This is a genomic window from Variovorax sp. J31P207, assembly GCF_030316965.1.
GTDB lineage: Bacteria > Pseudomonadota > Gammaproteobacteria > Burkholderiales > Burkholderiaceae_C > Variovorax > Variovorax ginsengisoli_B.
In genome coordinates this window covers 329,170-383,248 of sequence record NZ_JASZYN010000003.1, presented here as the reverse complement: position 1 = coordinate 383,248, position 54,079 = coordinate 329,170, and the positions used below count along the sequence as shown (strand labels likewise).

General features: G+C 68.6%; 56 protein-coding genes and 1 tRNA gene (1 of these 57 cut by a window edge). 15 read left to right on the top strand and 42 right to left on the bottom strand.

Features of this window, described 5'->3' with window-relative positions; genetic code table 11:
- Positions 1 to 32 precede the first annotated feature (32 nt).
- From QTI68_RS13055 to QTI68_RS13045, 3 genes are read left to right on the top strand one after another with little or no spacing between them, the layout of a single operon-like run.
- On the top strand, positions 33 to 1,076 hold the full coding sequence (locus tag QTI68_RS13055) for a type IV pilus twitching motility protein PilT (protein WP_286371030.1): 1,044 nt from the start codon (positions 33 to 35) through the stop codon (positions 1,074 to 1,076).
- Between the two features lie 34 nt (positions 1,077 to 1,110).
- Positions 1,111 to 2,247, top strand: coding sequence for a PilT/PilU family type 4a pilus ATPase (locus tag QTI68_RS13050; protein ID WP_286521945.1), 1,137 nt, complete (start codon positions 1,111 to 1,113; stop codon positions 2,245 to 2,247).
- Positions 2,248 to 2,275: 28 nt separating this feature from the next.
- The gene (locus QTI68_RS13045) at positions 2,276 to 3,196 is read left to right on the top strand and encodes an NAD(P)-dependent oxidoreductase (RefSeq protein WP_286521944.1); all 921 of its coding nucleotides are present in this window, start codon (positions 2,276 to 2,278) and stop codon (positions 3,194 to 3,196) included.
- A gap of 9 nt (positions 3,197 to 3,205) precedes the next feature.
- Here QTI68_RS13045 and QTI68_RS13040 read toward each other — a convergent pair whose 3' ends face one another.
- Positions 3,206 to 3,994, bottom strand: coding sequence for a BON domain-containing protein (locus QTI68_RS13040; protein WP_503011667.1), 789 nt, complete (start codon positions 3,992 to 3,994; stop codon positions 3,206 to 3,208).
- Positions 3,995 to 4,192: 198 nt separating this feature from the next.
- Between QTI68_RS13040 and QTI68_RS13035 the strand changes: the two genes are divergently transcribed.
- On the top strand, positions 4,193 to 5,671 hold the full coding sequence (locus QTI68_RS13035; protein ID WP_286521943.1) for a patatin-like phospholipase family protein: 1,479 nt from the start codon (positions 4,193 to 4,195) through the stop codon (positions 5,669 to 5,671).
- A gap of 21 nt (positions 5,672 to 5,692) precedes the next feature.
- On the opposite strand, the gene QTI68_RS13030 is transcribed toward QTI68_RS13035, so the two are convergent.
- Positions 5,693 to 6,322, bottom strand: coding sequence for an SIS domain-containing protein (locus tag QTI68_RS13030; RefSeq protein ID WP_286521942.1), 630 nt, complete (start codon positions 6,320 to 6,322; stop codon positions 5,693 to 5,695).
- A gap of 66 nt (positions 6,323 to 6,388) precedes the next feature.
- Entirely contained in the window at positions 6,389 to 6,787 is a 399-nt protein-coding gene (locus QTI68_RS13025; RefSeq protein WP_286521941.1) for a YraN family protein, read from the bottom strand.
- On the opposite strand from QTI68_RS13025, the gene rsmI reads away from it, so the two are divergent.
- Entirely contained in the window at positions 6,787 to 7,734 is a 948-nt protein-coding gene (rsmI, locus tag QTI68_RS13020; RefSeq protein WP_286521940.1) for a 16S rRNA (cytidine(1402)-2'-O)-methyltransferase, read from the top strand. The two genes, QTI68_RS13025 and rsmI, sit on opposite strands and share 1 nt — an antisense overlap.
- A 22-nt stretch (positions 7,735 to 7,756) precedes the next feature.
- Here rsmI and QTI68_RS13015 read toward each other — a convergent pair whose 3' ends face one another.
- The 3 genes from QTI68_RS13015 to QTI68_RS13005 all read right to left on the bottom strand — a co-directional run bounded on the left by QTI68_RS13015 (position 7,757) and on the right by QTI68_RS13005 (position 9,307).
- Complete coding sequence (locus QTI68_RS13015; protein ID WP_286521939.1) at positions 7,757 to 8,485, bottom strand: glutathione S-transferase; 729 nt, start codon at positions 8,483 to 8,485, stop codon at positions 7,757 to 7,759.
- Between the two features lie 76 nt (positions 8,486 to 8,561).
- The gene (locus QTI68_RS13010; RefSeq protein ID WP_286521938.1) at positions 8,562 to 8,942 is read right to left on the bottom strand and encodes a hypothetical protein; all 381 of its coding nucleotides are present in this window, start codon (positions 8,940 to 8,942) and stop codon (positions 8,562 to 8,564) included.
- Complete coding sequence (locus QTI68_RS13005) at positions 8,939 to 9,307, bottom strand: hypothetical protein (RefSeq protein WP_286521937.1); 369 nt, start codon at positions 9,305 to 9,307, stop codon at positions 8,939 to 8,941. Before QTI68_RS13005 ends, QTI68_RS13010 begins: the two co-directional genes overlap by 4 nt.
- 108 nt (positions 9,308 to 9,415) lie before the next feature.
- On the opposite strand from QTI68_RS13005, the gene QTI68_RS13000 reads away from it, so the two are divergent.
- Both QTI68_RS13000 and QTI68_RS12995 read left to right on the top strand, forming a co-directional pair.
- Positions 9,416 to 9,745 carry a c-type cytochrome gene (locus tag QTI68_RS13000; RefSeq protein ID WP_286521936.1) on the top strand — a complete coding sequence of 110 codons (330 nt, stop codon included), beginning with the start codon at positions 9,416 to 9,418 and terminating at the stop codon, positions 9,743 to 9,745.
- 122 nt (positions 9,746 to 9,867) lie between these two features.
- Positions 9,868 to 10,740, top strand: a complete 873-nt coding sequence (locus tag QTI68_RS12995; RefSeq protein WP_286521935.1) for a lipase family protein — start codon at positions 9,868 to 9,870, stop codon at positions 10,738 to 10,740.
- A 19-nt stretch (positions 10,741 to 10,759) separates the two neighbouring features.
- On the opposite strand, the gene QTI68_RS12990 is transcribed toward QTI68_RS12995, so the two are convergent.
- The 14 genes from QTI68_RS12990 to QTI68_RS12925 form a co-directional block, all read right to left on the bottom strand.
- The gene (locus QTI68_RS12990) at positions 10,760 to 11,326 is read right to left on the bottom strand and encodes a cysteine dioxygenase family protein (RefSeq protein WP_286521934.1); all 567 of its coding nucleotides are present in this window, start codon (positions 11,324 to 11,326) and stop codon (positions 10,760 to 10,762) included.
- Between the two features lie 72 nt (positions 11,327 to 11,398).
- Entirely contained in the window at positions 11,399 to 12,001 is a 603-nt protein-coding gene (locus tag QTI68_RS12985; RefSeq protein WP_286521933.1) for a hypothetical protein, read from the bottom strand.
- 96 nt (positions 12,002 to 12,097) lie between these two features.
- Positions 12,098 to 12,505, bottom strand: coding sequence for a hypothetical protein (locus QTI68_RS12980; protein ID WP_286521932.1), 408 nt, complete (start codon positions 12,503 to 12,505; stop codon positions 12,098 to 12,100).
- Positions 12,502 to 13,716 carry a formate dehydrogenase subunit gamma gene (locus QTI68_RS12975; protein ID WP_286521931.1) on the bottom strand — a complete coding sequence of 405 codons (1,215 nt, stop codon included), beginning with the start codon at positions 13,714 to 13,716 and terminating at the stop codon, positions 12,502 to 12,504. Before QTI68_RS12975 ends, QTI68_RS12980 begins: the two co-directional genes overlap by 4 nt.
- A gap of 12 nt (positions 13,717 to 13,728) precedes the next feature.
- Positions 13,729 to 13,968, bottom strand: coding sequence for a hypothetical protein (locus tag QTI68_RS12970; protein WP_503011666.1), 240 nt, complete (start codon positions 13,966 to 13,968; stop codon positions 13,729 to 13,731).
- A gap of 5 nt (positions 13,969 to 13,973) precedes the next feature.
- Positions 13,974 to 14,594 carry a formate dehydrogenase FDH3 subunit beta gene (fdh3B, locus tag QTI68_RS12965; protein WP_286506437.1) on the bottom strand — a complete coding sequence of 207 codons (621 nt, stop codon included), beginning with the start codon at positions 14,592 to 14,594 and terminating at the stop codon, positions 13,974 to 13,976.
- Between the two features lie 9 nt (positions 14,595 to 14,603).
- Entirely contained in the window at positions 14,604 to 17,582 is a 2,979-nt protein-coding gene (locus QTI68_RS12960) for a formate dehydrogenase subunit alpha (RefSeq protein ID WP_286521929.1), read from the bottom strand.
- 17 nt (positions 17,583 to 17,599) lie between these two features.
- Positions 17,600 to 17,824 carry a formate dehydrogenase gene (locus tag QTI68_RS12955; protein WP_286521928.1) on the bottom strand — a complete coding sequence of 75 codons (225 nt, stop codon included), beginning with the start codon at positions 17,822 to 17,824 and terminating at the stop codon, positions 17,600 to 17,602.
- Positions 17,825 to 17,926: 102 nt separating this feature from the next.
- A complete protein-coding gene (locus QTI68_RS12950) occupies positions 17,927 to 18,544 on the bottom strand; it encodes a TorD/DmsD family molecular chaperone (RefSeq protein WP_286521927.1) in 618 nt (205 codons plus the stop codon).
- Positions 18,541 to 20,655, bottom strand: coding sequence for a 4Fe-4S dicluster domain-containing protein (locus QTI68_RS12945; RefSeq protein ID WP_286521926.1), 2,115 nt, complete (start codon positions 20,653 to 20,655; stop codon positions 18,541 to 18,543). Before QTI68_RS12945 ends, QTI68_RS12950 begins: the two co-directional genes overlap by 4 nt.
- The gene (locus QTI68_RS12940) at positions 20,579 to 21,175 is read right to left on the bottom strand and encodes a DUF3306 domain-containing protein (protein ID WP_286521925.1); all 597 of its coding nucleotides are present in this window, start codon (positions 21,173 to 21,175) and stop codon (positions 20,579 to 20,581) included. The genes QTI68_RS12945 and QTI68_RS12940 overlap by 77 nt, the downstream gene beginning before the upstream one ends.
- The gene (locus QTI68_RS12935; protein WP_286521924.1) at positions 21,168 to 21,758 is read right to left on the bottom strand and encodes a DUF3305 domain-containing protein; all 591 of its coding nucleotides are present in this window, start codon (positions 21,756 to 21,758) and stop codon (positions 21,168 to 21,170) included. Before QTI68_RS12935 ends, QTI68_RS12940 begins: the two co-directional genes overlap by 8 nt.
- Before the next feature lie 108 nt (positions 21,759 to 21,866).
- Positions 21,867 to 21,941, bottom strand: a tRNA-Arg gene (locus QTI68_RS12930).
- A 37-nt stretch (positions 21,942 to 21,978) separates the two neighbouring features.
- Entirely contained in the window at positions 21,979 to 22,620 is a 642-nt protein-coding gene (locus QTI68_RS12925) for a TetR family transcriptional regulator (protein WP_286521923.1), read from the bottom strand.
- Positions 22,621 to 22,785: 165 nt separating this feature from the next.
- Between QTI68_RS12925 and QTI68_RS12920 the strand changes: the two genes are divergently transcribed.
- The 4 genes from QTI68_RS12920 to QTI68_RS12905 all read left to right on the top strand — a co-directional run bounded on the left by QTI68_RS12920 (position 22,786) and on the right by QTI68_RS12905 (position 29,325).
- The gene (locus QTI68_RS12920; RefSeq protein WP_286521922.1) at positions 22,786 to 24,033 is read left to right on the top strand and encodes an efflux RND transporter periplasmic adaptor subunit; all 1,248 of its coding nucleotides are present in this window, start codon (positions 22,786 to 22,788) and stop codon (positions 24,031 to 24,033) included.
- A 13-nt stretch (positions 24,034 to 24,046) separates the two neighbouring features.
- On the top strand, positions 24,047 to 27,208 hold the full coding sequence (locus QTI68_RS12915; protein ID WP_286521921.1) for an efflux RND transporter permease subunit: 3,162 nt from the start codon (positions 24,047 to 24,049) through the stop codon (positions 27,206 to 27,208).
- Positions 27,201 to 28,610 (top strand): efflux transporter outer membrane subunit, encoded by a 1,410-nt coding sequence (locus QTI68_RS12910; RefSeq protein ID WP_286521920.1) that lies wholly within the window; start codon positions 27,201 to 27,203, stop codon positions 28,608 to 28,610. The genes QTI68_RS12915 and QTI68_RS12910 overlap by 8 nt, the downstream gene beginning before the upstream one ends.
- A 100-nt stretch (positions 28,611 to 28,710) precedes the next feature.
- Positions 28,711 to 29,325: a c-type cytochrome gene (locus QTI68_RS12905; protein WP_286521919.1), complete on the top strand. Its 615-nt coding sequence runs from the start codon at positions 28,711 to 28,713 to the stop codon at positions 29,323 to 29,325.
- A gap of 43 nt (positions 29,326 to 29,368) precedes the next feature.
- Here the strand turns inward: QTI68_RS12905 and QTI68_RS12900 are convergent, their stop codons facing one another.
- The 4 genes from QTI68_RS12900 to QTI68_RS12885 are packed head-to-tail and all read right to left on the bottom strand — an operon-like array spanning position 29,369 to position 32,174.
- Positions 29,369 to 29,905: a DUF2946 family protein gene (locus QTI68_RS12900; RefSeq protein WP_286521918.1), complete on the bottom strand. Its 537-nt coding sequence runs from the start codon at positions 29,903 to 29,905 to the stop codon at positions 29,369 to 29,371.
- 31 nt (positions 29,906 to 29,936) lie between these two features.
- Positions 29,937 to 30,911, bottom strand: a complete 975-nt coding sequence (locus QTI68_RS12895) for a YheT family hydrolase (protein ID WP_286521917.1) — start codon at positions 30,909 to 30,911, stop codon at positions 29,937 to 29,939.
- 8 nt (positions 30,912 to 30,919) lie between these two features.
- A complete protein-coding gene (locus QTI68_RS12890) occupies positions 30,920 to 31,372 on the bottom strand; it encodes a YybH family protein (protein ID WP_286506421.1) in 453 nt (150 codons plus the stop codon).
- A gap of 46 nt (positions 31,373 to 31,418) precedes the next feature.
- On the bottom strand, positions 31,419 to 32,174 hold the full coding sequence (locus QTI68_RS12885; protein WP_286521916.1) for a hypothetical protein: 756 nt from the start codon (positions 32,172 to 32,174) through the stop codon (positions 31,419 to 31,421).
- Between the two features lie 45 nt (positions 32,175 to 32,219).
- On the opposite strand from QTI68_RS12885, the gene QTI68_RS12880 reads away from it, so the two are divergent.
- The 3 genes from QTI68_RS12880 to QTI68_RS12870 are packed head-to-tail and all read left to right on the top strand — an operon-like array spanning position 32,220 to position 34,322.
- On the top strand, positions 32,220 to 32,816 hold the full coding sequence (locus tag QTI68_RS12880) for a LemA family protein (protein ID WP_436411553.1): 597 nt from the start codon (positions 32,220 to 32,222) through the stop codon (positions 32,814 to 32,816).
- A 16-nt stretch (positions 32,817 to 32,832) separates the two neighbouring features.
- Positions 32,833 to 33,804 carry a TPM domain-containing protein gene (locus tag QTI68_RS12875; RefSeq protein ID WP_286521915.1) on the top strand — a complete coding sequence of 324 codons (972 nt, stop codon included), beginning with the start codon at positions 32,833 to 32,835 and terminating at the stop codon, positions 33,802 to 33,804.
- 2 nt (positions 33,805 to 33,806) lie between these two features.
- Positions 33,807 to 34,322, top strand: a complete 516-nt coding sequence (locus QTI68_RS12870; RefSeq protein ID WP_286521914.1) for a TPM domain-containing protein — start codon at positions 33,807 to 33,809, stop codon at positions 34,320 to 34,322.
- An 18-nt stretch (positions 34,323 to 34,340) separates the two neighbouring features.
- Here QTI68_RS12870 and pdeM read toward each other — a convergent pair whose 3' ends face one another.
- The 18 genes from pdeM to QTI68_RS12780 form a co-directional block, all read right to left on the bottom strand.
- Positions 34,341 to 35,015, bottom strand: coding sequence for a ligase-associated DNA damage response endonuclease PdeM (pdeM, locus tag QTI68_RS12865; RefSeq protein WP_286521913.1), 675 nt, complete (start codon positions 35,013 to 35,015; stop codon positions 34,341 to 34,343).
- 33 nt (positions 35,016 to 35,048) lie between these two features.
- Positions 35,049 to 37,562: a ligase-associated DNA damage response DEXH box helicase gene (locus QTI68_RS12860; RefSeq protein WP_286521912.1), complete on the bottom strand. Its 2,514-nt coding sequence runs from the start codon at positions 37,560 to 37,562 to the stop codon at positions 35,049 to 35,051.
- On the bottom strand, positions 37,562 to 39,208 hold the full coding sequence (locus QTI68_RS12855) for an ATP-dependent DNA ligase (protein ID WP_286521911.1): 1,647 nt from the start codon (positions 39,206 to 39,208) through the stop codon (positions 37,562 to 37,564). Before QTI68_RS12855 ends, QTI68_RS12860 begins: the two co-directional genes overlap by 1 nt.
- Positions 39,205 to 40,242, bottom strand: coding sequence for a ligase-associated DNA damage response exonuclease (locus QTI68_RS12850; protein WP_286521910.1), 1,038 nt, complete (start codon positions 40,240 to 40,242; stop codon positions 39,205 to 39,207). Before QTI68_RS12850 ends, QTI68_RS12855 begins: the two co-directional genes overlap by 4 nt.
- Before the next feature lie 93 nt (positions 40,243 to 40,335).
- Positions 40,336 to 41,502 carry a Gfo/Idh/MocA family protein gene (locus tag QTI68_RS12845; RefSeq protein ID WP_286521909.1) on the bottom strand — a complete coding sequence of 389 codons (1,167 nt, stop codon included), beginning with the start codon at positions 41,500 to 41,502 and terminating at the stop codon, positions 40,336 to 40,338.
- Positions 41,502 to 42,467, bottom strand: coding sequence for a substrate-binding domain-containing protein (locus QTI68_RS12840; RefSeq protein WP_286521908.1), 966 nt, complete (start codon positions 42,465 to 42,467; stop codon positions 41,502 to 41,504). Before QTI68_RS12840 ends, QTI68_RS12845 begins: the two co-directional genes overlap by 1 nt.
- Before the next feature lie 58 nt (positions 42,468 to 42,525).
- Complete coding sequence (locus QTI68_RS12835; protein ID WP_286521907.1) at positions 42,526 to 43,545, bottom strand: ABC transporter permease; 1,020 nt, start codon at positions 43,543 to 43,545, stop codon at positions 42,526 to 42,528.
- Complete coding sequence (locus QTI68_RS12830) at positions 43,523 to 45,013, bottom strand: sugar ABC transporter ATP-binding protein (protein WP_286521906.1); 1,491 nt, start codon at positions 45,011 to 45,013, stop codon at positions 43,523 to 43,525. Before QTI68_RS12830 ends, QTI68_RS12835 begins: the two co-directional genes overlap by 23 nt.
- Complete coding sequence (locus QTI68_RS12825; protein WP_286522272.1) at positions 45,010 to 46,179, bottom strand: ROK family protein; 1,170 nt, start codon at positions 46,177 to 46,179, stop codon at positions 45,010 to 45,012. The genes QTI68_RS12830 and QTI68_RS12825 overlap by 4 nt, the downstream gene beginning before the upstream one ends.
- Positions 46,180 to 46,405: 226 nt before the next feature.
- Complete coding sequence (locus QTI68_RS12820; RefSeq protein WP_286506402.1) at positions 46,406 to 46,825, bottom strand: F0F1 ATP synthase subunit epsilon; 420 nt, start codon at positions 46,823 to 46,825, stop codon at positions 46,406 to 46,408.
- Between the two features lie 9 nt (positions 46,826 to 46,834).
- Complete coding sequence (gene atpD / locus QTI68_RS12815) at positions 46,835 to 48,250, bottom strand: F0F1 ATP synthase subunit beta (protein WP_286521905.1); 1,416 nt, start codon at positions 48,248 to 48,250, stop codon at positions 46,835 to 46,837.
- 43 nt (positions 48,251 to 48,293) lie between these two features.
- Positions 48,294 to 49,169 (bottom strand): F0F1 ATP synthase subunit gamma, encoded by an 876-nt coding sequence (gene atpG, locus QTI68_RS12810; protein WP_286521904.1) that lies wholly within the window; start codon positions 49,167 to 49,169, stop codon positions 48,294 to 48,296.
- A 24-nt stretch (positions 49,170 to 49,193) separates the two neighbouring features.
- Entirely contained in the window at positions 49,194 to 50,747 is a 1,554-nt protein-coding gene (atpA, locus tag QTI68_RS12805) for a F0F1 ATP synthase subunit alpha (RefSeq protein ID WP_286521903.1), read from the bottom strand.
- A gap of 37 nt (positions 50,748 to 50,784) precedes the next feature.
- Entirely contained in the window at positions 50,785 to 51,318 is a 534-nt protein-coding gene (locus QTI68_RS12800) for a F0F1 ATP synthase subunit delta (protein WP_286521902.1), read from the bottom strand.
- 7 nt (positions 51,319 to 51,325) lie between these two features.
- On the bottom strand, positions 51,326 to 51,796 hold the full coding sequence (locus QTI68_RS12795) for a F0F1 ATP synthase subunit B (protein ID WP_286521901.1): 471 nt from the start codon (positions 51,794 to 51,796) through the stop codon (positions 51,326 to 51,328).
- A gap of 80 nt (positions 51,797 to 51,876) precedes the next feature.
- Positions 51,877 to 52,140 carry a F0F1 ATP synthase subunit C gene (gene atpE / locus QTI68_RS12790; RefSeq protein ID WP_019657641.1) on the bottom strand — a complete coding sequence of 88 codons (264 nt, stop codon included), beginning with the start codon at positions 52,138 to 52,140 and terminating at the stop codon, positions 51,877 to 51,879.
- 52 nt (positions 52,141 to 52,192) lie between these two features.
- Positions 52,193 to 53,062: a F0F1 ATP synthase subunit A gene (gene atpB / locus QTI68_RS12785; protein ID WP_286521900.1), complete on the bottom strand. Its 870-nt coding sequence runs from the start codon at positions 53,060 to 53,062 to the stop codon at positions 52,193 to 52,195.
- Between the two features lie 12 nt (positions 53,063 to 53,074).
- Positions 53,075 to 53,572, bottom strand: a complete 498-nt coding sequence (locus QTI68_RS12780; protein ID WP_286521899.1) for an ATP synthase subunit I — start codon at positions 53,570 to 53,572, stop codon at positions 53,075 to 53,077.
- Between the two features lie 173 nt (positions 53,573 to 53,745).
- Between QTI68_RS12780 and QTI68_RS12775 the strand changes: the two genes are divergently transcribed.
- Positions 53,746 to 54,079, top strand: partial view of a D-amino acid aminotransferase gene (locus tag QTI68_RS12775; protein WP_286521898.1) — the start only. It continues 581 nt past the right edge of the window; 334 of the gene's 915 nt are visible here — the first part of the coding sequence; it begins with the start codon at positions 53,746 to 53,748; the stop codon falls past the right edge of the window.

The following is a 54,079-nucleotide window of genomic DNA, read 5'->3' as shown; positions in this document are numbered from 1 at the left end:
AAAGTCGTATCAAAACGTCACCGAGGAACTGCGTGGACATTACCCAACTGCTCGCCTTCAGCGTCAAGAACAAGGCGTCCGACCTGCACCTCTCGGCCGGCCTGCCACCCATGATCCGGGTCCATGGCGACGTGCGCCGCATCAATGTCGACGCGCTCGACCACAAGGCCGTGCACGCCATGGTGTACGACATCATGAGCGACACGCACCGCAAGCACTACGAAGAGTTCCTGGAGGTCGACTTCTCGTTCGAGATCGACGGCCTGGCGCGCTTCCGCGTCAACGCCTTCAACCAGTCGCGCGGCGCTGCTGCCGTTTTCCGGACCATTCCGTCGAAGATCCTCACGCTCGAGCAGCTCAACGCACCGAAGATTTTCGGCGATCTGGCGCTCAAGCCGCGCGGCCTGGTCCTGGTCACCGGCCCGACCGGCTCGGGCAAGTCGACCACGCTGGCGGCGATGATCAACTACCTGAACGAAACCGAGTACGGCCACATCCTCACGGTCGAGGACCCGATCGAGTTCGTCCACGACTCCAAGAAGTGCCTGATCAACCAGCGCGAGGTCGGGCCGATGACGCTGTCGTTCGCCAACGCGCTGCGCTCCGCCCTGCGCGAGGACCCGGACGCGATCCTGGTCGGCGAAATGCGCGACCTGGAGACGATCCGGCTGGCGATGACCGCCGCCGAGACCGGCCACCTGGTGTTCGGCACCCTGCACACCTCGTCGGCCGCCAAGACCATCGACCGGATCATCGACGTCTTCCCCGGCGAGGAAAAGGAAATGATCCGCGCCATGCTGTCGGAGTCGCTGCAGGCGGTGATCTCGCAGACCCTGTGCAAGACCAAGGACGGCCAGGGCCGCGTGGCGGCGCACGAGATCATGCTGGGCACGCCCGCCATCCGCAACCTGATCCGCGAAGGCAAGGTGGCGCAGATGTATTCGTCGATCCAGACCGGCAGCGGCCAGGGCATGCAGACGCTCGACCAGAACCTCACCGACCTGGTGAGGCGCAGTGTCATTTCCGCCGCCGAAGCGCGCGGAAAGGCCAAGATCCCCGAGAATTTCCCCGGCTGACCCAGCCCTTGCCCAGCCGCACCGGAGTACCGTCATGGAACGCGATCAAGCCAGCCAGTTCATCAACGACCTGCTGAAGCTCATGGTGAGCCGCAACGGCAGCGACCTGTTCATCACGGCCGACTTCCCGCCGGCGATCAAGGTCGACGGCAAGGTCACCAAGGTGTCGGCCCAGGCGCTCGGCGCCCAGCACACGCTGGCGCTCACGCGCTCGGTCATGAACGACCGCCAGACGGCCGAATTCGAGCGCACCAAGGAGTGCAACTTCGCGATCTCGCCGACCGGCATCGGCCGCTTCCGCGTCAATGCCTTCGTCCAGCAGGGCAAGGTCGGCATGGTGCTGCGGACCATCCCCGCCAAGCTGCCGACCATCGACGGCCTCGGCATGCCGCAAGTGCTCAAGGATGTGGCGATGACCAAGCGCGGCCTGACCATCCTGGTCGGCGCCACCGGCTCGGGCAAGTCGACCACGCTGGCCGCGATGATCGACTGGCGCAACGAGAACTCCTACGGCCACATCGTGACGGTCGAGGATCCGGTCGAGTTCGTGCACCCGCACAAGAACTGCGTGGTGACGCAACGCGAAGTCGGCATCGACACCGACAGCTGGGAGGCGGCGCTCAAGAACACGCTGCGCCAGGCGCCCGACGTGATCCTGATGGGCGAGATCCGCGACCGCGAGACGATGGAGCACGCGGTCGCATTCGCCGAGACCGGCCACCTCTGCATGGCCACCCTGCACGCCAACAGCGCCAACCAGGCGCTCGACCGGATCATCAACTTCTTCCCCGAGGAGCGCCGCGCCCAGCTGCTGATGGATCTGTCGCTGAACCTGCGCTCGCTGGTCTCGCAGCGGCTGATCCCGACCGAGGACGGCCACGGCCGCATTGCCGCGGTCGAGATCCTGCTGAACACGCCGCTGATCTCCGACATGATCTTCAAGGGCGAGGTCGGCGAGATCAAGGAGATCATGAAGAAGAGCCGCAACCTGGGCATGCAGACCTTCGACCAGGCCCTGTTCGATCTCTTCGAGGCCAATGCGATCAGCTTCGAGGACGCGATCCGCAACGCCGACTCGGCCAACGACCTGCGGCTGCAGATCAAGCTGAACAGCCAGCGCGCGCGCACCACCGACCTTTCGGCCGGCACCGAGCACTTCGCGATTGTCTGACGGCCGAGGGGCGCTAAGCTAGCGCCCCATGAGCAGCCTCAACCCCAAAACCTACGACCCCGTCCCTTCGCAGAAGGTCGCCTTCCTCGGCCTCGGCGTGATGGGCTACCCGATGGCCGGGCATCTCGCGCTGGCCGGCCACCACGTCACGGTCTACAACCGCAGCGCGGCCAAGGCCCACGACTGGGAGACCGAATTCGCGCCCCAGGCCCCGGCGTCCGTGAGCCACTCGGCCACGCCCCGCGGCGCCGCGTCCAATGCCGACATCGTGTTCTGCTGCGTCGGCAACGACGACGACCTGCGCTCGGTGGTGCTCGGCGAGAACGGCGCCTTCGCGGGCATGGCCCCGGGCGCGGTGTTCGTCGACCACACGACCGCCTCGGCCGACGTCGCGCGCGAACTGTCGAAGGCCGCGCTCGAGCTCGGCCTGCAGTTCATCGACGCCCCGGTCTCCGGCGGCCAGGCCGGGGCCCAGAACGGCGCGCTGACCGTGATGTGCGGCGGCGACGCCGCCACCTTCGACAAGGTCAAGCCCGTCGCCGCGGCCTTCGCCCGCGCCGTCACGCTGCTGGGCGCCAGCGGCGCCGGCCAGCTCGCGAAGATGGTCAACCAGATCGCGATCGCTGGCCTGGTGCAGGGGCTGTCGGAAGCGATCGCCTTCGGGCAGCGGGCCGGCCTCGACATGAACGAGGTGCTGGCCGTGATCGGCAAGGGCGCCGCGCAAAGCTGGCAGATGGACAACCGCGGCAAGACCATGATCGAAGGCAAGTTCGACTACGGCTTCGCGGTCGACTGGATGCGCAAGGACCTGGGCCTGGTGCTCGACGAAGCCAAGCGCAATGGCGCCCGGCTGCCGGTCACCGCGCTGGTCGACCAGTTCTACGCCGACGTGCAGCAGGCCGGCGGCAATCGCTGGGACACGTCGAGCCTGATCACGCGCCTGAAATAAGGCCGCGCTTCAGCGCACCGGCGAGGTCGTGACGCCGCCGCTGGCCGGTGGCGTCGACGACGACGGCAGCGGGGGCAGCGGCTCCATCGGCGGCAGCGGCACGCTCGAACGCGAGGCCGGTGCGCTGCCCGCGGGTGCGCCCGTGCCGCCGGGCTGGCCCTGCGGCTGCTGCTGTTGCTGCTGCAGCTGGTTTTGCAGTTCCGCTTCGCTGACGATCTCCACCACGCGCACCACCTTCGTGACGCCGGAGACGCCGCGCGCGATGTCGGTCGCGCGATCGGTCTCGCGGCGGGTCGCGATGCCCATCAGGTAGACCGTGCCGCGCTCGGTCACGACCTTGAACGAGTTGGCGAAGATGTCCTTGGCATCGAGCAGCGAGGCCTTGACCTTGCCGGTGATGAAGGTGTCGTTGGAGCGTTCCTGGAAGGTGCTCGGCGGCCCGACCACCAGTTCGTTGACCACCGAGCGAACGTTGTCGACGCGCCGCACCACGTCTTCGACGCGGCGCTTGTCGGCCTCGCTGCCGACCGTGCCGGTGAGCAGCACCTGGCGGTTGAAGCTGGTGATGCTCACGTACATGTTGTCGTTGGCGATCTCGCGCACGCGGGCGCCGCCACGCAGCTCGATCGCCTGGTCGTCGACCTGCGCGCCCGAGCTGCGCCGGTCGGTCGCCACCATGCCGACACCGGCCGCCGCTGCCCCGCCCACCACCAGCGGCACGCAGGCTGTGAGACCGGCGACGAGTACGGCGCCTGCGGTCAAAGCCATCGCGATGCGTTGAGTGGATGTGGTCTTCATGGGTGTTGGCCTTCCGGTGCGTTGTGTCCGCGGCGAGTTTAGCCCAGGGTATTGCGCCCTCCGTTACCGGCTGTCATGGCCGGGCGTGCCATCGGCATGTCGCGCCTCTTGCCTACAATCCGGCGCGGTGGATGGCGCATATGTTGCATGGTCCGCATCCGGCATTCGATATCGAACCGTTCGAGCAAGGAAGGCATCGTGAATCAATCCATCGCGCGTCCGGCCGCGCTGCGCCGGATGTCCGCCGCAGTGGCCGCGCTGCTGCTGGCCGGGTGCAATGCGCTGGCCCCGGTCAACCCGCCGATCGCGAAGGTCGACTTCGACAGCGGCTACCGGGTCAACCGGATGCTGAAGCGCCAGCACGAAGGCGTCACCAACGACCCGCACACGGTGTTCATGCTGACCTTCTCGGGCGGCGGCACGCGGGCCGCGGCGTTCTCGTACGGCGTGCTCGAGGAACTGCGGCGCACCGATGTCATGGTGAACGGCGTGCAGCGCAATCTGCTCGAAGAGGTGGATGCCATCTCGGGTGTCTCGGGCGGCAGCTTCACGGCGCTGGCCTACGCGCTCTACGGCGACCGGCTGTTCACCGAGTACGAGCCGCGCTTCCTGAAGCGCGACGTGCAAGGCACGCTGACCTGGCGCGCGCTCAACCCGCTCAACTGGTTCAGCCTCGGCAGCGGCCTGTATGGACGCTCCGAACTGGCGGCCGACTACTACGACGAGATCCTGTTCAACGGCGCCACCTTCGCCGACCTTCTCAAGCTGCCGACGCCGGTGACCGCGGTCACCGGCACCGACCTCTCGACCGGCGCCCGCTTCCAGTTCTCGCAGGAGCAGTTCGACCTGATCTGCTCCGACCTCGGCACCGTGCGGCTGGCCCGGGCCGCCGCGACCTCCTCGGCCGTGCCCGCGGTGCTGTCGCCGGTCACCTACTACAACTACGGCGGCCAGTGCGGCGCCGCCCTGCCGCCCTGGGTCCGCGACGTCACCCGGGCCGACTCGCCCGCGCGCCCCGCCGGCCGCGCCCTGCTGCGCTTGCGCGACATCAAGAACTTCGAGGACAGCAAGAACCGGCCCTACCTGCACGTGGTCGATGGCGGCGTCTCCGACAACCTGGGGTTGCGCGGCCTGCTCGAGTCCCTCGAGGAGCTCGAGGCCAGCCCGTCCTTCCAGCGCCAGGCGGGATTCGACGAGATCCGGCGCATCGTGGTCGTGGTGGTCAACTCGCGCTCGGCACCGGCCACCGACTGGGACCGCCAGGCGCGCGCGCCCGGCATCGTGGCGCAACTGCTGCAGTCGTCGAGCGTGCCGATCGACCACTTCTCCTACGAGTCGGTCGAACTGCTGAAGGACATCGCCCAACGCTGGGCCGACAAGCGCGACCTCAAGGTGGCCGAGCTCCGGCTGTCCGGCATGTCGCGCGCGCAGGCCGAGGCGGCGGTGCCGACGCTGAGCTTCGACGCGATCGACGTCAGTTTCGACGCCATCGAAGACCCCGAAGAGCAGCGCTACTTCATGAACCTGCCGACCAGCTTCGTGCTGTCGGCCGAAGAGGTCGACCGGCTGCGCGCGCTGGGCGGGAGGCTGCTGCGCGAATCGCCGGGCTATCGCGATCTGCTCGACCGGATCAGCGACCGCAAGGCACCCGCCAAGGCTGGAGCGCCGTCGCAGTAGCGGGACGACCGGGCGGCGCGCTCAGGCCGAGGAAGAGTCGCTGTCCTGGTCGCCAAGCAGCTGCGCATCGACGCCGTCGCACAGGCAGTGCAGCACCAGCAGGTGGATCTCGTGGATGCGCGCCGCGCGTTCGTGCGGCACGCAGACCTGGACATCGGTCTCGCGCAGCGCGCGGCCCACCGCGCCCCCGGTGCCGCTGCCCGAAGGCGCCGCATTGCCGAGCAGGGCCACCACCGTCATGTCGCGCGCATGGGCTGCCTCGACCGCCGCCAGCACGGCGGCGGACTGGCCGCTGACGCTCAGGACCAGCAGCACGTCGCCGGCCTGCCCCAGGGCGCGCACCTGGCGTGCGAAGCGATCGGCGCCCAGCGATTCGGCCGTGTCCGCGGCCGGGTCGGTGGCATCGCCGGGCAGCGCGATCGCGGCCAGCTCGGGGCGGTCGCGCTCGAAGCGGCCGACGAACTGGGCCGCGAACTGCGCCGCCAGGAAGCCGGACACGCCGGCCCCGCAGGCGAGGATCTTGCCGCCGCTGGTGACGCAGGCCAGCAAGGCCTGCATGGCTTGGGAAATCGGTTTGCCGAGCAGTGGCCCGGCCTGGTATTTGAGGTCCGCACTGTCGATGAAGTGCTGCTGAATCCGTTGCTCTAGCATTTGGCCCGGATGATAACTGCGGGTTTCCACCCTAGGACTGAAACAAAACGTGAGCAGCCGCCCGGTTCAGCCGGCATCGAACGCGGCCTGGAGCCACTCGATGCGTTCTTCGACCAGCACGACGTCGAAGCGGCACGGCGGCAGCACGCGCAGCCGGCTGATGTAGTGCTGCGCCGCGAAGACGATGCGGCGCTGCTTCACGCCGGTGATGCTGCCGCCGGCGCCGCCGTGCGTCGCACTGGAACGGCCGCGGACCTCGACGAACACCAGCGTGCCGTCGCGCGGGTCGCGCATGATGAGGTCGATCTCGCCGCCGCCGCGGCCGGGGGTTCGATAATTGCGCGCGACCAGCCCGAGGCCGGCCGCCTGCAGGTGTTCGAGCGCGGCGTCTTCGGCCGCGTCGCCGCGCTGCTTGGTCGTCGGCAACGATGTCCGCCCCGCCGCCTTGTTCTGGAGATAAGCCATTGACTTCCATCGCTCCCGCTTCGTTCGGCGCCGCCCTGCTCGCCGCGCGTGATGCCGCGGGTTCGCAGCATTATCCGCAGGCGACCCTGTATGTGGTCGCGACGCCGATCGGCAACCTGGCGGACATCACGCTGCGCGCCCTGCACGTGCTGCAACTGGTCGACGCGGTCGCCTGCGAGGACACGCGCCACACGCAGAGCCTGCTGCGGGCCTATGGCATCGACCGCCCGGGCGCGCAGCTGCTGGCCCTGCACCAGCACAACGAGAGCGAGGCCGCGCAGGCGGTGATCGCGCGGCTGGCCGCGGGCGAGCGCATCGCCTACGTCAGCGACGCCGGCACGCCCGGCGTCAGCGACCCGGGCGCGCGGCTGGTGGCCGCGGCACGTGACGCCGGCCATCGCGTGCTGCCCCTGCCGGGCGCCAGCAGCGTGACCACGCTGGTCGGCGCCGCCGGGCTGGTCGCCGCCGGCGATGCGGGCAGCGCCTTCGTGTTCGGCGGCTTCCTGCCGAGCAAGGCGGGCGAGCGCGATGCCGCGGTGCTGCTGCTGGCCGACGAGCCCCGCAGCGTCGTGCTGCTCGAGGCGCCGCATCGCATCGAGGCACTGGCCCGCGCGCTGGCCACCCTCGGCGAGCGCAAGGTCACGGTCGGGCGCGAGCTCACCAAGCAGTTCGAGGAGATCGCGACCGTCACCGCCGCCGCCCTGCCCGGCTGGTTCGCCGCCAGCCGCGACCGCACGCGCGGCGAGTTCGCGCTGGTGCTGCACCCCAAGCCCGCGGCCGTCGACGACGGCATCGAGGGCGAACGCGTGCTGCGGCTGCTGCTGGCCGAACTGCCCGTGAAGACCGCGGTGCGCGTCGCCGCCGAGATCAGCGGCGCGCCGCGCAATGCGCTCTACGAGGCCGCGCTGCGCATGCGCAAGGACGGGGACGAGGCGATCGCGCCCTAGCGCAACCGCCGACCCACCGGCATCAGCCGTCGAGTTCGGGGTAGGCGCGGAAGATCCCGTCCTCGTTGAAGGCAATCCGGCGCGGGCTGCGCAGATAGTCGTGCACCCGCTGCCGGCGACCGATGTTGGCATGCAGCTTCGCGACCGCCGGGGTGTCGGCCAGCGCCCGCACAGCCGCCTTGGGGAAGGCATAGCGCAGCCCCGCGACCAGCTGGAACAGCGAGAGGTCGGCGTAGGTGAGGACGTCGCCGACCAGGTGCAGGTCGCCGGACGGATTGCGCTTCAGCACCGTCTCGAACCAGTTCAGGAATTTCGGAATGCGCTCCTCGCGAAAGGCCCTGGCGCGCGCCAGCGCGGCCTCGCGCTGGTCTTCGTAGTAGAGCCCGGTCGACAGCGGATGATGGGTGTCGTGCGCCTCGGCCACGCAGTCGGCGATGGTCAGCTGCAGCTGGTGCGTCCAGAGGCCGTCGGCCTCGCCCACGCCCGCGAGCCCGAGGCGCGGACCGAGGTACAGCAGGATCGCCGCGGTCTGGCCGACCACGATGTCGCCGTCGACCAGGAAGGGCGGCGCGAACGAGGGCCGGGGATTGTCCGGATCGTCGAGCCGGCGCCCTAGATTCGATTCGCCGCCGCCCATGGACGGCGGCTCCCGCGCCACGTCGACATAGGCAGCGCCTGCGGCCTCGAGCGCCAGGCGGACGAATTCGCCGCGGCCCTGGATCGTGGGCCAGTAATGAAGCTGGTAGGTCAAGCATCCTCCGCGGGAAGGGGGTGGAACCCGAAGGATACGAGAGCCGCGCCACGCCCGGCCCGAGCCTGGCGATCGCTCAATTGCGAACGATCGCGTAGGCCGCCACGCCCGCGACCACGCCGGTGCGGCGCGCCCGGTCGCGTGCGCGCATCTCGTCGTCCCAGCGGCGGCGGTCGCACTCCCAGGTGTTGCCGGTGATCCAGAGGCAGTCGGCGTGGCGCTGGTCGGCGCGCTGGCGCTCCGCCGAACCCGCGACCCCGCCGGCCAGCACGCCGGTCACCACGCCGGCACGCTGGGCGTCGCGGCGGTTGTGCCAGTCGTTGTTCCAGTGGTTGTTGTTCCAGCCGCTGTTCCAGTGGTGCGGCGGCGGCCGATGGCGCGAATGGTGGCGCTGTGCATCGGCCGCGCCTGCCGCCACCAGCAGCGCCACGGCGACCAGCGCATTCAGCGTCCTCATGGCTTCTGCACCAGGTCGACGATGCGGGTCGTGGCCGGGTTCGCTGCGGCCGCGCATTCCTTGCCGAGCCGGGTGACCTGGGTGCTGATCCAGTCGCGGGTCAGCTTGCCGACCGCCGGGCCGTTGCGCCCGGTGAGATAGCCGTGCAGCCAGACCATGCCGTTGCCGAGGTAGTCCTGCGCCTCGATGGCGCGGCGCCGCTGGGCTTCGCTGGCGTTCTGGCCGGGCAGCACCTGCGACGCCGCGGCATTGAAGTCGGCGCACGACAGGACGGACGCATCGTCCGCCTCCCGCGGCGCCTGCGCCAGCGCCGCCTGCCCCGCGACGAAGAACCCGATCGCTGCCAAAGCCTTGAGTCGATGCATGTCTGCTGCTCCTTGGGCGGCTGCCGCCTTCGCGAACATCCTAGAAAGTTCGGCCATGCGCGTCCACCACTTCGAGTTGGCCGAGAATCCGGGCCGATGCGCTTGACGATGATTCGAACCCTGGTGCTGTCGATCGGCGCGCTGGTGCAGCTCGCCGGCCCCACGGCCGCAGCGCCGGCCGACCAGGCCCTGGCACTGGCCCGGGCCGATGGCTGCCTGGCCTGCCATGGCATGGTCCACAAGCAGGTCGGCCCCGGCTTCGCGCAGGTGGCGGCGCGCTGGCGCGACGACCCGGCTGCGCCGGCGCGGCTGGCCGGCAAGATCCGCAACGGCAGCGTGGGCACCTGGGGCCGGGTCATCATGCCGCGCCAGTCCCGGGTCGACGAGGCACAGGCCAGGCTGCTCGCCGACTGGGTGCTGTCTCAGCCCACGCCCTGAAAAAAAGCGACGCGCCCGCGCCTCCCACATATTGGGGAGGAACCGAAGCCCCGGGACCCTGCGCGCTTGCCGGCCGCAATCGGTCCATCACACAATGCCAGCCACACCATGGAGGCGAAGTGATGAGTAGCGGGGCCGATGCGAAGGTATCCATCGAATACGACGCATCCCCCGATGCACTGTTCCATCCAGAGAAGCGGCCCACGATGTTCGTCGGGCGCCCGGATGTCACATTGCCCGGACTGGCGGTCGAAGCAGCGCGCCTGGCCTACCTGCATGCCGAGTCGGATCCGGCCGAATCGCGCAGGCTGGCGGACGCGCTGCGCCTGGCGGGTTTCGCGGAGCCCGCCCGCTTCGCCGACCGGTCCACCGGTGCCTACGGGTACGCGTCGCTGCGGGCCGCAGACGGGCTGGCGATGATCGCCTTCCGCGGCACCCAGCCCGATGATCCGAAGGACCTGCTGGCCGACCTGGCTCTGCTGCCGACGCCCTGGGCCGGCGGCCACGTGCATTCGGGATTCGGCCGGGCGGCCGAATCGCTGGAGACGCAGGTGCTGCAATGGCTTTCGAACGGCGCCCCGCACCGCAGGCGGCTGCTGCTTTGCGGCCACAGCCTCGGGGCGGCCCTGGCGACGATATTCGCCGGCCTGGTCGAACCGACCGACGTCATCACGATCGGCTCTCCGCGCGTCGGCGACATCGACTTCATCGATTCGCTGCCGGCGCGCGCCATGACGCGCATCGTCAACTGCGCCGACGTCGTGCCGACCTTGCCGCCCGGCATCACCTCCTACCACCATGTCGGCAGGCTGCTCTACATCGACAAGGACGGCGTGCTGCACGACAACCCGGAAACCCCGTTCGTGCTCAAGGACCGGCTCACCGGACAGGCCGCGCACGCCGCGCGCGTGCTCGCGCAGCCACGACCGGATGCCCTTCCCGCCCGGGCCCTGACCGACCACTCGCCGGTCAACTATCTGCGCGCGTTCTTCTGATTCGCCACGCTCGCCGGCCTCAGCTCTCGTTGTGCGCGACCTGCACGCGGCGGCGCGTGCGTGCCGCGACGTCGTAGATGTTGAAGTCCTTCATCGTGCGCCCGTACAGGTGCAGGCTGACGGCCCGGGCGCGCTCGGCGGGAACGCCCGTGACATGGATGTGGTCGGGGTTCGGCACGAAACTCGTCACCGCGCCGCGCGTGAGCAGCTGGAGGCCGCCGCGCACCAGGTCGATGTCCCGGTCGCCGCCCTCGGGCGAGACCCGCAGGTAGCTGCGCTCTTCGAGCACGCCTTCGACGATGCCGACCACGCCCCAGCTGCCGTGGTCGTGCACCGGTGTCCACTGGCCGGGGCGCCAGACCAGCGCGTAGAGAGACAGCCCGTGGTCGGGGTCGTCGCGGATCAGGTTGCGCGTGTAGCCGTCCGGGTCGCTGCGGTAGTGCTGCGGCTCCAGGAAGCTCTCGGCGTCCTCGATGAGGTCCAGCATCAGCGGCGCCAGCGCGAGCACGCGGTCGGCGGCGAGCGAATGCACGCGGCTGCGTGCTGCGGCTTCGGCGATGAAGCGGTCCAGGGCGGGCGAGGTCATGGGAGGATTATCGGGCGGACACGGACGCGGCCCGACACCCCCGACCTCGGCGCCGCAGTGGCGCCGGCAGGCTCACTTCGCCGGTGCCGGCGTCACCCGCAGCGCCACGGATTCCGTGATGTTGGCCACCACCTGGTCGCCCACCTTCACGTCCTGCAGGGCCTTCGGATCGCGCACATGGACGTCGACCAGCTGGCCGCTGGTGCCCCGCAGCGTGACGATGTTCTTCTTGCGATTGAGCGAGAAGACGTTGGCGACGATGGTGGTGCGGTTGACGACGACGCCGCCCGGCCGCGCGCCCTTCTGGGCCACCGCGGCCGCATCGGTCTCGACCCGCTCGCGAATGCCGTCGCCGCCCTTCACCAGCGCCACTGCGACCCCGATGCGGTAGCTCAGGCGGACCCGGTCGCCGACCTTGACCTGCTCGAGATTGCGCACCGCCGGGTCGACCCGCAGGTCGTTGATGTTGCCCCTCGGGCCCTTGATCGAGACGATGCGGTTCGCGACATCCACGGCGGTGATCTCGCCGGTGACGGACAGCACCGCCGAGCCGCCCCGGGCGTCCTCGACCTCGATGCTCCGCCGCGGAGCCTCGGTCTGTGCGCTGGCGGCGCCCGCGCAAAGAGTCAACGCGGCGCACGCCGCGAGCAATGCCTGTCTTTGGAGGTTTTTCATGTTGGACCTGCGTTGTGGAAGGAAGCCGAAGCGACCATACGCGGGCCGAGGCCGGCTGTCACTTGCACTTAAGTGCAGTGGCAGCCGTGGCGTGCCTCATTTCTTGGGGGCGGGATTGGTCTCGGCCGAGGTCTGGTTGGAGCTCGGCGGCGAAGCGGCGGTGGTCGCGGGCGAATGGGCGCCCGAGGCTTCGATCGGCTTCGCTTCCTCGGTCGGCGGCGCAAAGGCGAAGGGGCCCGGGTCGGTGCACGGCGGCGTCGGCGTGGCAACCGGCACCGGCTTGCCCGCGGCGACCAGTCCTTCGCGGACATGGTCCGCGACCCGCGTCTGCGCCTGGCAGAGCTGGTAGCTGTCGACCTTGGCGCTCCAGGCGGTCCTGGCCGCCGCCTCGGCCGCCTTGGCCTTGGCTTCGGGCGTGGCAGGCGGTGCGGACAACCTGGCCAGCGCAGAGGATGCAAACACCAAGGCCAACGACAGGCCGCAAAGCTTCAGCGCGTTCTTCATGAGGGACTTCCTTCGACCCGGACGTTGGCGGCCGGCGCAGGCTCGCGCGCCTGCGCGCTGCGCTGCGCCGGGATCTTGCCGGCCGCGATGTCGTCGTACCAGAGCGGGTGGTGTTCCCTGGCCCAGGTCTCGTCGACGGCGCCCTCGCGCATGGCGGAGTAGGCGCCCTTCATGCCCAGTGTGCCGATGTAGATGTGGCCCATGATCAGCGCCATCATGCACAGCGTCGCGACGGCGTGGATCATGTGCGCGACCTGCATCTCGCCGCGCGTGTAGACGAAGCCCGGAAGCAGCTTGTCGAGGAAAAGCCCCGATCCGATGACCAGGCTGCCAAGAAACATCACGCCACCCCAGAACACCAGTTTCTCGCCGGCGTTGAATCGATGCGAAGGCGGCTCCTTGCCTCCGAACAGGCCGCCCCCTTGCTTGAGCCACGTCAAGTCGTCCTTGCTGGGCCAGTTGCTGCGAATGAAGGTGAAGATCATGAAGATCGTCGTCACCACGAACAGCGGACCCACGAAGTTGTGCACGGTCTTGAGGACGTAGGCCAGGTAGCCGAACAACGCCCCGCCCAGCACCGGCAGCAGGAAGAACTTGCCGAAGGCCATCACGATGCCCGAGATGGCCAGCACCACGAAGGCACCCGCGTTCGACCAGTGCGTGGCCCGCTCGAACGGGGTGAAGCGCTCGATCTTGCGGCCGGTCTCGCTCCCGTGCAGCCCGATCGGTCCGCGAGTGAAATAGAAGATCGCCAGGGCGAGCAAGGTCAGGAAGAGCAGCGCGGCGCCATAGGGAATGATCCAGTTGTTGCGCACCTGGCGCCATGCTTCGCCGGCGTTGGTGTACAGCGAGCCCGGGTACTTCACGAAGCCTTGGATCAGGTTGCCGGCCTCCGGCGCTTCGCTGGCCGGCAGGCTGCTGAAGCCGGTCACGCCGCCGCTCACCTGGCGCCACATCGGCGCGTTGTTGCCCGGCTGGACCCGCTGGCGCTCGCCATTGGTCTGGTTGAGGTAGTTCGGGTCGGCGCTGGCTTCCGGCTTGACGTCGAAGATGTTCTGGCTGCGGATGCCGCCCGCGGCCGGAGCGGCCGGAGCGGGTGTGGCGACTGCCGGCGCGGTGGCTGCGGCCGGCGGTTCCGGCGTCTGGGCATGGGCGGCGATGCTGCAACCCAGCACGGCGGCCATCGCGAGAGCGTTAAGCGCTTGTCTCATGCGACCTCCGGCTCAGTTGATCCGGTTGTATTCGTTCTGGTTCTGGGCGCGCGTCTTGAGGTGCTGCTCCCAGGACGACCGGTCGCCGATCTGCCAGCCGCTGGCGGTGAACGCCGTGCCGGTATCGGGCTTGGTGCCGGTGCCGGTCCATGGGGCGGCATCCAGCCGCACGCCATGGGCGTTGGTCTGCGGCTTCTCGGTGCAAGCCGCCAGCAGCACCAGGGCCGAGACCAGCGCCACCGTCGCGGACACGCGCCTCACTTCGTGACCCCGTTGGTCGGCGTGCCGGCCGTTTGCGAGCCGTAGGCGGTGCCCCAGCCCCACACTTCGGCGCCCTTGCCGCGATGGACCACACGGGTGCGGAAGATGTCGGCGACGACGTCGCCGTCGCCCGCCAGCAAGGCCTTGGTCGAGCACATCTCGGCGCAGGCCGGAAGCTTGCCTTCGGCCAGCCGGTTGCGGCCGTACTTCTCGAACTCCGCCTGCGAGCCGTTTTCTTCCGGGCCGCCGGCGCAGAAGGTGCACTTGTCCATCTTGCCGCGGGCGCCGAAGGTGCCCTGCGACGGAAACTGCGGCGCGCCGAAGGGGCAGGCGTAGGAGCAGTAGCCGCAGCCGATGCAGACATCCTTGTCGTGCAGCACCACGCCTTCTTCAGTGCGGTAGAAGCACTGGACCGGGCAGACCGCCATGCAGGGTGCGTCGGAGCAATGCATGCAGGCCACCGAGATCGAGCGCTCGCCGGGCACGCCGTCGTTGAGCGTCACCACGCGGCGGCGGTTCACGCCCCACGGCACTTCGTTCTCGTTCTTGCAGGCCGTGACGCAGCCATTGCATTCGATGCAGCGCTCGGAATCGCAGACGAACTTCATTCTTGCCATACAGACTCCTTATGCCTTCTCGACGTTGCAGACCGTGGTCTTCGTTTCTTGCATCATCGTGACGCTGTCGTACCCGTAGGTGGTGCTGGTGTTGATCGCTTCGCCGCGCACGATCGGATGCGCGCCCGCCGGGTAGTAGGCCAGCATGTCGGCCCCTTGCCAGTGGCCGGAGAAGTGGAAGGGCATGAAGACCGTGTCCGGCCCGACGCGCTCGGTCACCAGGGCCTGCACGTTGAGCCGCGCCCCGGTCGGCGTGTGGACCCAGGCGCGCTCGCCGTTGCGGATGCCCTTCTCGGCCGCCACCCGCGGATGGATCTCGATGAACATCTGCTGCTGCAACTCGGCCAGCCAGGGGTTGGAACGCGTCTCCTCGCCGCCGCCCTCGTATTCGACCAGGCGGCCGGAGGTCATGATGAAGGGGAACTTCTCCGCGATCTTGTCGGCGATGTTGCGCTGCTGCACGCTCTTGTAGAGGGTGGGCAGGCGCCAGAAGGCCATCTTGTCGTCGTGCGTGGGGTACTTCGCCGCCAGGTCCGGACGGGTCCCGTAGAGCGGCTCGCGGTGCTGCGGGATCGCATCGGGGAAGTTCCACACCACGGCGCGCGCCTTGGCGTTGCCGAAGGGGTGGCAGCCGTGGTTCTGCATGAACACGCGGATCATGCCGCCCGAACTGTCGGTCTTCCAGTTCTTGCCGTCGGCCTTGGCCTTTTCCGCCTCGGTGAGCTCGTCCCACCAGCCGAGCTTCTTGAGCAGCAGGTGGTCGAGTTCGGGGTAGCCGGTCGTGATGGCGGCGCCGAGCGAATGGGAGCCGTCCTCGGCCAGCAGGTTCTTGCCGTTGCGCTCGACGCCGAAGTTCGCCCGGAAGTTGCCGCCGCCGTCCATGACGTGCTTGGAGGTGTCGTACAGGTTCGGCGACCCGGGGTGCTTCAACGCGGGCGTGCCGTAGCAGGGCCAGGGCAGGCCGTAGTAGTCGCCCGCGATGTCGTAGCCGTTGACCTTGTCCTTGACCGAGCCCTTCGCCTTGAGCGTTCGGACGTCGAAGGCGGCCATGTTGCGCATGTGGGCCTGCAGCCGCTCGGGGCTCTGGCCGGTGTAGCCGACCGCCCAGCAGCACTTGTTGATCTCGCGCAGGATGTCGTCGGGCACCGGCTCGTCCATGCCCTTGACCTGCTGCATCTTGTAGTTCTTGCTGAGCTCCTTGCCGAAGCCGAGGCGGTCGGCGAACTGCTGCATGATCATGTGGTCGCTGCGGCTTTCCCAGAGCGGCTCGATCACCTTCTCGCGCCACTGGAGCGACCGGTTGGAGGCCGTCACCGAGCCGCTGGTCTCGAACTGCGTGCAGGCCGGCAGCAGGTAGACCGCACGGTTGGGGTTGAGGTCTTCGGCCCGGCCGGGCATGGCGGCCATGGCCGCGGTCGCCGACGGATACGGATCGACCACCACCAGCAGGTCGAGCTTGTCCATTGCCCGCTTCATCTCGAGGCCACGGGTCTGCGAGTTGGGCGCGTGACCCCAATAGACGACGCCGCGCAGGTTCGAGTCCTGGTCGATCAGCTCGTTCTTCTCGAGCACGCCGTCGATCCAGCGCGAGACGGTGATGCCGGGCTTGCTCATCATCGCGGGCGAGGCGAAGCGGCTCTTGATCCAGTCGAAATCCACGCCCCAGGTGGCCGCGAAGTGCTTCCATGATCCTTCGACGAGGCCGTAGTAGCCCGGCAGCGAATCGGGGTTGGGACCCACGTCGGTGGCGCCCTGCACGTTGTCGTGGCCGCGGAAGATGTTGGTGCCGCCGCCCGCGGTGCCGACGTTGCCCAGCGCCAGCTGCAGGATGCAGGAGGCGCGCACGATCGCGTTGCCGATCGTGTGCTGCGTCTGGCCCATGCACCAGACGATGGTGCCGGGACGGTTCTCGTTGAGCCAGGTCGCGACCTTGAGCACCTGCGCCTCGTTGACGCCGCAGGCTTCCTCGACCTTGTCGGGCGTCCACTTGGCCATGACCTCCGCGCGCACTTCGTCCATGCCGAAGACACGGTCGTTGATGTACTTCTTGTCTTCCCAGCCGTTCTTGAAGATGTGGTGCAGCACACCGAAGAGGAATGGAATGTCGGAGCCCGAGCGGATGCGCACGTACTCGTCGGCCTTGGCCGCGGTGCGCGTGAAGCGCGGATCGACCACGATCATCTTGCAGCCGTTTTCCTTGGCATGCAGCATGTGCAGCATGCTCACCGGATGGGCCTCGGCCGCATTCGAGCCGATGTACAGCGCCACCTTGGCGTTGCGCATGTCGTTGTACGAATTGGTCATGGCGCCGTAGCCCCATGTGTTCGCCACGCCCGCGACAGTGGTCGAGTGGCAGATGCGCGCCTGGTGGTCGCAGTTGTTGCTGCCGAAGAAGCTCACGAACTTGCGCAGCAGGTAGGCTTGCTCGTTGCTGTGCTTGCTGGAGCCGATCCAGTAGACCGCGTCGGGGCCGCTGGCCTTCGAGAGATCCTTGAGCTTGGCCGTGATCTCGTCGAGCGCCGTGTCCCAGCTGATGCGCTCGTACTTGCCGTTGACCAGCTTCATCGGATAGCGCAGCCGGTACTCGCCGTGGCCGTGCTCGCGCAGGGCGGCGCCCTTGGCGCAGTGCGCGCCGAGGTTGATCGGCGAGTCGAACACCGGTTCCTGGCGGACCCAGACGCCGTTCTCGACCACGGCGTCGGAGGCGCAGCCCACGGAGCAGTGCGAGCAGACGGTGCGCCGGACCTCGACCTTGCCCGCACCCACCGCGGTCGGCCGGCCTTCGGCAGCATTGGCTTTGCGCACCAGCGTGAGCTGGCCGGCCGCGAGGCCGGCGCCGACGCCCAGGCCCGATCGGCGCAGGAAGGCGCGCCGGTCCATGGTCGGCAGTGCGTTCGAGAGGCCGCGTCGCAGGCTGTGGACAAGGGACGACGAGGAAGAAGCGGCGCCGCCATGCGGGACGCCGGTCGATTTTTTGGTCAGTAGCATCGCAGGTGCCTTCGTTCTCAGGCGGACGTGGTCTTGTAGTAGCGCTTGACGTGTTCGCTCAGCGAATAGCCGCCGCCCTTCGCGGGCGGTGGCGGAAGCTCGGGCGCCGCCGTGGCGGCGGGCGCCGTGGCGACCTGGGGCAGCACGGCGACGGCTGCGGCGGCGGCGCCGACCGTGGCGGCGCCGAAAAAGAATCCCCTGCGCGACGCCCGCTGAGGGGCGGCGATTTGGCTGTCCTGCATGTCAACTCCAGGAGTGGCTGGGCGAACCCACATATGAAACCAGTTGCGTACGTTTGGATACTAGTCCTGACCCTAATAGGTCGTCGTCAATGTCCTTCAATCTCAGTCCAGCATGTCGAATCCCTGGCGTTCGACCTCCGCGAAGGCCGAGGTCAGGCCGGCCAGGGAGGCGTAGAAGCGCGCCTTGGGGTGCTGCGCCACAGCGTCGCACATGGCCGGCAGCCATGGCTGCACATGAGTCGAAAAGAAGGCCTGCTGGGCCGTGAGATTCGAGACCTCGATGTCTTCTCCGGCGATCAGGTAGCGCATGACCTCGAACAGACAGGCAATGTGGTCTTCGGTCTCGGGCATCGATTCGTCGCGCGCGAGGCCGATCCGCTCAAGATCACGGCGCAGGTGCACCAGCGGCTTGTCGTTGAGGAATCCGCTCAGGTAGTGCGAGCCGAAAAGGTAGACCTCCGGCTTGCCGATGCCGCCGAAGAGCGCGTCGTATTCGTTGCGAAGCGCTGCCGCGTCGGTGCCGCGTGCCGCGCCCACCAAGGTGCGCCACGGCTCCTCCAGGAACGCGCCCGCGGCCGGCGCTTCGGTTGGTGCGACCTGGACGGCCTCGAGCAGTTCGGTATCGGGTGCGGCGTACCAGAGGCGCGCCAGCAGTCCGTAGAGTTCTGCGCGGGCGATCTCTTCGTCGAGTGCCGAGGAGGCGGGGAAGCTTTGGCTCATAGGTCTGTGATCTTCATTTCGCCCTGCGCGCTGTACAGATCGATCACCCGGCAGTCGCTGCACATCTTGAGCCGCTCCAGGGCCTCGCCCTGGAACATGGCATGGCCGGCCAGCTTGCCGAGCATCGCTTCTATGGCCTTCTGGGTGCCGAAGGGCTTCGCGCAGCGGATGCACGACCAGGGCCTGGCCTCGTTGAGAACGACCGGCTGCTTGCGCTCGGGCGCCACCAGAAGCCGCGGCACCAGCGAAATCGCGCGCTCGGGACAGGTCGTTTCGCACAGCCCGCACTGGACGCAGTTCTTCTCGATGAAGCGAAGCTGCGGCGCGTTCTGGTTGTCTTGGAGTGCGCCCGCCGGGCAGGCGCCGACGCAGGCCAGGCACAAGGTGCATTTGTCCTTGTCGACTGCGACCGTGCCGAAGGGCGCGCCTGGCGGCAACGGGATGGCGATCGGCGTGTCGGGCTGCGCCTTCAGCGCCGGCGCGGCCTCCGTCAGGTGATCGAGTGCGAGTTCGAGGGTGCTGCGCTTGTCGCCGCCGACCGCGAACCGGGCGACCTTGTCGGGCACCTGCGGCCGTGTGTCGCGCAGTGCGCCGAGCGCGCCGTCGAGCGCGGCGACCGACGCCGCTTCGACGATGCGAAAGTGCGTGCCCGTGTAGCCCAGCCCGTGCAGCAGCGACTGGGCAAGCGCCGCCTGTGTCTGCAGTGCGGCAAGGTACTGCGGCGCTTCCTCGCCGGTGACGAGCACGCAGAGCTGCGACGCGCCGAACGCCACGGCGCTCAGCCACAGGTCGATGCCGGTGCTCGCCGCGTGGAAGAGCCCGACCGGGATCACGTTCGCCGGCACGCCCTGCGCCTTGCCGAGCTGCGCCTGTCGCCCCAGCTGCGCCACCAGCGCCTGGCCGCCCTCCTCGCTGTGCAGCAGGAGCACCGCGTCGCGTCCGCCCGCACCCGCATAGCTGGACAGCAGCGTCCGCAGCTTGAGCCCCTGGTCGGGCGCGCGCGGATAGGCATAGCCCAGCGCGCCGGTCGGGCACACGGTCGTGCAGGCGCCGCAGCCGACGCAGAGATGGGGATTGACGACGATGCGCTGGCGTTCCTTGGCGCTGCTCACGGCGTGGGCCGAGCAGACGTCGATGCAGGCGCTGCAGCCGACCACCTCGTTGCGGCTGTGGGCGCAGAGCTTCTGGTTGTAGTCGAAAAACTTCGGCTTCTCGAACTCGCCGTCCATGTCGCGCAGCCGCAGCAGGATCTGCGGGCCCTGGGGATGCGCCACGCCGCCCGGCAGGTGGAAATAGCCCTGCGGCGGCGCATGCCAATCGATCTGCGGCGCAGCGCCGAGATCGAGCACGAGGTCGAAGTCGCCGTCGAACGCCTCCGGCGGCCGGTCGAAGCGGATCGCGCCGGCCGCGGTGCAGGCGCGCTCGCAATCACGGTGCGCGCTGCACTTGGCCATGTCGATCTGGTAGTCCAGGCCGATGGCCTGTTCGGGACACGCGGCAACGCAGGCGTTGCAGCGGGTGCAGAGGTCGAGGTCGATCGGGTTGTCGCGGGTCCACTGCAGCCGGAACGCGCCGAGCCAGCCCGCCAGCGAATCGATGCGCCCGGCGAGCACGGGCCAGCGCCGCTCCTGCGCACCGCCGGCCGCGCCCGCGCCTTGCGAGAAGATCGTCACGTCGAGGCTGTCGGCGACCAGCGCCGCCGCCTTCTCGGCCTCGTCCAGCGGACCGACGATCAGAAGCCGGCCCTGGCTGACATAGCGCACGGTCGAGACCGGATCGGGTTCGGGCAGCCGGGCGGCGGCGAGGAGGGCAGCGATCTTCGGCATCGCGCTCCTGGCGTCGCGGCTCCAGCCGCCGGTTTCGCGGATGTTGACGAAGCGGATCGGCGACGTGGCCGCCGGCACCTGCGCCGCCAGCTCCGCGAAAAGCCGCTTCTCCTGGGTGCAGGCGACCACCACGTCGTCGCCGGATTGGACGGCTCGCTGGAACGATGCCGCCTCGCGGCGGCAGAGCGAGGAATGAAGGGGGAGTGACTCAGCCAGGGCCGTCCCGAGCGTCTTCGGCTCGAGCGGCATCGTCTTGTTGCAGTCGCAGATCAGCGTGGTGGTCATCGGCATCTTGGCTGGCGGATTGCGCATCGGCAACCGGCTGGCTGGAAAGGTCCCCTGGATCGCTCGACTGTGCCACGTCTGGCGATCCATCGTCGCCGGATGTCTGCTCGGGCTCTTCGTCGAAGAGGTTCAGAAATTTCGCACTTGCCATCTGGCGCAGCACGCTGTCGGGCAGGGGAGTCGGCTTGGAATAGTCGTCGACGTAGGTGTCCAGGCCGTCCATCACGTTGAAGTGGGGGTCGGTGAACAGCTTCTTGAAGGCGGCGTTCTTGACTTCGGGCGCCACCTCCCGGGCGACGAACGGCCTGAAGTCGGAGTCGATGGTGAGCGCCTGCGCGTCCGCCAGCGTGAGCGGCGGCGGTTCGGGCGCGGGATCGGCAGCCGTCGTGCTCGCTTCGAGCGCCGCCGGCGGGGTGTCCTGCGGTGGCGCCAGCGCTGTCGGCGGCTGCTCTTCCGGCACCTGGCCGGCGCGCTCTGCCTGCTTGCGCCGCGACCACCGGCCCAGGAATCCCTCAGACATCGCCGGCTCCCGGTCCTCGTTTCTTCTCGGTCGTCACGCTGGCCGCGTTGCCGAAGCGATCGACCAGCGGCCGGAAGCTCTCGGGCCGCCGGCGGCGCTTGGGCTCGATCACGTAGTGCGCATCCACGAAGTCGCGCACCCAGTCGATCACCTCGGGCGGGGCCGGCACCTGTTCGACGGTCTCCTGCGCATCCAGCCAGCGGCCGGCCTCGTAGTAGCTGAGCGTCACGACGACCGGGCGCGGAATCGGCTCGGGGGCGAGCGTCGCCTCCTCGTCCATGCGCCAGAGCACGAACCAGCAAGGCGCCGGGGTGGTCGCGTTCAGGTGATAGCCCTCGGCTTCGTCGCGGAACAGTTCGACTTTGTAGCCGGGATGGAGCCATCGCTGCGCGCCGTCGTCGTCGTGCAGCAGCCGGGGTCCGGCGCCGAAGCCTGGCGCGTCGGGGATCACGCTGTCGAGCGTCCAGCGCCAGGGCTGCCAGTGGCTCGACGGGCCGTACAGGCGCTCGCGGCGCATCACGACCGCGACGTCGAGCGTCGGGCGGACGACGGCGCCAGGCGCAGGGAACTCGGAGGAAGACATATGCCGCACGATAGCGGATTGCCCTGCGCCTTGGAGAAGCACCGCATCGATCAGGGCTGCAGATGTGAAAAAGGCCGGAAGCAATTGGGTTGCTTCCGGCCTCAAATTTGGTCCCGCCGCCAGGAATCGAACCTGGATCTCAGCCTTCGGAGGGCCGAATTCTATCCGTTGAAATACAGCGAGAGGGGCTTCCGAAACATCGGAAGCTCTCTATTATCGCCTATCGGACGGCGCCCGGCACGTCCGGGGTGAATCCGAGGCCCGCGAGGTACACCCGGAAGGCCTGGCGCCCCGTCGCCACGAGGTCGAAAGCGGACGGGTCCAGCAGCCAGTTCTGGATCAGCCCGCTGATCAGCGCATGCAGGCCCTGGGCCGCCGCCGGGGCCGGGATCGGCAGCCGCCTGCGGGTGCGGCGGGCGTCGGCCACCATGGCCTTCTCGAACTCGGTCACGCAGCCGTTGCGCGCCGACAAATGGCGCTGCTGCACCGACTCCATGTCGTGGGTGTACTCGACCTTGTGGGTGGCGATGTCGAACACCCGGCGCACCTGCATGTCACTGGTCATGAGCTTCAGCGCCTCGACCATCTGGTGCTCGACCTCGTCCATGGGCTCGGCGCCGGTGCCGGCGGAGGCCCGGGCCACCTCGGCCTCGAGCGGCAGCGTGACGCGGTCCATCATGGCGTTGAAGAGCGCCGCCTTGTCCTTGAAGTGCCAATAGATCGCGCCGCGGGTCGCGCCGGCCTGGTGCGCAATTTGCTGCAGCGAAGTCTGCGACACGCCCTGGGCCTGGAACAGGACCTCCGCCGCGTCGAGCAGGCGGTTGCGCGTCTCCTGGGCCTCTTCCTTGGTTCGTCTGACCATTTTTCAGAGACTCCCTTCTTAAAATCCACCGGCGGGGAAAGGTCACACTATACATTCATGAATGTATGTAAGATAGAGCCCTTTCCCCGATAGTCAAGATCGCCCCGTTGCTCTAGGCACCCGCGCGGTCGCGCCAATCTCCCGTCCCTCCTTCAAAGGAATCACATGCCCGACTTGCATGTCTCGCGCCATTCGTTGTTCTCGCCGCGCCGCCCCGCCACCATTGCCGCCGCCGTCATGCTGCTCGCGCTGACCGCCTGCGGCAAGGGCGAAGCCCCGAAGGCCGCCGGCGGCGGCCACCCGGCGCCCGAAGTGGGCGTGGTGGTCGCGACCCCGACCAACGTCGGGCTGGTGACCGAATTGCCGGGCCGGCTCGAGTCCACCCGGGTGGCCGAGGTGCGCGCCCGCGCCGCCGGCATCCTGATGCAGCGTGTGTTCCAGGAAGGCAGCGACGTGAAGGCCGGCCAGGTGCTCTACCGCATCGACCCCGCCCCCTACGCCGCCGCGGCGGCGAGCGCCGAGGCCAGCCTGGCGCGCGCCGAAGCCAATGCGGTGCAGGCCCGGGCCCTGGCCGAGCGCTACAAGCCGCTGGTCGCGGCCAATGCGGTCAGCAAGCAGGAATACCAGAACGCAGTCGCCGCGGCCAAGACCGCCGAAGCCGACATCGCGGTCGGCCGCGCCGCGCTGCAGACCGCCAAGATCAACCTCGGCTACGCAACCGTGACGGCCCCGATCTCGGGCCGCATCGGCCGCTCGCTCGTGACCGAGGGCGCACTGGTGGGCCAGGGCGACGCCACGGCGCTGGCCGTGATCCAGCAGATCGACCCGCTGTATGTGAACTTCACGCAGTCGGCCACCGAGGTGCTGCGGCTGCGCCGCGCGCTGCAGGAAGGCCAGTTCAAGCGCGCCGGCGGCGAGACCGCCAGCGTGCGCATCGCGCTCGAGGACGGCACCGAATACGCGCATCCGGGCCGGCTGCTGTTCTCCGACCTGACGGTCGACCAGACCACCGGCCAGGTCACGCTGCGCGCCGAGGTGCCGAACCCGAAGGGCGACCTGCTGCCGGGCCTGTACGTGCGCGTGCGCATCGAGCAGGCCCAGGCCACCAACGCGATCACGGTGCCGCAACAGGCGGTCACGCGCACCCAGCAGGGCGACACCCTCACGGTAGTGAGCGCCGACGGCAAGCTGAGCAAGCGCACGGTGAAGATCAGCGCCGCGCAGAACAACCAGTGGGTGGTGCTCGACGGCCTGAAGGCCGGCGAGCAGGTGATGGTCGACGGCTTCCAGAAGCTGCAGATGATGCCGCCCGGCACGCCCGTGAAGGCGGTGCCGTGGACCGGGCCGCAGGGCGCCGCCGCCCCGGCGCCGGCTGCTTCCGCTGCGGCCGCCCCGGCTGCGGCCGCGAAGTAAGGAGCCCGCCCGCATGGCCAAGTTCTTCATCGACCGTCCGATCTTCGCGTGGGTGATCGCACTGTTCATCCTCGTGGTGGGCGGCGTGGCGATCACGCAATTGCCGATCGCCCAGTACCCGCCGGTGGCCCCGCCGGCCATCGTCATCAACGCCGCCTACCCCGGCGCTTCCGCTCAGACGCTCGAGGACAGCGTGCTGTCGGTCATTGAGCGCGAGATGAACGGCTCGCCCGGCATGATCTACATGGAGTCGGTGGCGCAGGCCGACGGCACCGGCGCGATCACGATCAGCTTCGCGCCCGGCACCGACGCCGACCTGGCGCAGGTGGACGTGCAGAACCGGCTCTCGCGCGCCACGCCGCGGCTGCCCGCGGCGGTGACGCAGCAGGGGGTGCGGGTCGACAAGTCGCGCTCCAACTTCCTGCTGTTCACGATTCTTTCCTCCGACAACCCGGCCTTCGATCCGATCGCGCTGGGCGACTATGCCTCGCGCAATGTCGTGCCCGAACTGCAGCGCATCAAGGGCATCGGCCAGGCGCAGCTGTTCGGCACCGAGCGGGCGATGCGGGTCTGGATCGACCCGGCGAAGCTGCAGGGCTTCAACCTGTCGTCGAGCGACGTCACCAACGCCATCAAGGGGCAGAACGCGCAAGTGGCCTCGGGCACCATCGGCGACCTGCCGAACGTGGCCGGCCAGGCGATCGCGGCCACGGTGGTGGTCAACGGCCAGCTCACCAATGTCGAGCAGTTCCGCAACATCGTGCTGCGCGCCAACACCGACGGCTCGGCCGTGCGGCTGCGCGACGTCGCCCGCATCGAGCTCGGCGGCCAGGCCTATTCGACCTCGGCGCGCCTGAACGGCGAGCCCGCGGTCGGTATCGGCGTCCAGTTGGCGCCCAGCGGCAACGCGCTCGAATCGGCCAAGCTGGTGCGCGCCAAGATGGAGGAGCTGTCGCGCTTCTTCCCGCAGGGCGTGAAGTGGGAGATCCCGTACGACAGCTCGCGCTTCGTCAAGATCTCGATCTCGCAGGTGGCCGAGACGCTGGTCGAGGCCGTGGTGCTGGTGTTCCTGGTGATGTTCCTGTTCCTGCAGAACTGGCGCTACACCATCATCCCGACCATCGTGGTGCCGATCGCGCTGCTGGGCACCTTCGGCGTGCTGCTGGCGCTGGGTTTCTCGATCAACGTGCTGACGATGTTCGGCATGGTGCTGGTGATCGGCATCGTGGTGGACGACGCCATCGTGGTGGTCGAGAACGTCGAACGCATCATGAGCGAGGAAGGGCTGCCACCGCTGGAGGCCACGCGCAAAGCGATGAAGCAGATCTCGGGCGCCATCATCGGCGTGACCGTGGTGCTGATCTCGGTGTTCGTGCCGCTGGCCTTCTTCGCCGGCTCGACCGGCAACATCTACCGCCAGTTCTCGGCCGTGATGGTGGCGTCGATCGGCTTCTCGGCCTTCATGGCGCTGTCGCTCACGCCGGCGCTGTGCGCGACCTTGCTGAAGCCTGTCGAGGCCGGCCACCACCACGAAAAGACCGGCTTCTTCGGCTGGTTCAACCGCGGCTTCTCGCGCACCGCCAAGGGCTACGAGGGCCTGGTGGCGCGCATTCTCCGCCGCGCCTTGCGCTACCTGGTGATCTACGCAGCCATCATCGGCGTCGTGGTGATCGCCTACCTGCGGGTGCCGACCTCCTTCCTGCCGCAGGAAGACCAGGGCAACATCATCGTCAACGTGCAGCTGCCGCCGGGCGCGACCCAGGAGCGCACCCTCGACGTCATGAAGCAGGTCGAGGCCTTCATCCTCAAGCAGCCTGAAGTGCAGAGCATGGTGGGCGTGATGGGCTTCAGCTTCTCGGGCCAGGGCCAGAACGCCGGCCTCGCCTTCGTGACGCTGAAGGACTGGCACGAACGCAAGGGCGAGGGCGAATCCGCCTCGGCCCTGGCAGGCCGTGCCTTCGGTGCGCTGTCGGGCGTCCGCGATGCCTTCATCTACCCGCTGAGCCCGCCGCCGATTCCCGAACTGGGCAATGCCAGCGGCGTGACCTTCCGCCTGCAGGACCGCTCCGGCGCGGGCCACGAGGCGCTGGTCAACGCCCGCAACCAGTTGCTGGGCATGGCGTCGCAGAGCAAGATCCTGACGCAGACCCGGCCCGACGGGCTCGAGGACGCACCGCAGCTGCAGATCGACATCGACCGCGACAAGGCCAATGCGCTGGGCGTGACCTTCGATGCGATCAACGCGACGCTGTCGACCGCGCTCGGATCGAGCTATGTCAACGACTTCCCGAACCAGAGCCGCCTGCAGCGCGTGGTGGTGCAGGCCGACGCCCCGGCGCGGATGCAGCCCGAGGATTTGCTCAAGCTGAATGCGGCCAATGCGCAGGGCAAGCCGGTGCCGCTGTCGGCCTTCGCGACCACGCGCTGGATCACCGGCGCGCAGCAGACCGTGCGCTACAACGGCTATCCCGCGATGCGCATCAGCGCCGACGCGGCGCCGGGCTATAGCACCGGCGCGGCGATGGCCGAGATGGAAAAGCTCGCCTCGCAGCTGCCGCCCGGCTTCGGCTACGAATGGACCGGCCAGTCGCGGGAAGAAAAGCTCGCCGGCTCGCAGGCCATCATCCTGTACGGCTTCGCGATCCTGGCGGTGTTCCTGTGCCTCGCGGCGCTCTACGAGAGCTGGTCGATCCCGCTGGCGGTGATCCTGGTGGTGCCGCTGGGCGTGCTGGGCGTGCTGCTGGCGACGATGCTGCGGGCCTACTCCAACGACGTGTACTTCCAGGTCGGGCTGATCACCATCATCGGCCTGTCGGCGAAGAACGCGATCCTGATCATCGAGTTCGCCAAGGACCTGCAGGCGCAGGGCAAGGGCGTCGTCGAATCGGCGCTGGCGGCCGCGCACCTGCGGTTCCGGCCGATCATCATGACCTCGCTGGCCTTCGGCCTGGGCGTGATGCCGCTGGCCTTCGCCACCGGCGCGGGCTCGGCGAGCCAGCGCGCGATCGGCACCGGGGTGCTCGGCGGCATGATCACGGGCACCACCCTCGCGGTGTTCTTCGTGCCGGTGTTCTTCGTGGTCGTGCGCGGATTCTTCAAGGGCAGCGCCCGACAGCACGAGGCCGACAAGCGGCACGCCCAGGCCGCCGGCATCGAGGAAGAAAAACATGACTAAGCGATTCATCACCACCGCGCTGGCAGGCGCCGCCGCCCTGATGCTGGCGGGCTGCTCGCTGATCCCGACCTACGAGCGCCCGGCGGCCCCGGTGCCGGCCACCTTCCCGAACGCGGCGGCGGCGCCGACCGCGCCCGGCCAGCCGCCGGCCGCGACCGTGGCCTGGCAGGACTACTTCACCGACCCGCGGCTGCAGCAGCTGATCCACCTCGCGCTCACGAACAACCGCGACCTGCAGGTGTCGATCCTCAACATCGAGCAGGCGCGGGCGCAGTTCCAGATCACGCGCGCGGCGCTGTACCCGGCGCTCAACGCCAGCGCGAGCGGCACGCGCCAGCGTCCGTCGCTGGTCGGCGACGGCGTGAGCTCCGTCTATTCGGTGGGCCTGGGCGTGACGGCCTGGGAGCTCGATTTCTTCGGCCGCGTGGCGAGCCTGAAGGATGCCGCGCTGGCCCAGTACCTGGCGACCGAGGAAGCCCGCAAGGCGACCCAGATCAGCCTGATCGCCTCCGTGGCCAACGGCTGGCTGGCGGTGCTCGGCGACGACGAGGCGCTCGAGATCACGCGCCGCACCATGGTCACGCGCGACGACTCGCTCAAGCTGACCAAGCTGCGCTTCGACAACGGCGTGGCTTCCGAGATCGACTACCGCTTCGCCGAGGCGCAGGCCGAGACCGCGCGCGCCACCTACGCCCAGCAGCAGCGGCTGCGGCTGCAGGACGAGAACGCGCTGGCGCTGCTGCTCGGCGCCCCGGTGCCGCCGGAGACCATCATCGGCGCCGCCGCGGGACTGCAGGCGCTGGCGCCGATGCCGGAGCTGCCGGCGGGCCTGCCGTCCGACCTGCTGACCGAGCGGCCCGATATCCGCGCCGCCGAGCAGCAGCTGATCGCGGCCAACGCCAACATCGGTGCCGCGCGCGCCGCCTTCTTCCCGCGGGTCACGCTGACCACCTCGATCGGCACCACGAGCTCGGAGTTCTCCAACCTGTTCAGCAGCGGCACGAAGGCCTGGGCCTTCGCGCCGCAGATCACGCTGCCGATCTTCAATGCCGGCGCCAACCAGGCCAACCTGGACTCCGCCCGCGCCGGACAGAAGATCGCGGTGGCGCAGTACGAGAAGTCGATCCAGTCGGCTTTCCGCGAGGTCGCCGACGCGCTGGCCGGCCGCGCCACCTACGACGAGGAACTGCGCGCGCTGGTGGCCCAGGCCAAGGCCGAGGAAACCCGCTTCCAGCTGTCGGACATGCGCTATCGCGGTGGCGTCGCCAGTGGGCTCGACCTGCTGGATGCCCAGCGTTCGCTGTTCACCTCGCAGCTCGCGACCGCCCAGATCCGGCAGCAGCGCCTCCAGAACCAGGTCGTGCTCTACAAGACCCTGGGTGGCGGCTGGGCCACCAGGTAGGGCCGCGGGACGCCCCGGGTCCGGCCTGAGGCGGCCGGGTCCGGGGGCCTCTCTATAATCCGCCGTTGATCCGAATAAAGCCCCCGATACTGAGGACGCAATGAGCGACGACCCGCACTACCAGGCCAAAGAAGAAGCCCACACCGGCCCGATCAAGAATCCGAAGCAACTGCTGCTCGCGGTCTTTTTCTCCTTCATCGCTCCCATCCTGATCATTGTCGGCCTCGTGTCGTTCGTCGTCTCGGGCACCCATCCCTCGGGTTCGGTGCAAGGCGACAGCATGTCGCTGTACGGCGTCTCCAAGGACACCCGCGACCGCGACATCGCCGACCGCCTGAAGAAGGTCGGCTCGATCGAGATCCGCGATGCCAACCGGCCGCTGGCCACCGGCGAGGCCGTGTTCAAGGCCCAGTGCGTGGCCTGCCACGGTGCGCCGGGCATCCCGGGCGCGCCGCACTACGGCGACGCCGCAGCCTGGGGCCCGCGCATCGGTCAGGGCTACGCCACGCTGGTCGAGCACGCGCTCAAGGGCAAGGGCGCGATGCCGGCCCAGGGCGGCGGCGACTTCGACGACATCGAGATCGGTCGCGCGGTGGTCTACATGGCCAACGCAGGCGGCGCCACCTTCCCGGTGCCCGACCGTCCGGCCGCGGCCCCGGCGGCCGAAGGCGCAGCCCCGGCCGATGCGGCCCCTGCGGTGGCCAGCGGCAAGTAAGCCACCGCTACCCGACCCGAAGCCCGCGCGATGCGGGCTTTTTTCATGGCCGGCGCGACGGCTGGCCGGCGGACGGGCTCAGCACATGGCCGAAACGGGCCGGAAGGTCTTCGGCGCGGACATCCTCGGGGACCCATCGCCCCTGCTCGATCGCCTCGGCCGCCAGACCGACATCCTGCGTATGGACCAGGCCGAGGCCGATGTCCGCCACCAGGTAGAGCCGGCCTTCGCCGTCGAGCAGGCAGCCCGCGGGCTCGATCGGCAGACCGGAATGCGAGCGGACCGACAAATCCTCCGACACCCGCCAGATCCACGGCGCGGCCTCGAGCTCGACGTAGACCCGCTGGGGCCCGTTCTGGAAGAACCACTGGCCCTGGTCGTCGTGTTCGTAGTTGCGCTGGATGAAGTCGATCAGCTTGTCGTGCCGCAGCTGCGAGCCCCTGGCCTGGCTGAACGGCCCCAGGGCCTGGGTGCGGTCGTCGCGCAGGAACCAGTTGCCGCGGGCGTCGAGCCCCAGCCAGCCGTAGCAGTGCGGCACGTTGGGCCACTTGGCAAGGGCCTTCAGAACGATCTCATCCATGGCGCCATTTTGCGCCGTGCGGGGCGGTGCCTCAGAGGTGGTCGTTCAGCCAGGCCACCACGCGCTCGGGCATGGCCCGCACGTGGCCCGGGGGTGCACCGAGCGGAAAGCCCACGTGGCCGCCGTGAGCGGGCTGCCAGAGCGTCACGTGGCTGCCGACTTCGCCCTGGCGCGGCAGACTCGCAGCCGGCACGAACGGGTCGTTGACGGCATTCACGACCAGCGCCGGGATCCGGATCCGGTGCAGGTGCGGCTTGGCCGAGCCCCGCGACCAGTAGTCGTCGGTGCCTCGGAAGCCGTGCAGCGGTGCGGTGAAGACATCGTCGAAGGCGTACAGGTCGCGCGCCGCGAGCAGCTTCTCGCGGTCGAACAGGCCCGGGTGCTGGGCCAGCTTGGCCAGCGCCTTGGGCTTCATGGTCGAGAGGAACATGCGCGTGTAGACCAGCCGGTTGAAGCCGCGGCCGATGGCGGCGCCGCCGGCCGCGAGGTCCAGCGGGGCGGAGATCGCGGCGACCGCGCTGGCCACCTTGGCGGCCTCGGACCCGGCCTCCTCGGCCCAGCGCATCAGCGCATTGCCGCCGAGCGAGACACCCGCCGCCAGCAGAGGCTGGGCCGGGTCGCGCTGTGCGCGCAGGCGGGCCAGGATCCAGCCGATCTCCTCGAAGTCGCCCGAGTGGTAGGCCCGCGGCGCCAGGTTGAGCTCGCCGCTGCAGCCGCGGAAATGCGGCACGGCATAGTCCCAGCCCCGGGCATGGGCGTAGGCGCCGAAGACCTCGGCGTAGTGGCTGCTGGACGACCCCTCGAGGCCGTGAAACAGCACCAGCAGCGGCTTCGGACCGGCCACCGCGGCATCCAGGAAGTCGACATCGACGAAGTCGCCGTCGGGCGTGTCCCAGCGCTCGCGCCGGTAGGCCGGCAACGGTGCCTCGGCACGCCGCGCGTACAGCGCGGGCCAGATGGTCTGGAGGTTGCCGCCGGGCAGCCAGCGTGGGGCGACGTACTGCATGGCCGCGGTCAATGCAGCGTCTGCGGCGCCTCGCTGGCGTCGCCGGGCTCGTGCGCACTGCCGGGGCTCGCGTGGTGGGCGACCATGCGCCAGCCCTGTGCCGTGCGGTGATAGACGTTGGTGGCCAGCACGAAGGCATGGCGCGGCCCCTCGGCGGTCAGCACCTCGATGCGCTCCAGCACGTTGTGCACCGCACTGGCGAGCGATTCGACCTTGCGCACCCGCGCCGGCGTGGCCTGGATGGCGCCGTTGCCGAACATGTGCTCAAAGGCGGCGCGGATCGCCTCGGCCCCGACCAGGCGCGGGCCGCCCGGATGGACACAGAACACCTCTTCCTCGTCGGCCCAGCAATCCATGAGGGCGTCGACGTCGCCCCGCTGCAGGGCTTCGTAGAAGGCGGCTTCGACATCGTCGGCGGTGCCGCCGATGGTGCTGGCGCGGAGTTTGGCTTTGGTGGACATGGTGGTGCTGCCGGAAGTAGCGATTTTGCCTCGGTCGCGCGCCGCCTCAAGGGCCGGCGGCCACCCAGCCCTGCACCACCGAGCGCAGCTCGCCCTGGGTGGCGCGCCAGACCAGTTCGGGCGCCGCCACGTGCACCCCGGCCGGCGCCAGCGCCAGCGCGACGTCGACCAGCTCGGCCACCTTGGAGGCCCGCGCCGGCTGCTCGCTGGGCGGCACCATGAAACGGGCGATCGACAGCATCCAGGCCGCCAGCCGCTCGGCGGGATGGGCCAGGCGCCGCGCCACCGGTTTCTGCGCCGAGCGCACCAGCAGCACGCGCTCGAAGCCCAGCGCCACCACCGCCTGCTCGTCGAGGCTGGCCAGGCCGCGCTTCAGCGCCTCGGGCAGCCGGCCCTGGTCGTGCGGCAGCACCACCGCCAGCGTCTCGACGCCGCACGACCGCAGCCAGCCAGCCAGCGCCGGCAGCTGCGCCGGCTCGGGCGTCCACAGCGCCCGTTCGCGGTCGTAGAAAAGCCGCGGCGGCTCGAACAGCACCAGCGCCGTGCGGGCCGCCACCGGCGGCCACTGCGCCATCGGCAGGTCCGGCACCTGGACGGTCTCGACGCCGGCCAGGCCGTCGCGGATGGGTTCGCGCGCGAGCACGTAGGTATGGTCGAAGCGATGTCGGCCCGCGAGCCGCCGCACCAGTTCGTGGCCCAGCACGCCGGTGGCGCCGGCGATCAACAGTGCGCCCTTCGACGGCCGGCCATCGAAGGGTCGCCGGTTCGCGGCCTGCAGGGCCTGGAGCGGATCGGGCGCCATCCTTCTATGCTACCTTTGCCGACTTCGCACAGAGAGGGCTCGGACATGTTGAAACGCTGGCTACTGATCTTGATCGCGGCGCTGTCGCTCGCGGGCTGCGGCTACAACGACTTCCAGCGCCTCGACGAGGCCAGCAAGTCGGCCTGGAGCGAGGTGCTCAACCAATACCAGCGGCGCGCCGACCTGGTGCCCAACATCGTCGCCACGGTCAAGGGCGAAGCCAACTTCGAGCAGGAGACGCTCACCAAGGTGATCGAGGCGCGGGCCAAGGCGACCTCGATCCAGGTCTCGCCCGAGACGCTCAACAACCCCGAGGCCTTCGCGCGCTTCCAGCAGGCGCAGGGCGAGCTGTCGGGCGCGCTGTCGCGGCTCATGGCGGTGTCGGAGCAGTATCCGAACCTGAAGGCCAACCAGGCCTTCCGCGACCTGCGCGTGACGCTGGAGGGCACCGAGAACCGCATCACGGTGGCGCGCAACCGCTTCATCCAGACGGTGCAGGAGTACAACGTGCTGGCCCGCAGCTTCCCGACCAACCTGACGGCCAAGGTGATGGGCTACCAGCCCAAACCCAACTTCACGGTCCAGAACGAAGCCCAGATCTCGGCGCCGCCGACGGTCGATTTCAGCGCCCCGAAGAAGTAGGCGCGGCAGCCAGGCGATGACGGCGGCCCGCATCCGGCAGGCACTGACGGCCCTCCTCCTGATGGCGGCGGCGCTGCTGGGCGCGCGGGCGCAGGGCCTGCTGCCGGTGCCCGCGCTCGACGCCCGCGTGATCGACCAGACCGGCACCTTGAGCGCCGCGCAACGCAGCGCGCTCGACGCCAAGCTGCAGGCCTTCGAGCAGAAGAAGGGCTCGCAGATCGTGATGCTGATGGTCCCGACCACGCAGCCCGAGGACATCGCGAGCTACGCCAACCGGGTCGGCAACGCCTGGAAGATCGGCCGCAAGGCGGTCGGCGACGGCATCCTGGTGGTGGTCGCCAAGGACGACCGCAAGATGCGCATCGAGGTCGCCAAGGCGCTCGAAGGCGCGGTGCCCGACCTGGCCGCGGCCCGCATCATCGACGAGGCGATGAAGCCGCGCTTCCGCCAGAACGATTTCGCCGGCGGCCTCGATGCCGCGGCCGACCAGCTGATCGCCCGCGTCAACGGCGAGGCCCTGCCCGAGGTCGACGCCCGCGGCGGCGACTTCGGCGAGGCGCCGCGCGGCGGCAGCGGCTTCAACTGGCAGGACCTGGGCATCTTCCTGTTCGCGGTGGTGCTCGTGGGGGGCCCGATCGCCCGCCGCATCCTGGGCAAGATCCCGGGCTCGCTGGCGCTCGGCGGCCTGACCGGCGTGGTGGTGATGGTGCTGACATCCAGCCTCGTGATCGCGGTGCTGGCCGCGCTGGGCGCCCTGCTCTTCACGCTGCTGTCGACCGCCTTCGGTGCCGGGCCCACGATCGGCCGGCGCGGCGGCGGTGGTTTCGGCGGCGGCCTGGGCGGCGGATTGGGCGCCGGCGGCCTGGGCGGCTGGGGTGGCGGATCTTCTCGTGGCGGCGGCGGCGGTGGGGGCGGTGGCTTCGGCGGCGGTTTCGGCTCCGGCGGCGGTGGAGATTTCGGCGGCGGCGGCGCCTCGGGAGACTGGTAGCCATGGCCTTGTACGCACGCCTTGCCCGCATCTGGCGCCATCGCTGGACCGACGAAGCCGACCTGCGCCGCGCGCTGCCGGCCGACCTGCTCGACCGCCTGACGCGCCGCGTATCGGCCAGCGAAAAGCGCCACACGGGCGAGATCCGCATCTGCGTCGAGGCCGGCCTGCCGCTGTCCTACCTGTGGCGGGATGCGCCGGCGCGCGAGCGCGCCATCATGCTGTTCGGCAAGCTGCGCGTCTGGGACACCGAGCACAACAACGGCGTCCTGATCTATCTGCTGCTGGCCGAGCACGCGATCGAGATCGTCGCCGACCGCGGCATCGATGCGCGGGTCGACGACGCGCAATGGGCGGCCCTGGCGCAGCGGATGGGCGCCGCCTTTCGCGAGGGGCGCTTCGAGGACGGGCTGACCCAGGCGCTGGAAGAAGTCTCGGCGCTGCTGGTCGCGCACTTTCCGCTGGCCGAGGGCCACGCGGACAGCAACGAACTGCCGGACGCGCCGGTGGTGCTTTAGGTCGCCGGCAGCCTCTCGTCAGGCGACGCCGGGAAGCGCCCAGACACCGTCGCCGCCGACCGCGTAGAAGCGTCGCCCGGGCGTCGGCTCCACCTGCCAGCCGCCGGTGAATTCGCCGAAGGCGGGCAGGATCAGTTGTTCGCCCTCGCGCACGAAGCAGGGCATGCGCAGGCTGTCGCGGCCGCGGCCATGCAGCCTGCAGGCCGGGTGAAGATGGCCGGCCAGCACGAAATGCGTCGGATGGCGCTGCGGGTGATGGCAGGCCGCGAAGGGGCCGACCCGATACGGCTCGTCGACCAGTCGGAAGCGCAGCGCGGCCGGTGGGTCGCCGGCGCGGCGGTCGTGATTGCCCCGCACCAGCGTGCAGGCCAGCGCGGCGTGGCGGTCGCGCCAGGCCTCCACCGCCGCCAGCAGAGCGGCCGTTCGGGCCTGCGCCGCATGCAGGAAATCGCCGAGGAAAACGATCTCGCGCGGCGCCAGCCGCTCGATCAGGCGGTCGAGCCGCGCCAGGTTCTCCTGCGTGGTGCCACCGGGGACCGGCTGGCCCAGCGCACGGTAGGTGGCCGCCTTGCCAAGGTGCAGGTCGGCCGCGAACAGCACGCCGGCAGCCGGCCACCAGAGTGCGCGTTCGGGCAGCAGTTCGATGGTTTCGCCGGCCAGTTCGATCCGGCAGGCAGCGAGCGGCGAGGTCACGGTTCGAGTTTCCTAGAAAGCGGCGCGGCGGCTTCAACGACCCGCGGCCGCGCTTTCGAACTGCTGCACCATGCGCGCGATGCGGTCCGCCACGCTCTCGTTCGAAAGCTTCTCGCGAAATCGCTCGACCATCAGCGGAAACGCGAAGGGCGTGGGCTTGGCGAGCGTGCGCAGCACCAGCCGTTGAGCACGCATGCGCGCCAGGCTGGCCCGCAGGCGGCCGATCTCGAGCTCCTGCGCCAGCAGTTCGGCCTCGGCCTGCTGCAGCAGCCGATTGGCGGGGTCGTACTTGCGGAACACCTCGTAGAACAGCGACGACGACGCCTGCAGCTGCTTGTTGCTGCGCTTCTCGCCCGGATAGCCCTGGAAGATCAAGCCAGAGACCCGCGCGATCTCGCGAAAACGGCGGCGCGCGAGCTCGGTGGCGTTCAGCGAGGCCAGCACCTCGTGCAGCAGCGCCGTGCGCTCGTCGTCATGCGCGATCGCATCATGGGCCTCGGCGTCGTGCCCGGCCACCAGCACCTGCGGCAGCAGGGTCGGCCAGTCGACCTCGGTGGCACTGAGCAGCTCGAAGCCGTAGTCGTTGACCGCGATAGAGAAGGTGCGCGGCCGGTGCTGCGCGACGCGCCAGGCGACCAGGTTCGCCAGCCCGAGGTGCACCGGCCGGCCCGCGAACGGATACAGGAACAGGTGCCAGCCCTCGCGCGACTTGTGCACTTCGGCCAACAGCGTATCGGTTGTGGGCAGCGCCGACCAGCGCTGCTGGATCTCGAGCAGCGGACGCACGCATTGCAGTTCGGGCGTCTCATAGCGGCCTTCGTCGGCGAGGGCAAGCTGCTGCACCACCGCATCGGCCAGCGTGCTCGACAACGGCATCCGGCCGCCGTTCCAGCGCGGCACCGCAGAGCGCTTGCCGCTGGCGCGCCGCACCCAGGCGGTCATGTCGTGGATGCGCACCAGTTCAAGCAGGCGGCCGCCGAAGAGGAAGCAGTCACCCGGCTTCATGCGCGCCACGAAGCCCTCCTCGACGCTGCCGATCTTCGCGCCGCCCAGGTACTGCACCGACAGACTGGCGTCGCTCACGATGGTGCCGATGTTCATGCGATGGCGGCGCGCCAGCCGCGCATCGGGCACGCGCCAGACGCCCTCGGCATCAGGCACCGCGCGCCGGTAGTCCGGGTAGGCGGCCAGCGATGCGCCACCCTGCGAGACGAAGTCCAGGCACCACTGCCAGCCGTCGCGCGAGAGCGCGGCATAGGCGGCCGTGCTGCGCACCTCGTCGTAGAGCGCGTCGGGCACGAAGCCGCCGCCAAGCGCCACCGTGACCAGGTGCTGCACCAGCACGTCGAGCGGCTGCTCGGGCGAGCTGCGCGATTCGATGTGGCCGGCCGCGATCGCAGCGCGCGCCGCGGCGCCCTCGACCATCTCGATGCTGTGCGTCGGCACCAGCGTGATGCGCGATGGCCGGCCCGGCGCATGGCCGGAGCGGCCCGCGCGCTGCAGCAGCCTTGCCACGCCCTTCGGGGAGCCGATCTGCAGCACGCGCTCGACCGGCAGGAAATCGACGCCCAGGTCGAGGCTCGACGTGCAGACCACCGCCTTGAGCTCGCCGTTCTTCAGGCCCCGTTCGACCCACTCGCGCACCGTGCGGTCGAGCGAGCCGTGATGCAGCGCGATCTGTCCGGCCCAGTCGGGCCGCGCCTCGAGCATCGCCTGATACCAGATCTCGGACTGCGAGCGGGTGTTGGTGAAGACCAGCGTGGTGGTGCTGGCGGCGATTTCCTCGATCACCTGCGGCAGCATCGTGAGGCCCAGGTGGCCGCCCCACGGAAAGCGCTCGGCCCGGCCCGGCAGCAGCGAGTCGACGATCAGCTTCTTCGGCACGTCGCCCTGCACCAGCAGGCCCGGCTCGTCGCCCAGCAGGGTGCGCATCGCCTCTTCGAGATTGCCGAGCGTGGCCGACATGCCCCACACGCAGAGCCGGTCGTTCCAGCGCCGCAGGCGCGCCAGCGCCAGCTGCACCTGCACGCCGCGCTTGTTGCCGAGCAGTTCGTGCCATTCGTCGACCACCACCATGCGCAGCGTGCCGAGCACCTCGCGCGCATCGGCGCGCGCGAGCAGCAGCGACAGGCTCTCGGGCGTGGTGACGAGCACGGTCGGCAGGCGCTGGTTCTGCGCGCTGCGCTCCGCCGAGCCGGTGTCGCCGCTGCGTGCGCCAGCGCTCCACGGGTGCATCTCGGCACCGGCGGCGTCGAGCGCCTGCTGCAGGGCACGCAGCGTGTCGGCGGCAAGGGCGCGCATCGGCGTCAGCCACAGCACCGTGAGCGGCGGCGGGGCTTGTGGTCGCTTGCCGCCGGAACCTTGCGGCGGCGACGCGAAGGCCAGCAGCGCGCCGAGCCAGACGGCGTAGGTCTTGCCGGCCCCTGTGGTCGCGTGCAACAGGCCCGAGCGGCCCTGCGCCACCGCCTTCCAGACGGCGCGCTGGAACTTGAAGGCTTTCCAGCCACGCGCCGCGAACCAGGCATCGAGCGCTTGTTTCGCCGCCATCACGAAGGCAGCAGCGCCGCCAGCATCTGCAGGGTGTCGGCGTCTTCGACGGTCTTGTCCTCACGCCAGCGCAGCATGCGCGGGAAGCGCACCGCGATCCCGCTCTTGTGCCGCGTGCTGCGCGCGATGCCTTCGAAACCGAGCTCGAACACCAGCGTCGGACGCACGCTGCGCACCGGACCGAAGCTCTCGATGGTGGTCTTGCGGATCACCGCGTCGACTTTCGCCATCTCGGCGTCGGTGAGGCCCGAGTAGGCTTTCGCGAACGGCACGAGCTTGCGCTCTGCCGCTTCGGGCGGCCCGTCCCAGACCGCGAAGGTGTAGTCGCTGTAGAGGCTGGCGCGGCGGCCATGGCCGCGCTGCGCGTAGACCAGCACCGCATCGATCGAAAGCGGGTCGATCTTCCATTTCCACCAGGTGCCGACGTCCTTGGTGCGGCCGACGCCGTAGTGGGCGTCGCGCTGCTTGAGCATCATCCCTTCGACGCCCATGGCACGCGCCGCCTCGCGCTGCCGTGCCAGGTCCGGCCACTCGTCGCCGTGCAACATCGGGCTCGCGATCAGCGACGGATGCTGCACGCTGGCGAGCAGGTCGTCGAGCAACACGCGGCGCGCCTGCTGCGGCATGGCGCGCTGGTCGCGGCCCTGCCATTCGAGCAGGTCGTAGGCCAGCAGCACGACCGGGATCTCGCGCAGCAGCTTCGGCCCCAGCGTCTTGCGTCCGATGCGCTTCTGCAGCTCGGCGAAGGGCTGCACGCGGTCCTCGCGCCAGACCACGATCTCGCCGTCGAGCACCGTGCCGTCGGGCAATGCATCGCCCATCACGGCGAGCTCGGGGAAGCGATCGGTCACCAGCTCCTCGCCGCGCGACCAGAGCCAGACCTGGCCCGCGCGCTTGACCAGCTGGGCCCGGATGCCGTCCCACTTCCATTCGACGATCCATTGCGAAGGCGCACCCAGGGCGGCATCGAACTGATCGAGTGGCAGATTGAACGGATGGGCCAGAAAAAAGGGATAGGGCTGGCCGCTGGTCTTCTGGTCGCGCTCGCCGGTGCTCTCGGGCGAGATCAGCGCCGCATAGTCGGCGGCCGTCGGCTGGCCGCTGATGTGGGTGTAGCCCATGAGCCGCTGGGCCACGCGCTTGGGATCGAGCGCGCCGACCGCGGCCAGCGCCTGCGTGACCTGCAGCTTCGACACGCCGACGCGAAAGCCGCCCGTGATGAGCTTGAAGTAGACCAGCCGCTCGTCGATGGCGAGGCGCTGCCACTGCGCTCGCAGCGTATCGGGCAAGGCGTCCGGAGGCGTCTTGCGCAGCGGCAGCAGATGCGCCTCGATCCACTCGGCAAGGCCCGTGTCGTGCCTGTCGGTCGGCGCCGGGAGCAGCAGCGAGATCGTCTCCGCGAGATCGCCGACCGCTTCATAGCTTTCGTCGAACAACCACTCGGGCAGGCCCGCGGCCTCCTGCGCGAGCAGCCGCAAGAGCTTGGCGGGCACCAGCTGGCGCGGCTTGCCACCGGCCAGGAAGTACACCGCCCAGGCCGCGTCCGCCGCCGGTGCATCCTGCAGGTAGCGCTGCAGCGCGGCCTGCTTGGCGAGGCTGGAGGTGGTCGCGTCGAGTTCGCGATAGAGCGCGGCGAATTGCTTCATGGCGGAGGCGCGACCGGCTCCGTGTCCTCGTCGCCGTATTCGGTCTTGAAGCCCTGGGCCTCGAGCCCGTTCTCGGTCAGCCAGCGCACCAGCACCGCGACACTGCCGTGGGTGACGAACACCCGCTCGGCGCCGGTGCCCGCGATGGCCTGCTGCAGGCCGGGCCAGTCCGCGTGGTCGGACATCACGAAGCCGCGATCGACACCGCGCCGACGCCGCGTGCCGCGCAGCTGCATCCAGCCGCTGGCGAAGGCATCCGAACAGTTGCCGAAGCGGCGCATCCACGGGGTGCCCTGGGCCGATGGCGGCGCCAGCACCAGCGCGCGCCTGAGCATCGCGGCATCGACGCCCGGATCGGTCACGCGCACGGTCGGCGGCAGGGCGACGCCGGCCGCGCGGTACACCGCGTTGAGCGGCTCGACCGCGCCGTGCACCACGATCGGCCCGATGGAAGGATCGACGCCGTGCAGGATCCGCTGCGCCTTGCCGAATGCATAGCAGAGCAGCACCGACGCCCTGCCCTGTTCGGCGTTGGCGCGCCACCAGTCGTTGATCTCGGCGAACAGCGCCGCCTGCGTCGGCCAGCGATAGATCGGCAGGCCGAAAGTCGACTCGGTGATGAAGGTGTCGCAGGGCACCGGCTCGAAGGGGGTGCAGGTGCCGTCGGGCTCGGTCTTGTAGTCGCCCGAGGCGACCCAGACCCGGCCGCCGTGTTCGAGCCGCACCTGGGCCGAGCCGAGCACATGGCCGGCCGGGTGCAGCGAGATGCGCACGCCGTTCTGCACGATCGACTCGCCGTAGGGCAGGGTCTGCAAGGTGATCTCGCCGAGCCGCGTGCGCAGCGTGCCTTCGCTGTCGGTGTGCGCCAGGTAGTGGCCGTGGCCGACGCGGGCATGGTCGGCGTGCGCGTGGGTGATGACGGCGCGGTCGACCGGGCGCCATGGATCGATGTAGAAGTCGCCCGGCGGGCAGTAGAGGCCTTCGGGGCGGGCGACGACGAGGTCGCCGGAGGACGTGGGCGGCGCAGTGACCATGGTTGCCGCCATGGTAGGCCGCGCAAGGGCCGGCAGCGCCGTGACGCGGGCGCGACGCGATGTGGGCCGGGGCCTACGCGCGCGCCCGGTGCCCTACCACGCCGTCCATTTCTGCTCGCTGCCCGCCGAGGCCACCGTGCGTTCGATGAACCGCACACCGCGCGCACCGTCTTCGACGCGCGGATAGTCGGCCGCGAGAGGATCGGCCGCCTGGCCCGCGAGCCTCGCCCGGATGTCCGCGACCACCCCGCCGTAGACGTTGGCGAAGGCCTCGATGAAGCCCTCCGGGTGCCCGCTCGGCAAGCGGCTCGCGCGCCGCGCCGACTCGCACAGCCAAGGCGCGCCGCGCGTGAAGATGCGCTTCGGGCCGTCGTGCGGGAAGTGCACGAGCTCGCTCGGCTGCTCCTGCCGCCAGATCAGCGTGCCGAGCGTGCCCGAGACCCGCAGCCGCAAGTCGTTCTCCAGGCCGGTGTTGACCTGCGATGCGATCAGCACCCCGCGCGCGCCGCCGCGGAATCGCAGCAGCAGGCTGCCGTCGTCGTCGAGCGGCCGCCCGGGCACCAGCGCGCTCAGGTCGGCACAGAGGCTCTCGATCTCGAGGCCGGTGACGGTCGCCACCAGGTTCTCCGCATGCGAGCCGATGTCGCCGATGGCCCCGGCGGCACCGCTGCGCGCGGGATCGCTGCGCCAGGCCGCCTGCTTGTTGCCCTCGCCCTCGAGCCGGGTCGCGAGCCAGCCCTGGTTGTATTCGACCACCACCTTGCGGATCTCGCCGAGCTCGCCCGCGCGCACCATCTCGCGTGCCTGCCGCACCATCGGGTAGCCGGTGTAGTTGTAGGTGACGCCGAACACCGTGCCCCGGCGCGCCACGGCCGCGACCAGCGCATCGGCCTGGTCGCGCGTATGCACCAGCGGCTTGTCGCAGACGACGTGGAAGCCGGCGTCGACGAAGGCCTGCGCCACGGGGTAGTGCACATGGTTCGGCGTGACGATCGAGACGAAGTCGATGCGCTCTTCTTCCGGGCGCTTCGATTCGTCATCGAGCAGCGCCTGCCAGTCGCCATGGTTTCGATCGTCGGCCAGGAACAGGTCGCGCCCCGAGGCACGCGCCTTTTCGGCGCTCGATGACAGCGCGCCGGCCACCAACTCGATCTGCCCATCGAGCGCGATCGCCTTGCGGTGCACCGCGCCGATGAAGGCGTCGCGCCCGCCGCCGACCATCGCGTAGCGCAGCTTGCGGCCAGAGGTCTGCGAAGACATCAGAATGGCGAGTCGGGGTGGTAGAAGCTCTTCGCGTTGTCCTTGGTAATCAGCACCGACGGAATGATCGTCGTCGCCGGCAGCTTCTCGCCCTTCAGCCGGGCTTCGGCCGTGAGCTTGATCGCGTCGTAGATGAACTTCGGCGAGTAGCTCACGTCGGCCTGGATGCGCGGGTCCTTGCCGTCCATGATGGTCTTGACCATGCCCTTGGCGCCGGCACCGCCGAACACCACCAGGATGTCGTCGCGCTTGGCCTGCTCGATCGCCTTCAGCACGCCCACCGCCATGTCGTCGTCGGCGGCCCAGATGGCGTCGATCTTCTTGAAGCGCGTCAGGTAGTCCTGCGTGACCTTGAAGGCATCGTCGCGGTTCCAGTTGGCGTACTTGGCGTCCAGCAAGGTGATGCCGGGGTAGTTCTTGAGCACGCTGTTGAAGGCGTCCATGCGCTCGTTGTCCAGCGTGGTCGCGATGCCGCGCAGCGCCACCACGTTGCCCTTGCCGTCCAGTTTCTTGGCGATGTACTCGGCCGGAATCTTGCCGAAGGCGGTGTTGTCGCCGGCCACGTAGGCGTCCTGCGCGCTGGTGTCGGTCAAGCCGCGGTCGACCACCGTGACGTAGGCGCCCTTGGCCTTGACCTGGGCCACCGGCTTGGTCAGCGCCGCCGACTCGAACGGGAACACGACCAGGGCGTTGATCTTGGTCACGGTCGACAGGTCCTGCAGCTGGTTGGCCTGCTCGGGCGCATTGGCCGCGGTCTTGATCGTGATCTTCAGGTCCTTGTGCTCTTTCTCGAGGTCCTTCTTGGCCTGGTTGGCCCAGTAGTTGATGCCGCCCATGAAGCTGTGCGTGGCGGCCGGGATCGACACGCCGAGGTTGACCGTCTCGGCGGCGGCCAGCACCGGGAAGGCCGCGATACTCGCGGCGGCGATGGCGCCGAGCGCCAGGCGTCGAGTGAGGGAAGTCATGCTGCTTGTCTCCTGTTGTGAAAAAGAAGTGGAACGGACGGGAAAGCGAATTCGGCCCCTAGCGCTTGCCGCGCTGCAGGAAGGCCACGACGATGATCACGATGCCCTGCACCGCGGCGTTCAGGTACACGCTGATGATGCTGGTGAGGTTCAGGATGTTGCTGATGACCGACAGCAGGATCGCGCCGATCACGGTGCCCGTGATGCTGCCGGCACCGCCCTTCAGCGCCGTGCCGCCGACGATCACCGCCGCGATCGCCTCGAGTTCCCACAGCAGGCCGGTGGTGGGCGAGGCCGAGCCGAGCCGCGGCACATACAGCAAGGTGGCGATGCCGACGCACACGCCCAGCAGCACGTAGGTCATGATCTTCACGTTGTCGACGCCCACCGCCGCGTAGCGCGCCACCTGCTCGTTCGAGCCGATGGCCTGCACGTAGCGCCCGTAGGCGGTGCGGTTGAGGATCAGCCCGCCGATCACCGCGACGATGAAGAACACCCACACCGGCACCGGAATGCCCAGCAGGCTCGCGTAATACACCGGCGCATAGAGGTCCGACAGCTCGTTGTCCAGGGTCAGCGCGCCGCCGTCCGCGAAGTAGGTCAGGTAGGCCCGGAAGATGCCCAGCGTGCCGAGCGTCACGATGAAGGGCTCGATCCGCCCCTTGGTGATCAGCAGGCCGTGCGCCAGGCCGAACACGGCGCCGAGCACCACGGCCAGCACCGCGCCGAGGACCACCGCGAGCAGCGGCGAGCCCAGCGCCGGGCCCATCGCGTTGATGAACATGATCACGCAGCCGGCGATCAGCGCGGCCATCGAGCCGACCGACAGGTCGATGCCGCCCGAGATGATCACGAAGCACATGCCGACCGCGATGATGCCGATGAAGGCGGTGCGAGTGAGCACGTTCATCGCGTTGTCGAGCGTGGCGAAATCGCCGTTCAGCAAGGTGCCGGCGATGCACAGCAGCACCAGCCCGATGACCGGACCGAAGCCATGCAGGCGCTCGGTCCAGCGCGGCTGGACGACCGGGCGGTGCGCGGCCTGTGTGTCGGTGCTAGGGAGCTGTTCCGGTGGCATGGGCGATGAGCTCCTCTTCGGTGAGATGTTCGGCGTCGAGCGTGGTGACCAGCTTGCCCGCACGCATCACGGCGACGCGGTGGCAGAGTCCGATCAGCTCCATCAGCTCGGACGAGACGACGATCACGGCCAAGCCCTGCCGGGCCAGCCGCTGGATCAGGAAATAGATGTCGCGCTTGGCGCCGACGTCGACGCCGCGGGTCGGCTCGTCGAGCACCACCACCTTGGGCTGCGGCTGCAGCACCTTGGCCAGCGCCAGCTTCTGCTGGTTGCCGCCCGACAGCGACGAGGCGCGGGCGTCAAGGTCGCCGGTGCGGATGCCGTAGTCCTTCACTGCCTCGGCCAGCGCGGCGCGCTCGGCGTCGGGCTTGAGCCAGGGCTGCGCATAGCGTTCCAGCGCCATCAGCGTGAGGTTCTGGCGCAGGCCCAGGTTGACGTGCAGGCCCTTGCCCTTGCGGTCCTCGCTCAGGTAGGTCAGGCCATGGCGGGCGGCGTCGCGCGGATTGCGGAAGCTGCGCACGTGGCCGTCGATCTCGACCGAGCCGCTCGCAGGGCGCAGGCCCAGCACGCCCTCGAAGAGCTCGGTGCGCCCGGCGCCGACGAGGCCCGCGAAGCCGAGGATCTCGCCGGGACGGACGTCGAAGTTCGCGTCCCGGGCCCAGCCCGGCACGACGAAATCACGCACCCGCAGCGCCGGTTCCGTCGCGGTGACCACCACGTCGCGCGGCGGATAGAGGTCGGCGAGCTCGCGCCCGACCATCAGGTTCGCCATCTGCTGCCGCGTGACCTCGGCGGTCGGCGCCCGGGTCACGAAGCGGCCGTCGCGCATCACGATCACCTCGTCCGTGACCTGTTCCACCTCGTCGAGCTTGTGCGAGATGTAGACGATGGTCACGCCGTCGGCGCGCAGCTGCGCGATCAGCTTGAACAGGCGCTCGGTCTCGCCGGGCGTCAGCGTCGCCGTCGGCTCGTCCATGATGAGCAGCCGGGCATGGCGCGAAACCGCCTTGGCGATCTCGACCAGCTGCTTCTCGGCCACGATCAGCCGCCGCACCTTGGTCCTCGGGTCGACGTCGAGGCCGACCTCGGCCAACGCGCTCGCCGCCTCGCGCTCCATCGCGGCGTCGTCGAGCAGCCAGCCCTTCTTCTTTTCATGCCCGAGGAAGATGTTCTGCGCCACGCTGAGGTCTTCCGCGAGGTTGAACTCCTGGTGGATCAGCACGATGCCCAGCGCCTCGGCATCGCGCGAGCTGGCGAAATGGCGCGCCTCGCCGTTCACGCGCAGCGTGCCCTCGGTGAGCGATTCGTAGCCGGCCAGGATCTTCATCAGCGTCGATTTGCCGGCGCCGTTCTCGCCCAGGAGGCCGTACACCCGCCCGGGCTCGAGCGCGAATGTCACGCCGTGCAGCACCTGCACCGGACCGAAGGACTTGCGCACCTGCTCGAACGAGACCGACACGCTCTTCATGGCGCCACCCCCCGCACCTTGAGCGTCTCGTGCATCGCGAGCGCGCCGGCGCCGATCAGCCCGGCCTGCGCCCCGAGCGGCGTGTACTGGATCTCGAGGTGACGCGTCGAGAGTGCCAGCGAGCGCTGGTAGACGCTCTGGCGCACTGCGGCGAGGAACAGCGGGCCGATCCGCGTGATGCCGCCGCCGATGAACACATGCGAGGGATTGAAGAAATTGACGATCGACGCCAGCATCTGGCCGATCAGGCTGCCCGCGCGCTGCACGATCGCATTGGCCGAGGCATCGCCGGCGCGGCTGGCCTCGCCGACATCGATGGCGTCGATCCGGCCCTGGGCACGCAGGCATTCCGCCAGCGCGGCGCTCTCGCCGGCCATGGCCGCCTCCATCGCCATCCGCGTGATCGCCGGGCCGGCCGCCATCACCTCGACGCAGCCCAGGTTGCCGCAATGGCAGCGCGGGCCCTCCTGGTCGACGCAGATGTGGCCCACATCGCCGGCCGAACCGGCGGCGCCGCGGTAGACCTCGCCGTGGCAGACGATGCCGCAGCCGATGCCGGTGCCGACCTTGATCACCAGGAAGTTGGTGAGCGAGCGCCGCAGCCGCCACAGCTCGCCGAGCGCCATCAGGTTCACGTCGTTGTCGACGAACACCGGCGCGGCGTACTCCTCGCGCAGGTAGTCGCGGATCGAGAAGCTGTCCCAGGCCGGCATCAACGGCGGATTCACGAGCTGGCCGATCTCGAAATTGACCGGGCCGGGCACGCCGATGCCGATGCCGATCACCTGGCGCGGCGCGAAACCCGCACGCGACAGCAGTTCGCGCACCAGCACCCGCACCCGCGCCAGCACCACGCCCGGGCCCTCGCGCACGTCCGCCGGCTCGCCATGGTGGGCCAGCACGGCCAGGTCGGGACCGAGCACCGCCACGTCGACGCTGGTGGCGCCGATGTCGATGCCGACCACCACGCCCAGGCCCGCATGCAGCTGGAGGTTCTCGGGCCGGCGTCCGCCCGACGAGCGCTGCAGGCCGGCTTCGGCCAGCAGGCCCTGCTCCACCAATCCGGCGATCAGCGCGTTGGTCTTGCTCTTGGAGAAGCCGAGCTGTTCGGCCATGCCGTGGCGCGACCCGCCGGCCGACCAGAAGGTGGTCTCCAGCAGCTGCATCTCGTCCGCGGTCAATCGGCTCCAGGGGGCCAAGTGCTTGTCTCCGGTATTCGTTCTTCTGTCGCGCCTGGCCGGGGCCGGCCGGAACGATGGCGAATACTAGGGTCGCGGCTTCAGCCAAACAAGTCCCATCTTCGACCAAATACAGTCCGAAGTCGTTGGCTGTCAGGCGCTGAAACGAAAAAGCCGCCCGAAGGCGGCTTTGGCTCGGCAAGCGCGGGCGCGCCTACTTCTTTTGGCGGTACTTGCGCAGGGCGGCCAGCTGAGCCGCCATCACGGCCAGTTCCGACTGCGCCATCGCGATGTCGATGTCGGTCTTGGCGCTCTTGAGCGCTTCCTCGGCCGCGGCCTTGGCGGCGTTGGCCTTTTCGCTGTCGAGGTCCTTGCCGCGGATCGCGGTGTCAGACAGCACGGTCACGGTGGTGGGCTGCACCTCAAGGATGCCGCCCGCCACGAAGACGAATTCCTCGCCGCCGTCGGCCGTCTCGATGCGCACCGCGCCGGGGCGGATGCGCGTGATCAGCGGCGTGTGGCGCGGGTAGATGCCGAGCTCGCCGGCTTCACCGGGCAGAGCAACGAACTTGGCCTCGCCCGAGAAGATCGACTCCTCGGCGCTGACCACGTTGACGTGAATGGTGCCTGCCATGGGGATTCCTTAAGCGACCTTCTTGGCCTTTTCGAACGCTTCGTCGATGCTGCCCACCATGTAGAACGCTTGTTCCGGCAGGTGGTCGGCTTCGCCGTTCACGATCATCTTGAAGCCACGGATGGTTTCGGCCAGCGGCACGTACTTGCCCGGCGAGCCGGTGAACACTTCGGCGACGTGGAAAGGCTGCGACAGGAAGCGCTGGATCCTCCGGGCGCGGCCCACGGCCAGCTTGTCCTCGGGTGCCAGTTCGTCCATGCCCAGAATGGCGATGATGTCGCGCAGTTCCTTGTAGCGCTGCAGCGTGCCTTGCACGGCGCGGGCCACTTCGTAGTGCTCTTCGCCGACCACCAGCGGATCGAGCTGGCGCGAGGTGGAGTCCAGCGGGTCCACGGCCGGGTAGATACCGAGCGATGCGATGTCGCGCGACAGCACCACGGTGGAATCCAAGTGGGCGAAGGTGGTGGCGGGCGACGGGTCGGTCAAGTCATCGGCCGGCACGTAGACGGCCTGGATCGAGGTGATCGAGCCGACCTTGGTCGACGTGATCCGCTCTTGCAGGCGGCCCATTTCTTCGGCCAGCGTCGGCTGGTAGCCCACGGCGGAAGGCATCCGGCCCAGCAGTGCCGACACTTCGGTACCGGCCAGCGTGTAGCGGTAGATGTTGTCGACGAAGAACAGAACGTCGCGGCCTTCGTCGCGGAACGATTCGGCGATGGTCAGGCCAGTCAGCGCCACGCGCAGACGGTTGCCCGGGGGCTCGTTCATCTGGCCGTAGACCATGGCCACCTTCGACTCGCCGAGGTTCTCGAGGTTCACGACGCCGGAGTCGGCCATCTCGTGATAGAAGTCGTTGCCTTCGCGGGTGCGCTCACCGACGCCGGCGAACACGGACAGACCCGAGTGCGCCTTGGCGATGTTGTTGATGAGCTCCATCATGTTCACGGTCTTGCCGACGCCGGCGCCGCCGAACAGGCCCACCTTGCCGCCCTTGGCGAACGGGCACACCAGGTCGATCACCTTGATGCCGGTCTCGAGCAGGTCTTGCGAGGGCGAGAGTTCGTCATAGGCCGGGGCCTTGCGGTGGATCGAGGCGGTCAGGGTCTGGTCGACCGGGCCGCGCTCGTCGATCGGCGAACCGAGCACGTCCATGATGCGGCCCAGCGTGCCCTTGCCCACCGGCACGGTGATCGGGGCTTGCGTGTTGGTCACGATCAGGCCGCGGCGCAGGCCGTCGGAAGAACCCAGCGCAATCGTGCGAACCACGCCGTCGCCGAGCTGCTGCTGCACTTCGAGGGTCAGTGCGCTGCCTTCGAACTTGAGGGCGTCGTAGATCTTCGGCATCTTGTCGCGCGGGAATTCCACGTCGACCACGGCGCCGATACATTGAACGATCTTGCCTTGAACTGCTTCTGCTTGAGCCATGTCTGCTCCGATAAAAATTTAAATCTGTTGAGGGCCGAAAGGCTCAGACGCCGGCGGCCGCCGCGGCGCCCGAGACGATTTCCGACAGCTCTTTGGTGATGCCTGCCTGGCGGGTCTTGTTGTAGACCAGCTTGAGCTCGTCGATCACGTTGCCCGCGTTGTCGGTCGCGGCCTTCATGGCCACCATCCGGGCGGAGTGCTCGGACGCCATGTTCTCGGCCACGGCCTGGTACACCAGCGATTCGACATAGCGCACCAGCAGTTCATCGATCACGCTTTGCGCATCGGGCTCGTAGATGTAGTCCCACGAGTGATGGCCCGACTCGGTGCGAAGCGTGTCCGCGGCCAGGGGCAGCAGTTGCTCCACCACCGGCTCTTGCTTGATGGTGTTGATGAACTTGGTGTAGCAGAGGTGCACGGCCGAGACCTTGCCTTCGGCGTAGGCGTCGAGCAGCGCCTTGACCGGCCCGATGAGCTTGTCGAGGTGCGGCGTGTCGCCCAGGTGCGTGACGTGCGAAACGACCCGCGCGCCGATGCGGTTCAGGAAGCCCAGGCCCTTGCTGCCGATGGCGACCGAGTCGATCGTCTTGCCGGCGCCTTGCGCCTCGCGCATCTTGGCGGTCACGGCGCGCAGCAGGTTGGTGTTCAAGCCGCCGCACAGGCCCTTGTCGCTGGTCACGACGATGAACCCGATCGTCTTGGCCTCGCTCGTCTTCATGAAGGCGTGCGTGTACTCCGGGTTCGCCTGGCCGAGGTTGGCCGCGATGTCGCGGATCTTCTCGCTGTAGGGGCGGGCCGCGCGCATGCGTTCCTGCGCCTTGCGCATCTTGGAAACCGAGACCATTTCCATGGCCTTGGTGATCTTCTTGGTGTTCTCCACCGATTTGATCTTGCCGCGGATTTCCTTACCAGCTGCCATGAGCGTTCCTTCCTTGGTCGTCGATCAGGCGAACGACTTCTTGAACGCGGCGACCGCCGTGTTCAGTTCGGCTTCGGCGTCCTTGTCGAGCGCCTTGGACTGCTCGATCTTGTCGAGCAGCGCGCCATGGCTGGACTTCAGGAACTGGTGCAGGCCGTGTTCGAAGGGCAGGATCTTCTTGATCTCGATGTCGTCCATGAAACCCTTGTTGACCGCGAACAACGTGGCACCCATCAGCGAGATGGGCAGCGGGCTGTACTGGGTCTGCTTGAGCAGTTCGGTCACGCGGGCGCCGCGGTCGAGCTGCTTGCGGGTCGCTTCGTCGAGGTCGGAGGCGAACTGCGCGAACGCAGCCAGTTCACGGTACTGCGCCAAGTCGGTACGGATACCGCCCGACTGGCCCTTGATGACCTTGGTCTGGGCCGACGAACCCACGCGCGACACCGAGATACCGGCGTTGATGGCGGGGCGGATACCGGCGTTGAACAGGTTGGTTTCCAGGAAGATCTGGCCGTCGGTGATCGAGATCACGTTGGTCGGAACGAAAGCGGACACGTCGCCGGCTTGCGTCTCGATGATCGGCAGCGCGGTCAGCGAGCCGGTCTTGCCCTTGACTTCACCCTTGGTGAAGGCTTCGACGTAGTCGGCGTTGACGCGGGCTGCGCGCTCGAGCAGGCGGCTGTGGAGATAGAACACGTCGCCGGGGTAGGCTTCGCGGCCCGGCGGGCGGCGCAGCAGCAGCGAGACCTGGCGGTAGGCCACGGCCTGCTTGGACAGGTCGTCATAGACGATCAGCGCGTCCTGGCCGCGGTCGCGGAAGTATTCGCCCATCGTGCAGCCCGAGTAGGCCGACACGTATTGCATGGCGGCCGATTCCGAAGCGGAAGCTGCAACCACGATGGTGTATTCCATCGCACCGGCTTGTTCCAGGGCGCGCACCACGTTCTTGATCGACGAAGCCTTCTGGCCGATCGCGACGTAGACGCAGGTCATGTTCTGACCCTTCTGGTTGATGATCGCGTCGATCGCCACGGCGGTCTTGCCGGTCTGGCGGTCGCCGATGATCAGCTCGCGCTGGCCACGGCCGATCGGCACCATCGAGTCGATCGACTTCAGGCCGGTCTGCATCGGCTGGTCGACCGACTTGCGGGCGATCACGCCCGGGGCGACCTTTTCGATCACGTCGGTCATCTTGGCGTTGATCGGACCCTTGCCGTCGATCGGCTGGCCCAGTGCATTCACCACGCGGCCGATCAGCTCGGGGCCCACCGGCACTTCCAGGATGCGGCCCGTGCACTTGACGGTGTCGCCTTCGGAGATGTGCTCGTACTCGCCCAGAATCACGGCGCCGACCGAGTCGCGCTCGAGGTTCAGCGCCAGGCCGAACGACGGCGTGCCGTCGGCCGACGGCGGGAACTCGAGCATTTCGCCCTGCATTGCGTCCGACAGGCCGTGCACGCGCACGATGCCGTCGGTCACCGACACCACGGTGCCTTCGTTGCGGATGTTCGCGCTGACGCCGAGACCCTCGATGCGGCTCTTGATCAGTTCGGAAATTTCTGCGGGATTGAGTTGCATGACTCTTTCCTTCTTTCTTTGTAAGGGGCTGGCGGCCTCAAGCGGCTGCCAGCGCAACTTTCATTTGTTCAAGGCGCGCTTTGACGGAGGTGTCGAGCACTTCGTCACCGACCACCACACGAATGCCGCCGATCAGCGACGGGTCCTGCTGGACCGTGAACTGCAGCTTGCGGCCGAAACGCTTTTCGAGCGCGGCGGAGATGTTGCCCAGGGCGGCGCCGTCGATCGGGAAGGCGCTGTACACCACGGCATCCGACGTGCCGCTCTGCGCGCTGGCCAGCACGCGGAACTGCTTGGCGATCTCGGGCAGCGCGGTGAAGCGGCCGTTCTCGAGCAGCGCCATCAGGAAGTTGTTCGCCGAGGGCGGCAGCGGCGAACCGTGCGCGGCGGCGACAACGCCGAGCACCTGCTCGGGCGTGGCCTTGGGGTTGTCCGCAAACTGGAGCAACTCGGGATTGGCGGCGATGGCGGCGACGTTGTCGAGCCAGGCGCCGGTTCCGGCGAGGTCCGACGAAGACGCCTTGAACAGCGCTTCGGCGTAGGGACGTGCGATGGTGGCGAGTTCGGCCATGGCGTGATCAGAGTTCGGTCTGCAGGCGGGCCAGCAAATCGGCGTGGACGGCCGGATTCACTTCCTTGCGCAGGATCTGCTCGGCGCCCTTGACGGCCAGCGCGGCGACTTGCTCGCGCAGGGCCTCGCGGGCCTTCACGGCTTGCTGCTCGGCTTCGGCGCGGGCGGCCGCAACGATCTTGTTGCCTTCTTCCGTGGCGCGGCCCTTGGCCTCTTCAACGATGGCCTGCGCACGACGTTCGGCATCGGCAAGACGCTGGGCGGACTCGTTTCGCGCCTGGCCGAGCTCGACTTCCACGCGCTTGTTGGCGGCGGACAGTTCGCTCTTGGCCTTGTCGGCGGCTGCGAGGCCTTCGGCGATCTTCTGGGCACGATCGTCCAACGCCTTGGCGATCGGCGGCCACACGTATTTCATCGTGAACCCGACAAGGATCAGGAACACGATCATCTGGACGATCAGGGTACCGGTAATGCTCACTTTTCACCCTCTCTTTGGGAATGAATCCGAGGCCATTCAGCGCGGAACGACATGGGTTCGACGAGAAAGCCTGGACCCGATTACTTCGGCAGGTTGGCGATTTGCGAGAGGAACGGGTTGGCCGTTGCGAACCACAGCGCGATACCGGTACCGATGATGAACGCGGCGTCGATCAGACCGGCCAGCAGGAACATCTTGGTTTGCAGTTCGCCCATCAGCTCGGGTTGACGGGCAGCCGATTCGAGGTACTTGCTGCCCATGATGCCGATGCCGATACATGCACCGACAGCGCCCAGACCGATGATCAGGCCGGCGGCCAGTGCGACAAAGCTGATAACTTCCATGATGACTCCTAGAGGACTTTGGTTGAAGAGAAAAGAAAACGAAAACGAATGATCAGTGGTGATCGTGCGCCTGGCCGATGTAGACCAGCGTCAACATCATGAACACGAAGGCTTGCAGCGTGATGATCAGGATGTGGAAGATGGCCCAGGCCGTGCCCGCGATGATGTGGCCGAGCGCCAGGAAGATGCCGGTGGCGGACAGCGTCCAGGCGCCGCCCATCAGGGCGATCAGCAGGAAGATCAGTTCGCCGGCATACATGTTGCCGAACAACCGCATGCCGTGCGAGACCGTCTTGGCGACGAACTCGATCATCTGCATGGCGAAGTTGAAGGGGTACAGCGCCCAGTGGTTGCCGAAAGGCGCGGTAAACAGCTCGTGGATCCAGCCGCCCAGGCCCTTGATCTTGATGTTGTAGTAGAGGCAGATGATCAGCACGGTGACCGACATGCCCATCGCCACCGAGAGGTCGGCCGTCGGCACGACGCGCAGGTAGGCATGCTCCGGGTCGTGGCCGGCGATGCCGAAGATCTTGGCCCAGATGGCCGGGAACAGATCGACCGGGAACAGGTCCATCGCGTTGAGCATGAAGATCCACACGAAGATCGTCAGCGCCAGCGGCGCGACGTACTTGCGGCTCTCGACGTTGTGCACGATGCCCTTGGCCTGCTGGTCGACGACCTCGACCAGGATCTCGACCGCGGCCTGGAAGCGCCCGGGAACGCCCGAAGTCGCCTTGCGGGCCGCGCGCCACAGAAGCCAGCAGCCCAGCACGCCGAGCAGGATCGAGAAAAACAGCGAATCGAAGTTGAAGACGGAGAGATCGGCCACACCTCCAGGCTTGGAGCTTTGCAGATGCGTCAAGTGGTGAACGATGTATTCACCAGCGGTCATACCGTGTTCCGCAGCGTTTTCAGCAGCCATCCGTTACTCGTCTCAAAGTTTCAGGCGCTTGGGGGCCAGCATCACCGCCACCCAAGCCGCCTTCATTGTCACCACCAAACCCACCAGCATCGCCGGCCAGCTCAGTTCCGAAATCAGCCTTGGCGCGGCGATCAGCATCGCCACCGTCAAGGCCATCTTGACCATTTCCCACAAGAAGAACCCGAACACCGCAGTGCCCGGATTCAGGGATGCAAAACGTCCGGTGAGCCCCCGTGCGAACACCGCCGCGGGAATGACCACCGCGAGCGCGCCGTATCCGGCGGACCACCCCAGATTTTGCCTCCCTGTCAGACCCCAGGCCGCCAATGCCGCCAGCAGCCCCCCAACGACCTGAATCGCGATCACCCGCCAGGGCGAGATCAGCGGCTTCCGGTCGCGCAGCCGCTGGGCCTCTTCGGCGGTCAGCGGCTTGAACTCATCTTCCGGACCGTCGCCATCCTCGGGATCCTCGGGGACCTCTTTCGATGCATTGCGGGCGATTGTTTTCATTTCGAATGAAGCCCGGATGACGACCCAGAATTTCTACAAAGCCATTGATTATAAGTAAAAACCCATGGCGTTCCGCCAGCCCACACGGATGCGGAGGAAAAGTTCCCCAGTCAGGCGCCGGGGCGCTCCGACACCGCTTGGGAAAGCTCTGCGCGCCCCCACCATAATTCTCCATGCACCCGATCGCCCACGCCCTCCCGGACAACCTCTGCTACCTCGACGGCAGTTATACGCCGCTGCGCGACGCCAAGATCAGCGTGCTCGACCGCGGCTTCATTTTCGGCGACGGCGTCTACGAGGTGGTGCCGACCTACGGCGGGGAGCCCTTCTGCTTCGACCTGCACATGGCACGGCTCGAGCGTTCGCTGGCCGAGTTGCAGATCCGCAACCCGTTGTCGCCCGCGCAATGGCGCGAGATCGCGATGCGGCTGGTCGAGGCCGCGCCGCCGGCCCAGCGCGCCGGCATGCAGGGCATCTACATCCAGGTGACGCGGGGCGTGGCGCCGC

What these genes read in the sequence shown, in the direction of transcription:
- QTI68_RS13050 (WP_286521945.1), top strand. Translation starts at nt 1,111, where the DNA reads ATGGAACGCGATCAAGCCAGCCAGTTCATCAACGACCTGCTGAAGCTC.
- QTI68_RS13045 (WP_286521944.1), top strand. Translation starts at nt 2,276, where the DNA reads ATGAGCAGCCTCAACCCCAAAACCTACGACCCCGTCCCTTCGCAGAAG.
- QTI68_RS13040 (WP_503011667.1), bottom strand. Translation starts at nt 3,994, where the DNA reads ATGAAGACCACATCCACTCAACGCATCGCGATGGCTTTGACCGCAGGC.
- QTI68_RS13030 (WP_286521942.1), bottom strand. Translation starts at nt 6,322, where the DNA reads ATGCTAGAGCAACGGATTCAGCAGCACTTCATCGACAGTGCGGACCTC.
- QTI68_RS13025 (WP_286521941.1), bottom strand. Translation starts at nt 6,787, where the DNA reads ATGGCTTATCTCCAGAACAAGGCGGCGGGGCGGACATCGTTGCCGACG.
- QTI68_RS13010 (WP_286521938.1), bottom strand. Translation starts at nt 8,942, where the DNA reads ATGAGGACGCTGAATGCGCTGGTCGCCGTGGCGCTGCTGGTGGCGGCA.
- QTI68_RS13005 (WP_286521937.1), bottom strand. Translation starts at nt 9,307, where the DNA reads ATGCATCGACTCAAGGCTTTGGCAGCGATCGGGTTCTTCGTCGCGGGG.
- QTI68_RS13000 (WP_286521936.1), top strand. Translation starts at nt 9,416, where the DNA reads ATGATTCGAACCCTGGTGCTGTCGATCGGCGCGCTGGTGCAGCTCGCC.
- QTI68_RS12995 (WP_286521935.1), top strand. Translation starts at nt 9,868, where the DNA reads ATGAGTAGCGGGGCCGATGCGAAGGTATCCATCGAATACGACGCATCC.
- QTI68_RS12990 (WP_286521934.1), bottom strand. Translation starts at nt 11,326, where the DNA reads ATGACCTCGCCCGCCCTGGACCGCTTCATCGCCGAAGCCGCAGCACGC.
- QTI68_RS12985 (WP_286521933.1), bottom strand. Translation starts at nt 12,001, where the DNA reads ATGAAAAACCTCCAAAGACAGGCATTGCTCGCGGCGTGCGCCGCGTTG.
- QTI68_RS12980 (WP_286521932.1), bottom strand. Translation starts at nt 12,505, where the DNA reads ATGAAGAACGCGCTGAAGCTTTGCGGCCTGTCGTTGGCCTTGGTGTTT.
- QTI68_RS12975 (WP_286521931.1), bottom strand. Translation starts at nt 13,716, where the DNA reads ATGAGACAAGCGCTTAACGCTCTCGCGATGGCCGCCGTGCTGGGTTGC.
- fdh3B (WP_286506437.1), bottom strand. Translation starts at nt 14,594, where the DNA reads ATGGCAAGAATGAAGTTCGTCTGCGATTCCGAGCGCTGCATCGAATGC.
- QTI68_RS12960 (WP_286521929.1), bottom strand. Translation starts at nt 17,582, where the DNA reads ATGCTACTGACCAAAAAATCGACCGGCGTCCCGCATGGCGGCGCCGCT.
- QTI68_RS12955 (WP_286521928.1), bottom strand. Translation starts at nt 17,824, where the DNA reads ATGCAGGACAGCCAAATCGCCGCCCCTCAGCGGGCGTCGCGCAGGGGA.
- QTI68_RS12950 (WP_286521927.1), bottom strand. Translation starts at nt 18,544, where the DNA reads ATGAGCCAAAGCTTCCCCGCCTCCTCGGCACTCGACGAAGAGATCGCC.
- QTI68_RS12945 (WP_286521926.1), bottom strand. Translation starts at nt 20,655, where the DNA reads ATGACCACCACGCTGATCTGCGACTGCAACAAGACGATGCCGCTCGAG.
- QTI68_RS12940 (WP_286521925.1), bottom strand. Translation starts at nt 21,175, where the DNA reads ATGTCTGAGGGATTCCTGGGCCGGTGGTCGCGGCGCAAGCAGGCAGAG.
- QTI68_RS12935 (WP_286521924.1), bottom strand. Translation starts at nt 21,758, where the DNA reads ATGTCTTCCTCCGAGTTCCCTGCGCCTGGCGCCGTCGTCCGCCCGACG.
- QTI68_RS12925 (WP_286521923.1), bottom strand. Translation starts at nt 22,620, where the DNA reads ATGGTCAGACGAACCAAGGAAGAGGCCCAGGAGACGCGCAACCGCCTG.
- QTI68_RS12920 (WP_286521922.1), top strand. Translation starts at nt 22,786, where the DNA reads ATGCCCGACTTGCATGTCTCGCGCCATTCGTTGTTCTCGCCGCGCCGC.
- QTI68_RS12915 (WP_286521921.1), top strand. Translation starts at nt 24,047, where the DNA reads ATGGCCAAGTTCTTCATCGACCGTCCGATCTTCGCGTGGGTGATCGCA.
- QTI68_RS12910 (WP_286521920.1), top strand. Translation starts at nt 27,201, where the DNA reads ATGACTAAGCGATTCATCACCACCGCGCTGGCAGGCGCCGCCGCCCTG.
- QTI68_RS12905 (WP_286521919.1), top strand. Translation starts at nt 28,711, where the DNA reads ATGAGCGACGACCCGCACTACCAGGCCAAAGAAGAAGCCCACACCGGC.
- QTI68_RS12900 (WP_286521918.1), bottom strand. Translation starts at nt 29,905, where the DNA reads ATGGATGAGATCGTTCTGAAGGCCCTTGCCAAGTGGCCCAACGTGCCG.
- QTI68_RS12895 (WP_286521917.1), bottom strand. Translation starts at nt 30,911, where the DNA reads ATGCAGTACGTCGCCCCACGCTGGCTGCCCGGCGGCAACCTCCAGACC.
- QTI68_RS12890 (WP_286506421.1), bottom strand. Translation starts at nt 31,372, where the DNA reads ATGTCCACCAAAGCCAAACTCCGCGCCAGCACCATCGGCGGCACCGCC.
- QTI68_RS12885 (WP_286521916.1), bottom strand. Translation starts at nt 32,174, where the DNA reads ATGGCGCCCGATCCGCTCCAGGCCCTGCAGGCCGCGAACCGGCGACCC.
- QTI68_RS12880 (WP_436411553.1), top strand. Translation starts at nt 32,220, where the DNA reads ATGTTGAAACGCTGGCTACTGATCTTGATCGCGGCGCTGTCGCTCGCG.
- QTI68_RS12875 (WP_286521915.1), top strand. Translation starts at nt 32,833, where the DNA reads ATGACGGCGGCCCGCATCCGGCAGGCACTGACGGCCCTCCTCCTGATG.
- QTI68_RS12870 (WP_286521914.1), top strand. Translation starts at nt 33,807, where the DNA reads ATGGCCTTGTACGCACGCCTTGCCCGCATCTGGCGCCATCGCTGGACC.
- QTI68_RS12860 (WP_286521912.1), bottom strand. Translation starts at nt 37,562, where the DNA reads ATGGCGGCGAAACAAGCGCTCGATGCCTGGTTCGCGGCGCGTGGCTGG.
- QTI68_RS12855 (WP_286521911.1), bottom strand. Translation starts at nt 39,208, where the DNA reads ATGAAGCAATTCGCCGCGCTCTATCGCGAACTCGACGCGACCACCTCC.
- QTI68_RS12850 (WP_286521910.1), bottom strand. Translation starts at nt 40,242, where the DNA reads ATGGTCACTGCGCCGCCCACGTCCTCCGGCGACCTCGTCGTCGCCCGC.
- QTI68_RS12845 (WP_286521909.1), bottom strand. Translation starts at nt 41,502, where the DNA reads ATGTCTTCGCAGACCTCTGGCCGCAAGCTGCGCTACGCGATGGTCGGC.
- QTI68_RS12840 (WP_286521908.1), bottom strand. Translation starts at nt 42,467, where the DNA reads ATGACTTCCCTCACTCGACGCCTGGCGCTCGGCGCCATCGCCGCCGCG.
- QTI68_RS12835 (WP_286521907.1), bottom strand. Translation starts at nt 43,545, where the DNA reads ATGCCACCGGAACAGCTCCCTAGCACCGACACACAGGCCGCGCACCGC.
- QTI68_RS12830 (WP_286521906.1), bottom strand. Translation starts at nt 45,013, where the DNA reads ATGAAGAGCGTGTCGGTCTCGTTCGAGCAGGTGCGCAAGTCCTTCGGT.
- QTI68_RS12825 (WP_286522272.1), bottom strand. Translation starts at nt 46,179, where the DNA reads ATGCAGCTGCTGGAGACCACCTTCTGGTCGGCCGGCGGGTCGCGCCAC.
- QTI68_RS12820 (WP_286506402.1), bottom strand. Translation starts at nt 46,825, where the DNA reads ATGGCAGGCACCATTCACGTCAACGTGGTCAGCGCCGAGGAGTCGATC.
- atpD (WP_286521905.1), bottom strand. Translation starts at nt 48,250, where the DNA reads ATGGCTCAAGCAGAAGCAGTTCAAGGCAAGATCGTTCAATGTATCGGC.
- atpG (WP_286521904.1), bottom strand. Translation starts at nt 49,169, where the DNA reads ATGGCAGCTGGTAAGGAAATCCGCGGCAAGATCAAATCGGTGGAGAAC.
- atpA (WP_286521903.1), bottom strand. Translation starts at nt 50,747, where the DNA reads ATGCAACTCAATCCCGCAGAAATTTCCGAACTGATCAAGAGCCGCATC.
- QTI68_RS12800 (WP_286521902.1), bottom strand. Translation starts at nt 51,318, where the DNA reads ATGGCCGAACTCGCCACCATCGCACGTCCCTACGCCGAAGCGCTGTTC.
- atpE (WP_019657641.1), bottom strand. Translation starts at nt 52,140, where the DNA reads ATGGAAGTTATCAGCTTTGTCGCACTGGCCGCCGGCCTGATCATCGGT.
- atpB (WP_286521900.1), bottom strand. Translation starts at nt 53,062, where the DNA reads ATGGCTGCTGAAAACGCTGCGGAACACGGTATGACCGCTGGTGAATAC.
- QTI68_RS12780 (WP_286521899.1), bottom strand. Translation starts at nt 53,572, where the DNA reads ATGAAAACAATCGCCCGCAATGCATCGAAAGAGGTCCCCGAGGATCCC.